The organism is Streptomyces sp. BBFR2, from assembly GCF_044497305.1.
Taxonomy (GTDB): domain Bacteria; phylum Actinomycetota; class Actinomycetes; order Streptomycetales; family Streptomycetaceae; genus Streptomyces.
The window spans coordinates 3,201,017-3,256,310 of sequence record NZ_CP172415.1; the positions used below are offsets into that span (position 1 = coordinate 3,201,017).

The window sequence follows — 55,294 nt, forward strand, 5'->3', positions numbered from 1 at the left end:
ACGCGTCACAGCAAGCGTGGGTCGTGTGGGAGGCCACCGTCACGCCGGGCGAGCAGGGCGGCGAGACCAACGACAAGACGTCGTGGAGCGCCACCATCACCCGGTGCGGAAAGCCCACCACGGCACCGGTCGCCGGGGGCGGTGGCTCGTGAGCGACGACGCGCTCGACCACGAGCACGGCCAGGAGCACGGCGCCGCCGCGGATTTCGACGCGTTCTTCGCCGAGCAGGCCACCGCCAAGCCGCGCGCCACTCTGACGCTGTACGGACGTACGTACACGCTCCCGGACTCCATGCCGCTGCTGTTCACCATCCAGATGGAGCGGGTGCAGGCCAGCGAGGACCCCGACGACGTCCGCCGGATGCTGGGCACCCTGTACGGGCCCGACGCCCTCGACCAGTGGGCAGAGAAGGGCATGACCGACCGGCAGCTCGGCATTGTGCTGATCTGGTCGGCCGCCAACATCCGCACCCCCGGGTCGGTGTCCATGCAGCGGGCCGCCGAGCTGCACGACGAGGGCGAGGCCGCCAAGGCGGGAAAAGCCGCAGCGGCCAACCGGGCGCAGCGCCGCGCGGCGACCAGGAAGAAGGCGACACCGGCGCGTTCTGGCGCGCGGTAGTCGAGCACTGGGGCGTCGTCGAGGCGGACCTCGCTCGCGAATACCACCTGAGCGCGGCTGAGTTGGCCGCGTTGTCTACCCGTCGGTTCCTCGTCCTTGTCGGCGGCCTGTCCGCCGAGTCCCGGTTCGCCGCCGCGTGGAAGCGCACGCCGCGCGCCGTCGAGGACCCGGCCGAAATCGCAGCGATCACCGGCGTACCGGCCGGCACCGACGGGAGGTGACCGGACATGGCGCTGAACGTCGGAGAACTCCTCGCGACGATCGACGTTGACGACGGTCCGGCCGCCCGTGGCCTGAACCGTGCCGAGCAGCGCGTCGCGCAGGCCGGGCAGACCATCACCAGCGAGGCCGATCGGTCCGGCCGGCAGGCCGGGCAGCAGCTCGGCGACGGTCTCGCCGACGGTGCAGACGAAGGCGCGCAGCGGTCAGGAGGTCGTCTCCGCTCCCGCCTCGGCGCGCTGGGCTGGGCCGCGGTCGGCGCCACGATCGGCGGCGCGGTCATGGCCGGGCTCGGCGAGGCCATGCAGCAGCAGAAGGACAACGGGTTGCTGGCCGCGCAGCTCGGCGCGAATCCCACCCAGGCGAAACGTTTGGGCAAGGTCGCCGGGCAGCTCTACAGCCAGGGCTACACGGATTCCGTCGGCGACGCCAACGAGGCGCTGAAGGCGCTGTGGCAGCAGGGACTTGTCCCCACCAGCGCCACGCAGAAGGAACTTGCCCGCGTGGGTGGCCGGTTGACGCAGGTCGCCCAGATCATGGGCGAGGACGTCGGCCCGACTGCGAATGCCGTCGGGCAGATGCTGAAAACGGGAATGGCGAAAAACGCCAGCGAAGCATTCGACATTCTCGTAAAGGGAACGCAGAACGGCGCTAACAAATCTCAGGATTTGCTCGACGTTCTCAATGAATATTCGACTCAGTTCCGTGATATGGGTGTCAGCGGAAAGCAGGCCATGGGCATGATCCAGCAGGGTCTAGCTGGTGGCGCGCGTGACGCCGATATTGTCGCCGATGCTTTCAAGGAACTGAATATTCGTGTCAAGGATGGCACCGGCGCCGACGCGCTGAAGCAGCTCGGCTTGAATGCGGATCAGATGGCCGCTGCGTTCAGCAAGGGCGGCCCGGCGGCGAACTCGGCCCTTGACCAGATCATGGACCGCCTTCGGGCGGTGAAGGACCCGACCGAGCAATTCCGCATCTCGCAGGGCCTACTCGGCACGCAGAGTGAGGACTTGTCCAAGGCCCTCATGGCGATCGACCCGAGTAGTGCGGTTGCCTCGCTCGGCAAGGTCGACGGGGCCGCCCGCAAGGCGGGCGACACGATGCGCGACAACGCCTCGACCAAGGTCACCGCGTTCACGCGCAGCCTTCAGCAGGGCTTCGTCGAGGTCGTCGGTACCTACGTCATCCCCGCCGCGACCAGCCTCGGCAGCGCGCTCGGCAGCGTCGGCTCGGCTTTCACGTCGACGGCCGGGTTCGTCGGCCGGAACAAAGCAACGTTCATCGCGGTGGCCTCGGTCATCACGGTACTGATGCTGCCCACCCTGGTGCAGCTCTCCGTCCAGGCCGGCATGACCACCGCCGCGGTGGTCACCGGGTGGGCGACGCAGGGCGCGGCAGGCGCCGCAGCCGCGGCGCGGTTCGTCGCCATGAACGCGATGATCCTCGCCGGATGGATCAGCCAGGGCGGAGCAGCGACCGCCACGGCGGCGCGCACCGTCGCCGCGTGGGTGCTCATGGGTGCGCAGTCCATGGCCCAGGGCGCCCGGATGGCCGTCGCGTGGGCCCTGGCCATGGGACCGATCCCGCTCATCATCGCGGGAATCGTGGCCCTGGTGGCGTTGATCGTCACCAACTGGGACACGATCAAGAATGCCACGGCAGCCGCCTGGAATTGGGTTTGGGGAAATATCAAGGCTGTTGGCGCGTTCATTCTCAACCTGTTCGTAAAATGGTCGCTTCCCGGAATCATCGCGTCGCACTGGTCGAGCATTAAGAATGCCGCTGCTGCCGCTTGGGATTGGCTTTGGTCCAAGATTAAGAGCATCGGCACAGCCGTCGTTAATTTCTTCGTCAAGTGGTCGCTGATCGGCCTTTTGATCCGGCACTGGGATTCAATCAAGTCTGGCGCTGAACGCGGCTGGAATGCCGTGCTCGGGTATCTGCGCGGCATTCCCGGGAAGATCGCCGGGTTCTTCTCCGGCCTCGGCAACCTGCTGCTGGGGAAGGGCAGAGACCTGGTGCTCGGCCTGTGGCGCGGAATCTCCTCCATGGGCCCCTGGCTGAGAGCTACGCTCATGGGCTGGGCGAAACGTTTGATCCCGGGCCCGATTGCGAAAGCCCTCGGCATCCACTCGCCGTCGCGCGTGATGGCGCGCGACGTCGGCCGGTGGATTCCCGCCGGTCTGGTCAAGGGCATCGAGGGCGGGCAGTCCGCCGTCGACCGCACCATGCGTCGTCTGATCCCCTCACCGGCCGCCGCGGGCATGCCTGCCATGGCCACGGCAGGGGTCGGGGGCGGATTCGGTGCCGCCGGGGGCGGGCCGCTGTTGCACATCGAGAACTGGCACGCCGGTGCCTCGACGGCTGATCAGACGGCGTCCGCGCTGGCCTGGCAGATGAAGGGCAGGGGGTGACCCGATGGCCGCGGGCGACCGCGTCACCCTCCCCGGGCACGTGCAGTTCGGCGACGAGCTGCTGCTCGGCCCCGGCACCGCCTACCGGTGGCGGACCCTGACCGGCTGGGAGGAAACCCCCGGCCTCGACTCCGGCACGACCGCGCGGGCAGACGCGCACGGGGCGTTCCCCGGCGCGCTGCTCGCACAGCCACGCACGATCACGCTCGACGACATCGTCATACGGGCCCCGCGCGACCAGCTCGGCGCCACCCTGGCCGCGCTCAACCGCGCGACCGCGATCCGCGACGACGAGCAGCCCCTCGTCATCCACCTCGACGACCGCGGCCCCCTGCTCGTGTTCGCCCGGGTGCTTCGCCGGGCCGTGCCCGTCGGCGTCGGCTACCGCGTCGGCACCGTCACGGGCGCCGCGGTGCAGTTCGAGGCATCCGACCCGCGCCGCTACTCCGTCGCGGAACAGCGCCTCACCACGAGCCTGCCCATGCGCGAACCCGGCCTCGACTGGCACCTCGACCCCGGCCCCGAGAGTCTGCGGTGGCCGCTCGACTTCGGCGCCCCCGGCTCCACCGGCGGCCTGTCCGCAGTGAACGAGGGCGACGCCGACACGCACCCGACCGTCGTGTTCCGCGGCCCCGTGGAGCTGCCGAGCTTGACCAACCTCGCCACCGGCGCGGCCGTCGAGTACGACCTCGCCCTCACCGAAGGGGACGAGCTGACCGTCGACACCGCCGCCGGCACGGTCACGCTCAACGGCACCGCGAGCCGCCTGTATACCGCGACGGCCCGCTCGGTGCCGGAGCAGACATTCACCCTGTGTCCCGGCACGACGGCGTTCGCGTTCCGCGCCGCTCCGGGAGCCGTCGACCCGCGCGCCGCCGCCGTACTGCGCTGGCGCTCGGCCTATTGGTAAGGAGGCCGCGCCCGTGACCGTGCGCGCCGCGTGGTTGCTGCCCGAGGGGCAGACCCGCGAAGACACCCGCCTCGCGCCGCTCGGCGCCATGGCCCCGACATCCGAACTCACCACCCGCGGCGGCGTCCTCGCCGGAGGGAATCCGTTCGCCGCGTCCGGCGTCGGCCCGATGCAAGTGCAGATCGGTACCGGCCGCGCCGTCGTGCAGGGCACCGGCGCCCAGGGCGCCTACCCGGTGGTGATCACCTCGCCGGAGACGCTGACGTTCGCCGACGGTGACGCCCAGTACGACCGCATCGACGCCGTCGTGCTGCGCGTGTACGACGTCCTGTACGACACCAGCGAGCAGACCACCGCCACAGTCGAGATCGTGCAGGGCACCCCGTCGGCCGCCCCCGAGGCGCCGCCGCCCCCGGCCGCCGCGCTCCGGCTGTGGGAGATCACCGTCCCGGCGGGCGCCTCGGCCGGCACCGGCGGTATCTCCTGGGGCTCCGCGCTGGCCGACCGACGCCACTACACCACCGCGCACGGCGGCATCATCCCGCGCGGCTGGGGCCCGTCCTTCACCGGCGCCTACGACGGGCAGTACCGTGACACCGGCACCGGCCTGGAGCGCTGGTCGGCCTCGGCCGCCGCGTGGCTGCCGTACCCGGCCGACTCCGGGTGGCAGACACTCGCGCTCGCCTCCGGGTACGGCAACCCCGGGCACGGCTCCGTACCGGCGTGGCGCCGCCTCGGCTCCCTGATCCTGCTCCGCGGACGCCTCGGCCCCACCAAGGCGAACGCCACGATCCCCAACGCCGCGACCCTCGCCACCTTGCCCGCCGGCATCCGGCCCGGCACCGAATTCGCATGGGCCGCCCCACGCGACCAGACCAGCAAGGGCCCCTCCGTCACCCGGGCCGAGATCACCCGCGGCGGCGTCCTGCGCATCTACGAGTCGGCCGACCTGCCCTCGTGGATCTCCCTGGACGGCGTCACCTACTGCACCGACTGACCTGGCAAGGGGGTGAGCCATGGCCGCCCCCGCCTACCGGGTGCTGCTGTGCGACCTGCGCACCGATCAACTCCTCGATGCCGTGCCCGTCTCCGGGCTCAGCATTGACGACTACATCGGCAAGGCCGGAAGCCTCTCGGCGACCATCCCGTTGCCGAACGCCGCGGTCGCCGCGCGGGTGCGCGCCGCCCTGGTGCCCGGCCGCACCGCGGTATGGGTCGAGCGCGGGCGCGAAATCTGGTGGGGCGGCGTCCTGTGGACGGCGTCGATCCAGTCCACCGAGCGCGGGTTTCTCTCCGCGCAGATCCAGGCCGGCACCTGGGATACCTACCTCGATCACCGGATGGTGGTCGACACGCTCACCGCCACCGGCACCGACCAATTCGACCTCGCGCGCGGCCTGCTCGACTACGTGCAGAACACTCCCGGCGGAGACATCGGCATCACGGTCGGCACGGAGCTGTCGGGCACACTGCGCGACCGCACATACAGCCGCTACGACCTGCCCAAGGTCCGCGACCTGCTCGACCAACTTGCTTCAGTGCAGGGTGGTTTCGAGTGGCGAATCGCCTCATACCGCGACGCGGCATCAGGGCGCAGAGTCAAGCGTTTGCAGCTCGGCGCCCCGACGATCCGCACCGGAACGAGCGAGATCGTGCTCGACCACCCCGGCCCCGTCCTGGCGTACACGTGGCCCGTCGACGCCACCGTGCAGGCCAACGCTTGGCAGTCCCGGGGCGCGACGAACAATGACAACCAGGCCGAGACGTCGTACCCGCTCATGTCCCGCCTGCTGGTCGACTCCGAGGAGATCGCGGCCGGGTGGCCGCGGCTCGATGGTTCGTCGGATTACTCCACCGTCGAGCAGCAGCCCACCCTCGACGCGCACGCCTCGGCGGACCTGGCCGCCGCCCTCCACCCGCGGACCATCCCCGAGCTGACGGTCGACATGGCCCGCTCCGGGCTCTCCCCGGCGTTGCTCGGCGCCACCATCCGACTCCGCATCCGCGATCTGTGGTGGCCCGACGGTCTCGACGAGCGGTACCGCGTCGTCGGCCTCGCGATCACCCCGCCCGAACGCGGCCACTCCGAAACCGCCAAGCTCTACCTGGAGGCCGCCTGATGGCCGCTGTTCCCCTCGACCTGCTCGACCGTATCCGCGCACTCGAACGCCAGGTACGCGAACTGGCCGGGCGCGCGCAGACCCGCCCGGCGCTGACCCGGATCAACCACGGCGCGGTGACCATCGGTGAGGGCGGCAGTCTCGACGTCCGGGCCCCCGGCGGCGCGCAGATTCTCGGCGTCGGCGCGTTCTCCACCGGCCGCTACGGCGTGAGCATGGCGCGCGAGGACGGCACCGGCGTCGCGCTGGAGGTCGGTGGCAACGACAGCACCGCCTCTCAGATGTTCCGTGCCTTCGCCCGGGGGAGCTGGCCCGACCCGATCGTCATGGATGACGGCTACGCCGATGGGTATCTCGGCCGCCCCTGGGTGCCGATCCCTCTCGCGCCCGGCGCCGCCGTCACCGTCTCCGACTGGACCACCACCCACGCCGGGAGCATCTGGACGCAACACGCCGTGCTCGCCGCTCAGTGGTCGCTCTACGCCCCCGCCGGCACCACGGCCGAGGCCCGCCTCATGCTCAACCGCGGCGGCACTCTGGTGCAGCTCGGCGACGCCATCACCGCGAAGGGGAAAGAGGTCTTCGCCTCTCAGCGCTTCACCCCCGGCGTCCACGGCCTTTCGCGCGGTGACACTGCCGGTCTGATCATCCAGGCCCGCCGAACCGTTGGCACCGGCGCCGCGGTCGCGTGGTGCCAAGGGATGTGGGGCGCCAACACGACAAGCCGCGAAGAGGCGGACTAGGTCCGCTCCGGCTCCGGCCCATCACCTCAGACCATCGTGAGGATCATGCTCCCCGACTCCATTCCCACCGTCACCGTCACCGGGCGGTTCCTCGCCCCCAACGGGCGACCCTTGTCCGGCGCCGTGACGTTCCGCGCCCCGGCGCAGCTCACATTCCCCGAAGCCGACGTCATCCTTGGCGGCCCCGTCGTCGCCCAGCTCGACGCACAGGGGCAGATCGAGGCGACCCTGCCCGCCACCGACGCCCCCGACATGGACCCCGTCGGCTGGTCCTACACCGTCGCCGAGGCCCTGTCGGGCATCCCCAACGGCCGTACGTACAACGTCCTGTTGCCCGCCGCCGCGCCACTCGTCGACCTCGCCGATATCGCACCGACGGACCCGAGCAAACCGAACTACATCCCCGTACCCGGCCCCGAAGGGCCCCGCGGCGAACAGGGCGAGAGCGCCTACGAAGTCGCCCGCGCCGCCGGATTCGAGGGCACCCCGGCCGACTGGCTCGCCTCCCTCATCGGCCCCCGCGGCGAACAGGGCCCGCAGGGTGAGCGCGGCGAGGAGGGCCCGCCCGGCACCGACGGTGCGCCCGGGGCCGACGGGCTCGTGCAGTCGGTCAACGGCAAGTCAGCCCCCGCGATCACCCTCACCGCCGCTGACGTCGACGCCCTGCCGTCCACCGCGGCCGGCATCCCCGGCGGCGTCGCCCAGCTCGACGCCGCCGGGCACGTGCCCACAGCCCAGCTCCCGGAGTCCACCGGCGGCGGCGCGGTCGACTCCGTCAACGGGCAGACCGGCGCCGTGCAGCTCACAGCGGCCGACGTCGGCGCGCTCGACCAGGCCACGGCCGACGCCCGGTACGTACGCCCCGCCGACGTACCCGTGCAGTCCGTCAACGCGCGCACCGGCGCCGTGGTCCTGGCCGCGGCCGACGTCGGCGCCCTGCCCGCCTCGGCGCGGGGCACTGCCGGGGGCGTTGCCGCCCTCGGCAGTGACGGCCGGGTGCCCGCCGCGCAGCTCCCCGCCCCCAGTGGCGCCCGCAACGTCTGGACGCCGCAGAGCCTCGGGTTTCAGGCGTGGTCGGTCGACCCTGCCGCGGTAGCCAACCCCGCCATCAAGGCGGCCGTGGTCAAGCGCGTGTACCTGTCCGGGATCAACATCACCGAGCCAACCTCGGCGAACGCGGTCACGGTCTTCGCCCGCGGCTGGGCAGGCTCCGCCGCAGTGCCGGCCGCCCGGTTCTACGCGGGCATCTACGACGAGACCGGGAAGCGCATCGCCACCTCCGCACAGGTCTCCAACCTCCCCGCCGCCGGACAGGCAGCCAGCACCGCCCCCGGCGCCAAGAACAACCACATCGGCGCCGTCCCCATCCCGCTCACAGCCACGGCGACCCTGGCGCCGGGCCGGTACTGGGCCGCATTCCTGCTGTCCGCCGGGAGCGCCACGGACTTTTACTACATGCACGTGCAGAACGAATCTCCGTCGGCCCCGGCGAACTTCTTCCTCGGTACGACGTTCCAGCGCGCCTGGTGCCTCGACGGCGCGACCTCGCTCCCGGCGACCGTCGACCAGGCCACCGGCGAGGTCGGCCTCGACCCCGCCGTACTCGCGCTCGCCACCATCTGACCCGCCCCGCGCCCCGGCCACCGGCCGGGCTTTCACATCTCTGGAGACACCACCCATGACCGTCAAGGGCATCGACGTCTCGTCGTACCAGTCGGCCACCTACAGCACTAAGGGCCTTGACTTCGTGTTCGTCAAGGCCACTGAAGGCACGACGTACATCAACCCCCGCATGACCGCCCAGGCCGCCCACGCCCGCCGGAACGGCCTGGTCGTCGGCTTTTACCACTTCCTTCGCCCCGGCGACATGAAGGCCCAGGCCCGATACTTCGTCGAGAAGTGCCCGAGCGTCGAGGGCGACCCGCTGTTCGCCGACTGGGAAGACTCCGGCGTGAGCTGCGCGCAGAAGGACGCGTTCCTGGCCGAGGTCAAGCGCCTCCGGGGCGCCGCGCACCGTGTCGGCCTGTACTGCAACCAGAGCTACTGGACCACCCGGGACACCACCAGCAACGCGGGCGACGCCCTGTGGATTGCCGACTACGTCGCTGCCGGCGCCCCGCGGATCAAGGCCAGGTGGACGTTCCACCAGTACACCGACCGGCCCCTCGACACCAGCCTCGGCGCGTTCGCCGACCGGGCCGCGCTGCGCAGGTGGGCGACCGGTAGCACGGCGGTACCGAGCAAGCCGACCCCGAAGCCGAGCGGTACGTGCGTCGTGCGAGCGGGCGACACCCTCTCGGGCATCGCAGCCCGGTACGGCACCACCGTGGCCAAGCTCGCCAAGGCGAACGGCATCTCGAACCCGAACCTGATCCGGGTTGGGCAGACCATCAAGATCGTGAAGTGAGGAACCCGTCCATGACCCCCGCCGCCAAGCACACCGCCCGCACCATCGTGCAGACCGCCCTCGGCATCGCCGTGATGCTCCCCGCCATCGTCGACGCCTCCGGCGTCCCCGCCTCCCTGCCGTGGGTCGCCGGAGCGCTCGCCGTCGCCGGTGGCCTCGCCCGTGTGATGGCCCTGCCCGGCGTTCAGGCACTCATGCCCGCGTGGCTGCGCACCGCCCCGCCCGCCACCGGGAGCACCACAGAGTGACGACCAGCCCCTCGCCCAGCGACCCGGCCGCCGTCGCCCTCGAACTCGAACGCATCCGGCGCACGATCGAGGTAGGGCACGCCCGCATCGACGGCGCCCTCGCACTTCTGGTGCAGCGGCACGACCAGACCGAGCAGCACCTCGCCGAGCAGGGCCGCCGCCTCGACGACCACGACACCCGCCTCGACACCGTCGAGAGAGGCGAGACCGAGCGGCAGAAGCGGGCCGAGGACCGGGTCGACGCCCTCGAACGTGGCCGCTGGCCGCTCCCCTCCCTTGCCGCCCTCACCGCTGTGTGCGGCCTCGGCCTCTCTGTCTGGCAGCTTGCCGCCCGATGAGCACCGCCCCCCGATCCGGCACCATGCCGGATCGGGGGGCGCTTTCTGCGTTCTCCGTACGCTACTTCGAGCAGATCAGGAGTCCTCCCCGCGCGTTGATCTCGAACGCCCCGTGCTGGTCGATGTGGCGTTCAACGAGCGTCTGCGCGCGGCTGAGCGTGGCGTCGAACGGAACGTCGTGCTGAGCGGCCCACGCCCGGTAGGAAGCCATGTGCGCAATCACCGGGCCGGGCGTGGGCACCGCGATCACTCCGGGCAGCTCGACCACGTCGACCGTCCGGAACGCGGCTCCGAGGTATCCGGGCGCCTCCTCCAAGGAGAACCGGGCGCTGAGCGAGAGACGCGAGGGACCACGATCGATGCCGAGCACGTCGGCCGCGGCCTGCTCCCACAGGCGGTCAAGCTCTGCCTTGTCGTGCTCGCTGTTGGTCGAGGCGATCACGAGTCCCGTCTCGGTCACGACGCGGGCAAGCTCCTCCACCGCACGCGGAATGTCGCTCACGTGGTAGAGCATGTGGAGAGCCAGAGCTGCCTCAACACTGCCGGCGCCCAGCGGTAGCTGTTCCGCGTCCGATACCGCGACCGGGCGGGGCACCCCGTCAAGGATGCCGGGCGACACGTCGAGGCCGAGGACGTAGAGATCTGGACGGTCCAGATTCAGGCGCTTGATGAACTTGCCGTTCCCGCACCCGACATCAACGACAGTGCCCCGGACGTCTCGGAGGTGGTCAACCACCAGGCCCGGCAGATCGTAGCTCGGTTGCTGCCACCGGTAGAGGGACTGGCGCGCGACGAGGTCCCTCTCATCGCGGTACGCGCTACCTGTGAGAAGGGCACGGTCTGTCACGGCATCGGGCCCGACAGGTGCACCGGTCATGTCTGCTGCTCCTGTCCCCTCGCGGGCAGTGCCGTGGACATGGTGGCCTCCTTGAGTCGTTCGCGCAGACGCGTGACCGGAGCCGAGTCACGAAACTCCGGCGCACCCAGTTCACTACTGAGTTCACCGAGTCGTCGTGCGATGCTCGCCGATCGCGTTTCCGGCCGGGCGTCGAGAACGAACCTGATCATGGCCTCTGTGCCGTCGATATCGCCAGCCTTCATATGGCCTCGGGCTATGTCGAGGTGTGCCGCGAACAGGTCGCCGACGGACCGGTCCGCATCCTCCGAGTTTCGATACAGGCGCACGGCGGTCTCCGCGCTGGTGATCGCCGCCTGTACATGCCGCTGCCCACCGATGGCCAGATGCGTGGTCCCTGCATAGGTGAACTGCTTCGCCATCGGAAAGCTGAAGATTCCGGGGAACTCATCTTCGCCCGTGGTGTTCTCCCGCTGGAGCTGCGCCGTCGCCAAGGCCGCAGCGGCACCGCTACGGTCACCCGCCACCGCAAGCGACCGGGCCTCCAGACTGGCCAGCCGCGCACCGATGCTTCCCGGGGCCGTGTACTCCTGGCCCGCACGAGCGAGTTCGGCGGCCTGCCGTGGTGACCCGTTCCAAAAAGCAATAAGGGACTGGGCAGCTCGGGTCCACGCCCGTAGGCCGTTGTGCCCGACGAGGTCCGCGCATGCCCAGGCCGTTCTCGATTGGGTTGCCGCGGAGTCGTAGTCACCGGCATCGAGGCAGATGTGTGCCGACAGTCCGCACAGGCGCCCAGCAAGGAGATACAACTCAGCGGTATCAGCCGGACGCTGGCGCCCCTCTAACAGTTTGAAGGTGGCGCGACGAAGCGTGCCGATCTCTTCGTACAGCTCTGCCAGAGGTCGGCTGACATAGTGCCGCGCCAACCGTGTCACATCCGCGTGGAGCCCTTCGAGCGCCGTTGCACTGGTGTTGGTCCCCGCGATGAACCGCGCGAAGTCGGCGGCCTCCGCGGCGTCAGCCGCGAGCAGACTCCGCGCCGGTTCTTGCTCGACGCTCCGCACATCGGGAGCAGATTCCCTTCGCCGCTGTCTGCTGACGGCCGCGGCACGGTCGAGCACAGCAAGGTCAATGCCGAACACGTCCGCCAGGTAGCCGCGCACCCTCGACGTCGGAATGCGCTTTTCCCGCAGGTAGCGGCTTACCTCCTTGCCGGTGACAGTTGCACGGCCATCACGGTCGTTGATTTCGTCGGCGATCCGCTGATGAGTCTTCCCACTCATGTCGCGTAGCCGCGTCAGAAGCTCGCCAATGCCCTCTGGCCCCATTCGGTCTCTCCCTTGAGGCTCTGTCCGGCCCTCATTCTGGCCCCCCTGGTGGCCCCCTTGCTGGCTCCCGACACCGCCCGGAAACAGCGGTTGCCTAGTGGCATGAACCGAACGGACACCGAGGAGAGCAGCCAATGACACCTCCGGAGGGAGGAAGGCAACCTCACCATCTGAGGACCGAGGGAGCCCCGATGGGTATCAGCAACCCGCCGAAGGGCACTCTGGGGCGGTCACGACTCCAAGCTACCTCCCGGACGACCAGCAGTCGCGAAGAGCTGGAAGCCGCCTGTAAGCGGGCGCTCCTATCGCATCGGGAGATGCCCACCCCCACGGTGGCGGCAGAACTCGTCACCCACCTCACCGAACATGGCGCAGCCCTCACCGCGGCCCTCCGCGCGAAGGGACCCGACTCCCTCACCGAAGGCTCCGTGGTCGCGCTGCGCGACTGGGACGCGCTGACCAAAGGACCGGGCGCGGGGGCCTTCGGTACGTGGATTCATCTGCGGGCACTGGCACGCGTGTGCCTCGCGCTGCTCCACCACACGGAGCCCGCCCCGGACCTGCTCAGCGAGTGGATGACCCGATGACGCACGCGATCAGCGCGAGTGCGGTCACCCGCGAGATGACCAACTACCTGCGCAAACACCCCTCTGAAGAGGGAAAGTTGAGGCCGCTGTACGACGCCCTGAGCGACCACTCCCGGCGGGGGCTCTGCCCGCACGGCGGGCGGTGCCCGGAGATCGTCTCCGGCGCACTGCTGCTCAACGAGCACGGCCACGTTCTGCTGCTCCGCAACAGCATCGCCGGAGGGTGGGCGTTCGCCGAAGGGGCCCCCGAACCCGGTGACCTCAGCCTCCGCGACACCGCGTACGCCCTGCTGATGGAGTACGGCGGAGTGCAGGAGGCATGGGCGCTTCCGGGAGCAGAGGGACCCGTGATCGTCGACGTGTCCACCGGCCCCCGAAGGGTCCGCTTCGGCTTCCGGTACCTGTTCGTCACGCAGAACAGCTCCGTGTCCTCCGCCGTTCTGGACAGCGGCCTGGCGCGGTGGGTCACCCTCGATCGGATCGCTGATCACATCGCCACCCGAATCCGTGACCATGCCGCCGTCCCGCTCTGACCCGAGACATCCATGCCCGACCACCCCATAGGCGCCTTCGTCGCCGACCGCATCACCGGCCGGACCGGGTCCCTCATCTACCAGTACGGCGACTGGCTCTTCCTCAGCCGCGGAATCGGCATCCCCTGGGCCGCTCCCGCGTTCGCCTGCCGCACCCCCTCCGCCGGTGAAGCGATCGAGCTGGCCACCGCACTGACCCTCTACGCCGAGATGGGCTGGATGCCGGCCGATTTCCCCCTGCCACCCCCTGAATGACAGAGAGGTCCCATGCCCGCCTTCGTCGTAGGCGACATCGTCGTGGACGAGTGGAGAACCCGCGTCGGGCGCGTCACCGCCGTGAACGGCGCCTGCCTCGTCCTCACCCGCCCCTCCGGCAGATGGGACGCCCTGGCCACCTCCTGCCGCCCGGCCACCGACACCGAAGCAAGCGGCCTCACCGCCTGGAGCCCCGCACCGCCGCCCCCCGCGCACACGGCCTGAACGGGACGCCCCGCGCCCGCCCACGCACTTCACCGCCCGACACCGACCCGAGATACGAACATGATCCCGCCTCCGCACTACTCCCCGTCCTGCCCGTTCTGTCTCAGGCACCTCGATGCCGCCAACCGGGCCCTGGGGGACCTGCCCGCCCTCACCATCGCCCTCGACGCCTTCCGCAAGCACACCGAAGCCGCCGCCCGCATCCTCCTCGACCGCCGCGCCGAAGCCATCGCGGCCTACCGCCGGAAGATCCCGTACCGCATCCTCGCCCACGAGTTCCACGCCTCGGAGTCCCGCCTGCGATCCCAGTTCAAGGAGTGGGGCATCCTCCGTCCCCCCGCCGAACGCCTCAAGCTCCCCGAAGAAGCCGCGACGCTCTACAACAACGGCTCCAGCCTCTTCGCCCTCTCCCAGCGATACAACGCCCCCAGCCGCGCCGTACGCCGCTCCCTCGTGGAAGACCACGGCGTCACCATCCGACCCAGCGGCCCCTTCCGGCGGACCATCGCCTCCACCTGACCCACGCTCCCGCCGCGCCACCCCCGAGACGCGGCGGGCCCGCGGGCCGCTTCCCTCCTCGGCGGCCCGCCGCCGTCCCGGCCGGCACCGTACCCCCGGACACCGGCCGGGACGGCTCTCACCTCACACCGACCACGGAGACACCATGTCCGTCTTCTACAACACCAACAGCAGTGACGACCTCAACGGGTGGTGGCTGCACACCAACGGCACCCCCCGGCTTTCCCACCCCGCCCCCGACGAGCCCGAAACCGCCGAAGAACCCGAAGAGCCCTCCGACCACTGACACAACTCCAAGGGGAGGGCCGGTGCTGGCCCAGTTCCTCGAAAGGGTCACCCGCACCCTGGTCGACCCCGGCCTCCCCGACGAGTCACGGTGCGGGCACGCCCCAGCCGTTCCACCGGAGACGGCAGAGACCATCCGGGCCGCCTTCGCAGGCGTACGCCGCATCGATTTCAACGCCACGTGCCTGGGCCAGCCCTCTCACTCCTGCCCGCACTTCTCCCTCCTGGCCTCCTGGGGGACAGGAGGGGGCGGCCTGTGGCTCATCTGGCGCGGAGGAGACCTTCTGCCGGCCGAACTCCCCTGGTGCACCGCCCCCACCGAAAAGCCGTGCGTCCTCTTCGACAGACACCCCGGACGGTGCCTCTGACGGACACCGCGATACCGCCGCGACGCACCCGGCGCCCCGAGCAACCACCCTCCGCCCACGGCCCTTTGGAAGGATGACGCCCGGCACCAGCACGGCGCCCGAGACGACAGGAGCGACACATGACGACGCCCACCGTCACCCAGGCACTCATCCTCGCGGGCGGCCAAGCCACCCGCATGCGGCCCTACACCGACGACGCCCCCAAAGCCATGGTCCCCGTCGCCGGGGCCCCGATCATCGGCTACCAACTCACCCTTCTCGCCCAGCACGGCGTGAAGAACGTCATCATCTCCGGCGGCTACAAAGCCGAGATGATCAAGGAGTACGTAGGCGACGGCGACCGCTTCGGCCTCACCGCCGAATACGCCATCGAACCCGAACCCCTGGGGCGCGGCGGCGGACTGAAGTACGCCGCCAAGGCGTTGGACGACGGCCCGTTCTACGTCCTCAACGGCGACGTGATCACCACCGTGGACCTCAACGACCTCGCCCACTACCACGCCCAGCACGACGGCGCCGTCACCGTCGCCCTCTCCCCGTACCGCTCCAACTGGGGCGTCGCAGACCTCGACGGCGACTGCATCCGCGGCTTCATCCAGTCCCCGGAACTTCCCTACTGGATCAACGCCGGCATCTACGTCTTCAACCCCCACGTCGTCGCCCTGCTCCCCGACAAGGGCGACCACGAGAACAGCACCTTCCCCCAGCTCGCGGAGGAAGGCCAGCTCATCGGCTACCGCCTGACCGGCTACTGGCGCGGCGTCGACACCGTCAAGGACGTCCTGGAAGCGTCCAAGGAGGTCCGCGCCACCGGCGCCCTCCTGCCCGAAGAGTTCCGCACCACCGACATCGACACCTAACCGGCGGGCCGGTGGCGGGCCGCCGACCGGAGGTACGCATGATCAACGCGAACGACTTACTCCCGGGCCACAACGTCCTACTGATCACGTTCGACTCGCTCCGGTACGACGTGGCGCGAGCAACGCTCTACAGCGGACGCACCCCGCACCTCGAACGCATCCTCCCCGACGGCCTGTGGGAGGAACGCCGCACCACCGCGTCGTTCACCTACCCCGCGCACCAGGCGTTCTTCGCCGGGTTCCTGCCCGTCCCCTCCGGCCCCGCCCGCCCCGGACGTCTCCTGGCCTGCCACGCGATCCGCGGCACGACGATCACAGGCCGCACCTTCGTGTTCGACGCCCCCGACATCGTCACCGGCTTCTCCCAGCTCGGCTACCGCACCGTGTGCATCGGCGGCGTCGGCTTCTTCTCCCACCGGACCAAGCTGGGCCGGGTCCTGCCCGGCCTCTTCCAGGAAAGCCACTGGAGCCCCCAGACCAGCGCCGACCACCCCGACTCCACCAAGCACCAAGTCGACGTCGCCCTGACGGCCCTCGACGCCAGGCCCGCCGACCAGCCGGTGTTCCTCTTCATGAACCTGCCGGCCACCCACACCCCGCACCACTTCTACCTGCCCGGCGAAACCACGGACACCTGGGAAAGCCAGTGCGCCGCCCTGGCCTACACCGACACCGAACTAGGCCGCCTGTTCACCACCCTCCCCACCCACGGGCCGTGGCTCACCATCCTCACCGCCGACCACGGCGAAGCCCTCGGAGAAGACGGACACACCGGCCACGGCATCGCCCACCCCTCCGTCTGGACCGTCCCCTACGCCGAAACCGTCATCCCGGAACAGCCTCTCAGACAGAACCCCCCGACGGAACGAGCTGTTTCCACAACCGACTGAAAACACCCCCGCCCTCGGGTAGCGTCGCAGGTCAACGAGGGGTCCCACCCGCGGGCGCGGGAATGCCTCCACCTCCAGGGCGTCCCGCGCCGGGTCGGCCGGGTCCCACCCGCGGGCGCGGGAATGCCTCTCGTACTCGCGCTGACGCCATACTCGTCTGCCAGTCCCACCCGCGGGTGCGGGTGGTCCCGAACTTTACGGAACAGACCGGTTCCCTGGTCGGTGGCTCCACAGGAGCGGGGATGCCCCGCAGTACGGGACGGTCACGGGACGATTTTCAGCACCCCGCGAGTGCGGGGACTCGAATGCTCCCCGCGCTGAGAAATGCCTTGTACGCAGTAGCGCCCCCACCGGGTCCCGGTGGGGGCGCTAGCCGCAGAAACCGCAGCTCACGCGGCGAGTGTTTTACACACCCTGTTCCACATCAGGCTTGCCACACGGTCGCCGCGTCCGATGCCGAGGCCGCGCAGCGCGTGGGCGAGGCGGGCGGAGCGGGCACCGGCCTCCGCGAAGGTCCGCCGGTGCGGTTCGCCACCGGTCCAGGTGATGACCTGCGACGAACCGTGGACGGTCGAGCCGTGTTCCAGGATCCGCGAGACCGTGAGCGGTACGTCCTGCATCGTGCTGAACACCGGGTGCCTCCGCTGGGTACGGGCGCTTGCTGCGGGCGCTTGTTACGGACGAGTAGTGGTGACGCTGGCTGCGATTCTCGGTCCGTACCGGGTGGTATGTCACGCGCTTCGGGGTGTTCTTCGGGGCACATGGCCGGATGGGAGAGGTGGGCGGCCTGTGGGGGCGGGTGCGGTGGGCGTGGGAGGGCGGCGGGTTGCGGGGCTGTGGCCGGAGGCGCCGCCGACGGTTCCCCCCGGAGGCGCCGCCCGCGGTTTCCCCGGCGGCGGCTCCGGCGGCCTTCTCCGTGCAGATGCCGGTGCCGCCCGGCGCGCCGCACCCGTCGCAGCGCGGGGCGTCGGGCCGGACGGCCCGCGGGTCCGGCTGCTTGAGCGCCGGGGGCCGGCCCGGGTGAGGAGAGGGGCGGCGCTGGGCGCCTGGCGGGTTCAGCTACTCGCCGCCGCCGCGCCCGCTGCCGCCGAGTTGCGCTGCCGCTGCCAGCGCAGCAGCATCACCGCCGTGGCGAACACCTGCAGCTCGTCGGCGAGTCCGGGCAGGTCGGCGGTGGCGCCGAGCTTGAACCCGGCGGTACGGGCGATCGAGCCGACCGGCTCGCCGTCCGCGCCCAGCAGCTCCTGGCTGCGGCCGCTGAGCGAGGCGCGCCGGAACGCGGACTCCTGCCCCGAGGCGCGCACGCTCCAGTTGCGGCGCCCCACGTGCTCCGCCGTCGCCACACACGTCCCCGCCTCGGTCAGCAGCTCATAGGTGCGGCTGAACGCGTGCGCGCGGACGGTGTACTCCGTCCCGCCCAGGCGGAAACTCCCCTTCGTTTCCCCCTTTCCCGACGTGAACGTCGTCAGCTTCTGTCCGTCCCGGCTCATCTCGTACCGGCGGGGCCACGAGCCCGCCCTCTCCGCAAGCAGCATTCCCCCATCAGACCACTCGCGGGGCGGTCGTGGCCCCTGCCATTTGTCATGGATCCACCCTGAGATTTGTCAGGGGCGGGGCCCGGGTTCGGGCCCCGCGGGGATCAGGCAGCCGCCTCGATCGCCTCGAAGATGTCCGCGTCCGTCTCCCGCTGCCACTCGGGCAGTTCGGGCCAGTCGGCGACGTACCCCGGCTTCGGGTCCGCGAAGTGCCGGTACATCTGCGCCGTCCAGCACACCGCGACGAACCGCCCCTTCTGCTCCCGCGTGAGCCGGGCGGCGGACCCGCCGCTCACCTCCAGGAACTGCCTGACCTGCGCGTACACCGCCCCTGCCGCTGCCCGCTCCCACTCGGGCGTCCCCTCCCACGGCGTGACGTACCCGGCCTTCGGCTCCCCGGGGAAATGCCGCCGCACCCCGGCGATCCACGCCTCCCGGAACACGCGCGCGCCTTCGGTGGCCATCTTTCGGTCCCCTTTCGTCGGGTTCATGGTGTACGCAGAGCGCCGATTGCGGCACCCAACTCAGCTATACGGGGATCACGGCCCAGAGAACCGATCTCCACCCGTAGCGCCTGGAGCCTACGGGCCACATAACCGGACCCGGTCCGCCGAGCAAGTCGCAATGCCTCATCGCCGTACGCTGTTACCTGCTCCGCATCCCGGCGTTTGGCGCCGATCGACGCAAGGTCGACGAGCACGACGCCGCGACGCCTGAGGGAAACGCCTTTGGAGAGCGCATCAGTGTCCAGCGCAGCCTTCAATGTGGTTTCAGCAAGGTCCAGACGCCCCACCTGCGCGTACCGTGCACCACGCTCCTCCAACAATCGTGAACCGTCAAAGCGCAACCAACCACCGTTGTGAACCGTCCCCTTGAGGTCTGTGACGCTCTGAGCCTCATCGAGAGCTCTCTCGCAGGCGGCCTCTTCCCGTAGCCCCGCGTACGCTTCGGCCTGCACCGATGCCACCCAATGGCGGGTGGAAAGAGCACTGTCGCCATGCAAAGCAACTCTCCTGGCAACTTCCAGCGTTTCTGCCGCTTGGGAAAAACGCTCTGCATAGAGATCTACGTAGGAATGCCGCACGAGTGCGCACGCCCAAAGGTCGTAGGCACGAGCGTTGCTGCTGGCAGAGGCTGCCAAGGTGTACGCGGATGCGGCGTCCGTGTACCGGTTCCGATCGAACGCCAGCTCACCCGCGAGCTGAAAGAGATCCCCCGCAGCCCCACAAAGAGCCTCGGTTTGGCGCGGAGATCCGGACCTGAATGTGTCGGTCAATACGCCTAGCTGATCCTGCACGACCGGGCTGACAGAATTCTTGGAACGTGCAAGCTGGTAGACCTTCCACAGGTAGCCGTTCATCCGCTGGAAGTCACCCGTCGATTCAGCCGATTCGATCAGCGCGTCGGCTTCATCCGGCGGCAGCGCGGAGAGCGTGCCGGTCACTGCTATGAGGCGAAGAAATTCGCGTCGAATCATGTCGTCGATATCCCTGGAATCGTTCCGGAGATCAGATGGCAACGTTGCAGAATTCTCGAATTCTGCTGGGTTCAGCAGCAAATCGAGCTCGATCAGATCCAGGTGCAACAACTTGGCGATTTCAGGTCGTAAACCGGCCTCGGGCACCGTCTCACCCCGCTCCCAGCGGCCGACCGTGGTGCGGTCGACGCCGATTTCATGGGCGAATTTCTCCTGACTGTAGCCCATGGCCTTGCGGCGTTTCGCCAGGTCCATTTCAGATCCTCCCCACACTCGGGCTACTGCCCAGCATGCGCAGCGCACCCGTGCATCACAGGTACATCAAGAGTGCCGCAGCCATGCCGTGGCCCAACGCAACTCCACGCGGTTTTCTGAGCGTTGTCCATCCGGCTCGGCCGACCCGGCCCTGGCCTGACGGGCCCGTGAACGCGTCACGGCCTCTCCCGAGGCCGGTGCCACATCACTTGAAGGAGGATTTCTATGGCGAAGACACGACCCGCCTTGCCGCCGAGCATGGCGGTAACTGCCACCCTCGACTGCGCCCGAGCCCTGACCCCCCACCAGCAGATGCCGTCTCCCGAGGAGATCGCCGAGCTGTCGGCGCGGCTCGCTCAGCACTGTGCGGGGCTCGCGAAGATGTGGGAGGGGTGCTCGCCGGGCGTTCTCACGTCTCGTACCGCCATTGCCCTGCGTGACTGGCAGTGCCTGCGTACGGGGCCCGGCGAAGGCCCCTTCGCCGCCTGGCTGCACTTGCGGGCCATGGCACGTACATGCCGAACGCTGCTCGCCCTGGAGAGTTCGCAGGGGCTCCTGCTCTCCCTCCCGGAGGAGGCCGGACATGGCCGTTGACGCCGCCTCCCTCACCCGTGACCTCACCGATTACCTCCGTCACCACCCCGAAGAACTCGGCCCGTTGATGCCGCTCTACGACGCGTTGCGGGATCACGCGCGGCGGGGGCGGTGTCCGCATCGGGGGCGGTGTCCTGAGGTGCGGGCGGGGGCGTTGCTCTGTGATGAGCGGGGGCGGTTGTTGTTGCTGCGGTACGGCGGGGGGTGGGCGTTTCCGGAGGGGGTGCCCGTGGCGGGGGACGGGTCGTTGCGGGAGAGCGCGTACGGGCTGTTGCGGGAGTTCGGCGGCGTGCGGGAGGCGTGGGCGCTTCCCGGGGCCGAGGGGCCGGTGCTGGTCGATGTGGGGACGGCGGACGGGGGCGGGGTGGCCCGGATGCGGGTCGGGTTCCGGTATCTCTTCGCCGCCCGCGCGGAGGCGGTGCCGCGGGTGGTGCTCCGTACGGGGCTGGCGCGGTGGGCCGGGCCGGAGGAGGTGGACGGGCGGATCGCGGGGCGGGTGCGGGCCTACACGGCGGCGGTCGGGGCGGAGAGGCCGTGACGGGAGGCGGGGACAGGGGCAGGGGCGGGGGCGACGGCCGGTGCGACGGGGAACCAGGGCCGACGCGACGGGGGGCGCCCGACGCGGCTGGGAACCACGGCCGGCGCGGCTGGGAACCACGGTCGGCGCGGCGGGGAATCACGGTCGGCGCGGCGGCGGGTTTCCTTAGCGGATACTTACAGTCTGGCTTGTAGCCTGGCTGTAAGATCTGCGAGGCGAGGAGAGGCAAGGAACATGGCCGATGAACTGCGCAAGCTCGAAGTCGGGATCCTGGTGTGTCCCGGGTATCTGCCGGTCGACGTCATCGGGGCCCACACGCTGCTGGGGTCCCAGCCGGAGGTGAACGTGCATCTCGTCTGGAAGAACCTGGACGAGATCGCGGGCGCGCCGAACTTCCCGACGCGGGCGACCACCACGTTCGAGGAGTGCCCGGACGATCTCGATGTCCTGCTGGCGGGCGCGGTGCCCGCGGAGATCTTCGAGGACGCCGAGACGCTGGAGTTCCTCGCCGACCGCGGCGGGCGCGCGAAGTGGGTCGCGGGGGTCTGCATGGGCAGCCTGCTGATGGGCGCCGCCGGACTGCTCCGCGGGTACCGGGCCACCACCAACTTCCACGCGTACGACCTGCTGCCGTACTACGGGGCCACCCTGGTGCCGACCAACCGCGTCGTGACGGACCGCAACCGCATCACCGCGGGCCCGGCGAGCGGCAGCATGGAGATCGGGCTGCGGCTGATCCGGGACCTCCGCTCCACCGAGGCCGCGCGCCGGTCCGAGCTGAACTGGGAGTACGCCCCGGAGCCGCTGTTCGGCGTCGGTACGCCGGAGCTGGCCGGGCCCGAGCTGGCCGCGGTCTCGATCAGGGACTTCGCCGGGGAGCACACGGTCCTCCAGGGCGTGTCCGAGCGGGCGGCCGAGCGGCTCGGCGTCGTGGTGCCGACGGCCTGAGAGGCGCCTGGGACACTGAACACCGGGGGCTCCGGAACGTGAGCCCCCGGTAGGGAGTCTCAGGTGAGCAAGGTGCCGGAGGGTGCACTGTCGACCGTCATCCTGGTGATCGCCGCCGGTCGGCGGCTCCAGGAACGGATGGAGGAGCGGCTCGGCGACATCGGTCTGTCGGTGCGGCTGTTCAGCGCGCTCGGGCATCTCTCGCACGACGCCGACCTGTCGTACAGCGATCTCGCCCGCCGGGCGGGCGTCACCAGTCAGAGCATGCGCGCCACCGTTCTCCTGCTGGAGGAGCGGGGCGCGGTGGAGCGCACCCTTCAGGGGCAGGGGCACCGCGCCCGGCTGGAGCTGACCGACGAGGGCCGGGCGCTGCTCGCCAGGGCGCGGGCCCTCGTGGCGGAACTGGACGCGGAATTCCTGGCGGACGCGGACGAGGAGGCCAAGGGGGCGCTGGAGGAGGCGTGCCGGGGCGTCCTGGGAAGCGCGTTCCCGGGCCGGGCGCGGTAGGAGGCAACGCCCGGAGCGGAGACGTGCCCGTACGCCGGTGGTACCCGTACGCCGGTGGTGCCGTACGCCGGTGGTGCCGTACGCCGGTGGTGCCGTACGCCGGTGGTGCCCGTACGCCGGTGGCGGCCGGGCGGGGCGTCCCGCCCCCGTGTGCGGCCGGGCCGACGGCCGGCTTCGCGCGTCCCGGTTCAGCCGGTCCACGCGCGGTGGAACTCCTCTGCCGTGATGGGCTCCACCGGGTCGTCGGGGGTGATCGGCTGGTCGGTGAGGAAGCCGTGGGCGTCTTCCAGGTGGTGCCAGGCGTAGCGGTGGCGGGTGCCGGCGGGGGTGAACTCGATCTGTTTGACGACGGCGAGTTCGCCGCCGTCGGGGACCGCCTCGAAGTACCAGACGCCGCCGTCCTCGTCCGCGTGGCGGAAGTGGTGCCGCACGGCGGCCCCCTCGTCGAGCGCGCGGTAGTACGCGGAGATCTCTGCCATGCGGTGTGCGGGGGCGGTCATCCGCACAGGGTGTCAGGGGGGCGAACGGGCGCGGTGCGGTGGGCCGGGCACCGGCCCGTTCCGGGCGTCGCGGAAGCCCCGGGCGCCGGGCCCCACGCCCGGATCCGGTCGGGCGGTGGCGGCTCGCTCACGGGACGCCCGGCTCCCGAGCCCCGGCTCCCGACTTCCGGCTCCCGGCCCTCGACCCCCGGGGCGAAGCGCCCCCGGAAAGCGGACCGATTCTGTCCGCTATCTCTCCTAGCCTCCGGCGTGCGGACCTTCCGCAGAGCACCTCCAGCACCTCCAGCACCTCCAGCACCTTCAGCACCTTCAGCACCACCGAGGAGATCCCATGGACTTCGTGTCGATCCGCATCATCACCGGGGACGTGGCGCGCCTGGTCGCGTTCTACGAGCGCGTCACGGGGGCGCGCGCCGCGTGGGCCACCGAGGACTTCGCCGAGCTGCGGATCGGGGGCGTGACCCTCGCGATCGGCGGGACCCGTACCGTCCCGCTGTTCGCCCCGGGGTCGGCCCGGCCGGCGGAGAACCGCAGCGTGATCACCGAACTCCTCGTCGACGACGTGGACGGGGTGTACGAGGAGCTGTCCGGCTTCCTGACCGATGTCGTCGCGGAGCCGGCGACGCTGCCGTGGGGCAACCGGTCGCTGCTCTTCCGCGACCCGGACGGGAACCTCGTCAATCTCTTCACCCCGGTGACGGCGGCGGCCAGGGCGAAGTTCGGGCGGTGACGGCGCGGGCGGCGGCGTACCGGGACAGCGGCACGAAGCTTCGGTGAGCTCGCCGATGTGCCGGTGCGGTTCGACGGGCCGGTGGCGGTGGTGGAGGGTGCGGGCGTCACCCATTTGCGCTACCGGGTCGGGAAGTAGGGCCCGCGGCCGTACCGCCGGAGGGCCGGGCGCCGGTCCTGTCAGCCGCTGCCCCGGGCGCGGGCCGCCGGGGGGACCGCCTGGAGGACGAGGACGGAGAGGTCGTCCTCGACGGGGCCGGGGCCGAAGTCGTGGGCGGCGCGGCGGACGTGTTCGGCGAGGGCGTTGGCGCCCAGGCCCCAGCCGTCGCGGAGGATGGCGGCGAGGCCGTCGTTGTCGTCCAACTGCCAGCTACCGCAGCGGCGTTCGGTGACGCCGTCGGTGACGCAGACCAGCGCCTCGCCGGGGGCGAGGGTGAACGGGCTGGCGCTGAACTCGGCGCCCTCGTCGATGCCGAGGAGCATCTGCGGTTCGGAGACGGGGACGACGCTGCCGTCGGTGCGCAGGTGGAGCGGGAGCGGATGGCCGGCGCTGGCGACGAAGCCGCGCGCGCCGGGGACGCCCGGTTCGCTGGTCAGCTCGCCGCACAGGAGGCTGAGGAAGCGCGGCCTGGCCTGTTCGCCGCCGGCCTCGACGGCCTCCGCGCTCTCCTCGGCCATGGCGGCGTTGAGGCGTTCCAGGACGGATTCGACGCCGTGGCCCTCGCGGGCGAGGAGCCGGACGAGGTGGCGGGCGAGGCCGGTCACCGACATGGCCTCGGGGTCCTTGCCCTGGACGTCGCCGAGGAGGAAGCACCAGCGGCGCTCGGCCAGCGGGAAGATGTCGTAGAAGTCGCCGCCGACGGTGAGGCCCTCGCCGTGCGGTTCGTAGACGACGGCGGTGTCCACGCCGGTGATGCTGGCGAGGGTGGTGGGGAGCTGGCGCCGTTGGAGGGCGCGGCTGATGGCGCGCTGGCGGGTGTACTGGCGGGCGGTGTCGACGGCCTGGGCGACGCGGTGGGCGACGGCGTCGACGGTGCGGGTGACGCCGTCGGCCATCCGCAGCCGTCCGGCGCGGCCGAGCAGGAGAATGCCCTGGTCCCGGCCCTGGAAGACGAGGGGGAAGGCGAGCGCGGAGCCGCCCGCCGGGCCGCCGCCGGCGCTCTTCGGCCAGGGCCAGGCGGTGCCGGGGGCCAGGATCGCGGCGGTCGGGGGCGCGTGATCCAGTTCGGTACGGAGCGGTCCCAGGCGGCGTTCGTCGGCGTGCCAGACGCGGGAGAGGCGCAGGCCGGAGGGGTCGGCGCGGAGCCAGATGCCGCACCAGTCGGCGAGCCGGGGGACGAGGAGCTGGGCGACGAGTGCGGTGACGAGGTCCTGGTCGAGCTGGCCGGCGAGGAGTTCGCTGGTCTCGGCGAGGAGGGAGGGGCCGCCGAGGTCGGCCCAGTCGGCGCGGTCGGCGCGGTCGGCCGCGTCGGCGCCGTCCGGCGGGTTTTCCCGGGGCGGTCGCACGGGTGCCGCCGTTCCGTCCGGGCCCGGCGCCGCCCCGCCCGTGTCCTCGTCCACCGCGTCCACCCCCGCGGCCGTGACCAGGCCGGCGAGGTCGGAGCGGAGGACGGCGGGTGACGGAGGGCCGTACGGGTCCGGGCCGGAGGTTTCCAGGCGGAACCAGACGGACTTCTCGGAGCGCCGGTAGGTCACGCCCCAGGCCTCCGACAGGGCGCGGATCAACTGGAGGCCGTAGCCGGGTTCGGCGTGCGGGGCCGGGCCGGAGGTGGCGGAGGTCTCGCGCAGGCTCCGGGACGGGTGGCGGTCCACGACCTCGATCACCACGCCGACACCCTCCGGGCGGTCCTCGGGGTCGGCGCCGGGCGAGCGGTGCCGGCCGCGTTCCAGGCGGCAGCCGACGTCGATGTCGGTGCCCGCGTACATCACCGCGTTGGTGACGAGTTCGCTGGTCAGAAGGGTGGCGTCGGCGACAAGCTCCTCGGTGACGGCGTCCGGCCCGGAGGCGTGGCCGGTGAGCGCGGCGCGGACGAAGCGGCGGGCGGCGGCGGGCGCGAGCTGGTTCGCCGGGATGCCCTTCCGGGACACGGACGCGGACGTCTGCGCGGACAGCGGTCCCACGGCGGCCCCCTGCGTACGCCTGAGCAGAACGATTTACCTGCACTTAAACTATGGCATATATGACTAATTGGACAGCCCGCCGGTGGCGAGGAGACGGTCGGCGGGCCGTACACAGCGGATCGCTTGGGGAGAGTGCGCCATGGCACACGACCCGGTGCGGCGTGGGCCCGCCACGCCCCCCTCAGGCTCCGGTCAGGCCGCCCCGACCGGAGCGCCGAGCCCCGGAACACCGCCCCCGCCGCCCGGCCCCGCCGGACGGCCGGCCACCCCGGACCCCGACGGGATCTCCGTACGGGAGCTGCGACCGCTGCTCGACGCGATGCGGGCGCTGTGTGACGGCGACTTCTCGGCGCGGGTGACGGGCGAGCCGGACGGGGTGCTCGCCGAGATCACCGGGGTCTTCCACCGGATCGTCGCCCGCAACGCGCATCTGGCGGGCGAGCTGCAACGCGTACGCCACGAGATCGTCCGGGAGGGCCGGCTGGACGAGCGGATCGCGCCGGGGCCCGGGCAGGGCGGCTGGGCCGCGAACGTGGAGGCCGCCAACACCGTCCTGGACGCGCTGGTCGTCCCCGTCGCGAAGGCGTCGCGGGTGCTGGAGGCGGTGGCGGACGGCGATCTGACGCAACACGTCGACCTGCACGACGGCAGCCGCCGGCTCCGCGGCGAGCTGCGCCGCCTGGGCAGCGGCGTCAACCGCATGGTCGATGAACTGTCGCTGTTCACCCGCGAGTTGACGCGGGTCGCGCGGGAGGTCGGTACGGAGGGGCGGCTCGGCGGGCGGGCGGATCCGCAGGGCCTGTCCGGCGACTGGCGCCAGGTGACGGAGGCGGTCAACACGATGGCGGCACGGCTGACGGCGCAGGTCCGCGACATCGCGGTGGTGACGACGGCGGTGGCGCGCGGCGATCTGACACAGCAGGTGACCGTCGAGGCGACCGGGGAGCTGCTGGAGCTGAAGCTGACCGTCAACACCATGGTCGACCAGCTCTCCGCCTTCGCCGACGAGGTCACCCGGGTGGCCCGCGAGGTCGGCACCGAGGGGAAGCTCGGCGGGCGGGCGCAGGTGCGGGGCGTCTCGGGCGTGTGGAAGGGGCTCACCGACAACGTCAACTTCATGGCGTCCAACCTGACGTCGCAGGTCCGCAGCATCGCTCAGGTCACCACGGCGGTCGCCAACGGCGATCTGAGCCAGAAGATCGTGGTGGACGCGCAGGGCGAGATCCTGGAGCTGAAGTCGACGATCAACACGATGGTCGGCCAGCTCTCCGCCTTCGCCGACGAGGTCACGCGAGTGGCCCGCGAGGTCGGCACCGAGGGACAGCTCGGCGGGCGCGCGCAGGTGCGGGGCGTCTCCGGGGTGTGGAAGGACCTCACGGAGAGCGTCAATTTCATGGCGGACAACCTGACGACGCAGGTCCGCAACATCGCGCAGGTCGCCACCGCCGTCGCCGAGGGCGATCTCGGCAAGAAGATCACCGTGGAGGCGAAGGGCGAGATCCTGGAGCTGAAGTCCACGATCAACACGATGGTCGACCAGCTCTCCGCCTTCGCCGACGAGGTCACCCGCGTCGCCCGCGAGGTCGGCACCGAAGGCAATCTGGGCGGTCAGGCGCAGGTCCGGGGCGTCTCGGGCGTCTGGAAGGACCTCACCGACAACGTCAACTCCATGGCGCTGAACCTGACCTCGCAGGTCCGCAACATCGCGCAGGTCACCACCGCCGTCGCCAACGGTGACCTGTCGAAGAAGATCGACGTGGACGCGCGCGGCGAGATCCTGGAGCTGAAGGACACCGTCAACACGATGGTGCAGCAACTGCGGGCGTTCGCCGACGAGGTCACCCGCGTCGCCCGTGAGGTCGGCACGGAGGGGCAGCTCGGCGGTCAGGCCGAGGTGCACGGCGTCTCGGGCGTGTGGAAGGGGCTCACCGACAACGTCAACTTCATGGCGTCCAACCTGACCTCGCAGGTCCGCAACATCGCCCAGGTCGCCACCGCCGTCGCCGAGGGCGACCTGTCGAAGAAGATCGACGTGGACGCGCGCGGCGAGATCCTGGAGCTGAAGACCACCATCAACACGATGGTCGACACCCTGTCGTCGTTCTCGTCCGAGGTGACCCGGGTGGCCCGCGAGGTCGGCAGCGAGGGACGGCTCGGCGGCCAGGCGCGCGTCGAGGGCGTCTACGGCACCTGGAAACAGCTCACGACCAGCGTCAACGAGCTGGCGCTGAACCTCACCACGCAGGTGCGGGCCATCGCGGAGGTCGCCTCCGCCGTGACCCAGGGCGACATGTCCGGGTCGATCTCGGTGGAGGCGCAGGGCGAGGTCGCGGCGCTGAAGAACAACATCAACCTGATGGTCGCCAACCTCCGCGAGACGACCCGCGCCAAGGACTGGCTGGAGTCCAACCTGGCCCGTATCGCCGGGCTGATGCAGGGCCACCGTGATCTCGTCGAGGTCGCCGATCTGATCCTGCGGGAGCTGACCCCGCTGGTGAACGCGCAGTTCGGGGCGTTCTTCCTGGCGGAGGCGGGCGCCGAGCCGGGCGAGGGCCTGGAGTTCATCGCCGGGTACGGCACCGGGCGGGACGAGGTCCGCCACGAACCGGCCGAACGGGGCTCGCCCGCCGGCGGGCTGGTCGCCCAGGCGGCGACGGAGAAGAAACGCATCCTGGTGGAGTCGGTCCCGGCGGACTACCTCACGATCAGCTCCGGGCTGGGCACGGCGCCGCCGGTCAGCCTCGTCATCCTGCCGGTGCTCTTCGAGGACCAGGTGCTCGGCGTCATCGAGTTGGCGTCGTTCAGCCGTTTCAGCGAGGTGCACCTGGCCTTCATCGATCAGTTCGTCACCACCATCGGCGTCTCCGTCAACACCATCATCGCCAACGCCCGTACGGAGTCGCTGCTGTCGCAGTCGCAGCGGCTGACGGCGGAGCTGCGCCGCCGCTCCGACGAACTGCAGTTGACCAACGCCGAGTTGGAGGAGAAGGCGGCCCTGCTGGCGACGTCCTCGCAGTACAAGTCGGAGTTCTTGGCGAACATGTCGCACGAACTGCGCACCCCGCTGAACTCGCTGCTGGTGATGGCGCGGCTGCTGGCCGACAACCCCGAGGGCCGTCTGTCGCCGCAGGAGGTGGAGTTCGCCGTCACCATCCACCGCTCCGGCTCCGACCTGCTCCAGATGATCAACGACATCCTGGACCTGGCGAAGATCGAGGCCGGGCGGATGGACGTCCACCCCAAGGAACTGCCGCTGATCAAGCTGCTCGACTACGTACGGGCGACGTTCCGGCCGCTCGCCCGCGACCGGCGTCTGAGCTTCGACATCACCGTCGCGGACGACGTCCCGCGCACGCTGTACTCGGACGAACAGCGCCTCCAGCAGATCCTGCGCAATCTGCTCTCCAACGCGGTGAAGTTCACCTCGACCGGCGGCGTCGAACTGTCCGTCACGGTCGCCGCGCCGGACGCCGCCGGCGCCGGGCCGCCGGACGCGCCGGGCCCGGTCCTCGCCTTCGCCGTCAAGGACACCGGTATCGGCATCCCCGCCCACAAACTCGGCGCGGTCTTCGAGGCGTTCCAGCAGTCGGACGGCACCACCAACCGCAAGTACGGCGGCACCGGGCTCGGCCTCTCCATCAGCCGGGACATGGCGACGCTGCTCGGCGGCCGGATCACCGCCGAGAGCGAACCGGGCGTCGGCTCCGTCTTCACCCTGTACGTACCTGCGCACCACACCGGCCCGTCGGCCGCACTCGAACTCCCGGCGGTGACCGGTGGGATGACGGCTGCTCCGGCGGCGCCGGGGACCGTACCGGAGGCGGGGCCGGAGCCCGCCGGGCCGGAGGCAGGGGCCGTACCGGAGGCGGGGAACGTACCGGAGGCAGGGGCGCCGGGTGCGCGGGGGGCGCCGGGCGGGCCGGAGGCGTCGGGTCCGCCTTCCCCGGACGCGCCCGCCGGGCCGGAGGCGGGGGCCGCGGGCGACGCGGGGGCGGGTGCCACGGCGGAGACGGCGATGCCGCCGCCACCGCTGCCGGGGGCGGAACCGTGGACCGTCGGCGGGCCGGAGGTCAGTTGGCCGGAGACCGCCCGGCTGGGCGACTGGCTCAAGGGCCGTTCGGGGCGGGTGCTGTCCGGCCGGCGGATCCTCATCGTCGACGACGACATCCGCAACGTCTTCGCCCTGACCCATGTCCTGGGCCGGGCCGGCATCCGCGTGAAGTACGCCGAGAACGGGCGCGAGGGGCTGGAGGTCCTGGACCGGACGCCCGACGTATGCCTGGTGCTGATGGACATCATGATGCCGGAAATGGATGGTTACGAGATGATCCAGGCCCTGCGGAAGGCCCCGCGCTACGCGAAACTGCCGGTCATCGCCCTCACCGCGAAGGCCATGCCCGGCGACCGGGAACGCGCGCTGGAGACGGGCGCCGACGACTACATCCCCAAACCGGTCGACGTGGACCGGCTGCTGGCCGCCATCTGCCGCCTCCTCGACCCCGAGGACGGGAACGGCGCCGCCGCCGACGCCGCCGACGGCGGGAGGGAGGGCGGCGGCGACGCGGCTCCCGGGCCGGAGGGCCGGAGCGGGGAGCCGGCTGGCCGGGGCACGGGGCCGGACGACCGGGGTGCCGGGCCGGACGGCGCCGGGTCCGGGCGGGCGGGGCGGTCCTCGTGAGCGCGCCCGCGGACGGTGCCGCGCTCCTCATCGTCGACGACATGGAGGAGAACCTCGCCGCGCTGGAGGCCGTACTCGGATCGCTCGCCCGTATCGTCCGCGCGCGCTCCGGTGAGGAGGCGCTGAAGCAGATGCTGCGGCAGGAGTTCGCGGTGGTGCTGATCGATGTGGTGATGCCGGGCATGGACGGCTTCGAGACCACCGCCAACATCAAGGGGCTCGACCAGACCAAGGACGTCCCCGTCATCCTGCTGACCGGCGCGGAGGTCGACCCCAACTACGCCTACCGCGGCTACACCGTGGGCGCCGCCGACTTCCTGATCAAACCCTTCGACCCCTGGCTGCTGCGCACCAAGGTCAACATCTTCCTGGAGCTGTACCGCAAGAACCGTCAACTCGCCGACCAGTCCGCACAGTTGCGCCGCCTGCTCACCGCCGACAGCGCCCCGCCCCGCACCACCACCCCACCCCTTACGGGACCGGCCCCCGCGTCCCGTACGGAACCCGCCCCACCCCCTACGGGAGCGGCCCCCGGCCCCCGTACGGGCTCCGGCACGGGCCCCGCGCCCGGTGTCACGGCGGGCACCCGGGCCCCGGACCGGCCGGCGGAAGCGGCATGGCTGGCCATGATCGCCGGGCAACTCGCCGAGGTGGAAGGGGAACTCCGCGCGGACAACGGCACCACGCCGTCCGTCGCCGCCGACCGGCTCGCCGGGATCGAACGCGCCATCGGCCGGCTGCTGGCCGAGTACGGCGGCGGGACGGCGGACAGGGGCCCGGCCACAGAGGGAGAGCCGGGTGCGGGCGAGAGGCCACATGCGGGCGAAGCCCCGGCCCCGGGCAGCGGCCCGGCGGCGGGCGAAGCCCCGGCCCCGGGCAGCGGCCCGGCGGCGGGCGAAGCCCCGGCCCCGGGCAGCGGCCCGGCGGCGGGCGAAGCCCCGGCCCCGGGCAGCGGCCCGGCGGCGGGCGAAGCCCCGGCCCCGGGCAGCGGCCCGGCGGCGGGCGAAGCCCCGGCCCCGGGCGAAGGGCCGGACGCGGGCGAGGCCCCGGACGCGGGCGGAACCCCGCCCCCGGGCGAAGCCCCGCCCCCGGGCGGCAGTCCTCCCCGGGGCCGCCCCTGACCCGGGCCGGGGCCGGGGCCGCTCGGTACGATTCCGGCCGCGGTCCGGCGGCGGGCCGCGGACGCGTCGTCATACGGGGGTTCACCACATGTTCGGGATCGTCAGGCCCTGCGCCCATCGGCTGCCCGGCGGGCTGAAGGCGGAGTGGATGGCGCACCTGTGCGGGCTGTGTCTGGCGCTCCGCGCCGACCACGGGCAGTTCGCGCGGGTCGTCACCAACTACGACGGGCTGATCGTGTCCGTCCTGACCGACGCGCAGCGCGGGGCCGCGCCGGGCGGGCGGCGGACCGCGGGCCCGTGTCCGCTGCGCGGCATGCGGACCGCGTCGGTGGCCAAGGGCGAGGGGGCGCGGCTGGCCGCCTCGGTGTCGCTGGTCCTCGCGTCGGCGAAGATCCGTGACCATGTCGCGGACCGGAACGGGCTGCTGCGCCGCCGCCCGGTGGCCGCCGCGGCGCGGAAGGTCGCCGCCGGGTGGGACCGCGCGGGCGCCCGTACGGGCGCGGGGCTCGGCTTCGACACCGCCGTCCTCGTCGACGCGGTCGACCGGCAGGTCGGCATCGAGCGGCTGGCCGGTCCCGGCACGCCGTTGACGGTGATCACCGAGCCGACCGAGACGGCGACGGCGGCGGCCTTCGCGCACACCGCGGTGCTCGCCTCACGCCCGGAGAACGCCGCCCCGCTCGCCGAGGCCGGGCGGCTCTTCGGCCGCCTCGCGCACCTCCTCGACGCCGTGGAGGACCGCGCCGCCGACGCCGCCGAGGGCGCCTGGAACCCGCTCACCGCGACCGGCGCGCCCTTGTCCGAGGCCCGCCGCCTCTGCGACGACGCGCTGCACGGCATCCGCCTCGCCCTGCGCGACGTCACCTTCACCGACGGGAAACTCGCCCACGTCCTGCTCGTCCACGAGCTGCGCCGCTCGGTGGACCGCGCCTTCGGCACCACCTCCTGCGGCCACCGCCCCGGCCCGGGCTCCGCCCCGCGCCTCAGCCACCCGCACGGCGCCCCGAACCCTTACGGGAACCCGAACCCGTACGCGCAGCCGAACCCGTACGGGCAACCGGACCCGTACGGGAACCCGCAGGGGACGCCCGGCGGCGGCAACCCGTACGCCGCCGGTCCGCAGCACCTCAACGGCGCGCAGCAGCCCCGGCAGGGCGCCGGATCGCCCCCGCCGCGCCGCTACGACGGCGGGATGGACGGCGGCGGGAGCGGCGGCCACGACGGCGGCGGCTGGGGCGGCGACGGGCACGGCGGCGGCCACGGCAGCGGCGACGGCCACGGCGACGGGCACGGTGGCGGCCACGGCGACGCGTCCGCGCACCGGCCGCCGGAGCCGCCGAAGCCGCCGCGCGGGTTGATCGCCGGGTGCTTCGTCGCCGTCGGGCTGTGCTGCTCCTGCCAGGTCTGCTGCGCGAGCAGTTACGAGGGCCCGTGGTCGCGGAAGAAGCACGAGGGCTGCTGCCACTCGGCGTGCGACGGCTGCGACTGCTCCTGCTGTGACGGCTGCTGCTGCGACGGCTGCGGTGACGGCTGCTGCTGTGACGGGTGCTGCTGCGACTGCGGGTAGCGGCCCGCCGGTCAGCGGTGGCGAGCGGTGAACGCGCCGCCCGCCGCCGCGCCTCCCGCCACCACGTAAGTCACCGCCACGGCCCCGTTCCGGCCGGTCCGCGCGGTGCGGGGCCGCGGCTCCCGGAGGCCACCGGCCACAGCCCCCGCCGGAGCCGCCCCTCCCCCCCCTCACCCGAAGAGCGCCGGGGCCAGTTCCTCGTCCTCGCGGAGTTTGGCCAGGGCGCGGGAGACGGCGCTCTTGACCGTGCCGACCGAGACCTCCATGACCTCGGCGGTCTGCGCCTCGCTGAGGTCCTCGTAGTAGCGCAGGACGACCATGGCGCGCTGGCGGGGCGGCAGCCGCATGATGGCGCGCCACATCGCGTCCCGCAGGCCCTGGAGTTCGGCCGGGTCGGGCGCGGGCACCGGGTCCGGCTCGGGCAGTTCGTCGCAGACGAACTCGTCGACCTTGCGCTTGCGCCACTGGGAGGTGCGGGTGTTGAGCAGCGCCCGGCGGACGTAGCCGTCCAGCGCGCGGTGGTCCTCGATGCGGTCCCAGGCGACGAACGTCTTGGCCAGCGCGGTCTGGAGCAGGTCCTCGGCGTCGTTGGGGTCGGTGAGCGACCGCGCCGCCCGCATCAGCACCGGACCGCGGTCCCGTACGTACGACGAGAACGACGGGTACGACGGGCGCTTGGCGGTGGACTGCGCGGGGACTGTGCACACTGGCGTGGTCATGGCTCCACGCTAGAAGCGGCCCGCCCCCCGGCGGATCGCCCCAAGGTGCCGAAGCGCCGTCCGTCTGAAGTTGTACGGAACGGCGCCCGCCTCCCTCCTCCGGACGGAGGGGCGGGCCCGGAGCCGTAGGGGATCCCCGGTCGGGGACGTCCGGGCAAGGACCTGGTGGGGGTGCCCGGACCGGTGGCGGTGCCGTGCGTCGTCCGAGGCCACCGGGCCCGTGACGGCGGCCCGCCCCCGGGGAGCGTGCCCCTCCGGCCCGCCCCGGAACCCGTAGGGGTCACCCCCGGCCCCGCCACCCGGCCCCCACGCCCCGCACCCCGCGCTCCTCGGCCACTTCGCGGCGTGCTCCCGCGGACCGGGCGGCGGCGTGGTTACGGTGGCACCGCCCGTCCCGCGGGCACGGAGGCGCGGTCCCCGGGCGTCCGCGGGCCCCGCCGTCCGCCGCGCATCGGGGCGTCGGCCGGTCCGCCCGTACATGGCGGCCGGCCCCGCCGCCCGCACCCTGCCGCCCACCCGCGGCGCACGCCACGTTCGTCCACTCTGACCAGGAGAAACGTGTTGCAGACCCAGACCGTCACCCACGCCGGACGCCCGCTCACCTGGGCGGGCTTCTGCACCGGCCCGCAGGTGCTCTCCGCCGAACAGCTCGACGCGCTCGCCACCCGGCTGCTCGGCACCGGGCTCGCCGGGGCCGAGGCCGCGGCGCGCACCGAACTCACCCCGTACCCGGCGGCCCGGGGCACGGTCCCGGCGATCGTCCTCGGCTCCGCCACCACTTTGAAGAAGTGCTACGAGGCCGACCTCGCGCATCTCGTCGAGGGCACCCCGCCCGACGACTTCGCCACGTACAACGAGGCCCGCGCCGTCCATCTCGCCGCCCCCGGGGACCTGGTGGTGGGCCGCACCGAGCCGTGGCGGCAGGCCGTCGCGGGCAGCGCGGCGGAGCCGGTGGAGGTCGCCGAGCTGGACCACTACTACCTGACGCACGCGCTGCTCGTCCTGGCCGCGCGGCATCCGGCCGACGCCCCGGCGCCGCCGCTGGCCCGGCTGCTGCGGCAGTTGCGCGAGGCCCCCGGCACGATCGTGCGGCTCTTCGCCCTCGACCCCGAGGCGCGGGTGCTGTTGCTGTGGCTCAAGCGCACCGCGGGTCTTGACCGGCTGCGGGTGGACGCCAACGGGCAGCAGGTCGCCGAGCGGTGGAACCGCAAGACCACGCTGTACCCGACGGTCGAGGAGGCCGCCGAGCTGCCGCCGCCCGCTGCCGCCGCCGACCCCTGTGACCTGCTGGCCGCGGAGTCCCGGCTGACGCCGTTCACCCGGGAGTTCGGGACGCTGCTGCCCCGGCTGCCCGGCTACTCCGTGACCCGGGCGGGCGCCGACGAGGCCGGGATGCGGCGGCGGGTGCACGGCGCGGCCCGGCTGCTGCGGGAGCGCTACGGCCTGCCGCTGGGCTGCTTCAAACCCGCCGAGGCGCTCACCGGCAGCCGGATCCGTACCGGCGTCCCGCTCGACGACGCCGGGGCGCTGGACGCGCTGGCGCGGCAGGCCATGGAGACCGAGGAGGACTACGTCCTGGAGGCGCACACCGACTATCTGCGGCACTCCGTCGAGGGGTACGAGTTCATCCTGGCGCCGTCCACCCACGTCGTGGCGGGCGAGCTGGCCGAGGGCGGCACCGTGCAGATCACCCGGGGCAGCGTCTGGGAGGGCAGCGTCTACGTCGACGAGGAGACCTGCGGGCGGTTCGGTATCGACCCGGAGGTCTTCCGGGGCGTGCGGGCGGGCATGGCGGGGCTGCTGGACGCCTTCGAGGGCGGCGGGCGCGGGCTCGGGTTCGTCAAGGGCGGGGTGGACTTCGCGATCGCGAGGATCGGCGGGCGGTTCGGGGACACCCCGGTGGTCGGGATGCAGGATCTGAATCTCTCCTCCAACGGCGCGGAGTACGTCCGGGCGTTCCTCGGGCAGGCGCGGGAGGCGCACGGCGGGGACCGTCGGATCTACGCCGCCACCAAGGTGGTCCGGCCCCTGCCCGGCACCGATCTGCGGCGGCTGAAAGCCGCCGCGGAGCAGGACGCTCCGGGGCGTTGGACGCGGGTGCTGACCTCCGTGCCCGGGTGCTGGGGGATGGTCGGGGTCGCCGGGCCGTGCCCCCGGCAGGCGGCGGAGGATGTTCTCGCACTCGAACAGCGGCTGCACACCGAGGGGTTGCTGCGCACCAGCCTGCGGCAGGCGCCCGAGCCCTGCGGCGCCTGACCGCCGCCCGCTCCACCGCACCGTCCTCCCGCCCGGGGGGACGGTGTTTTTTTTGGGGCGCACGGGATGCCGGGGGTATTCGGGAAATCGCTTTCCGGCCTTACTCCTTCTTGGCCTGCATGGCCCCTTTCGCGGGGTTGACGCTCGAAAACGCGGATGTCACTGTGCTGGATGTCGATTGCCGGGCGAAGGGTTACGCGTGAGCATATTCAGCGACCTGAACGACCCCAAGGACATTTCACACTCCGTCCTTGACCAGCAAAGGGACACCTCCCCCCAGGAAGAAGCGCAGCCGGATCTGCCACCACAATCCGGCCTGACCAGCCTGTTCGCGACGGTCGCCGCGGAATTTCCGCAGCGTACGGCGGTGACCGCACCCGACGGCAGCCTCACCTACCGCGAATTGAACGAGAAATCCGACCTACTGGCCGGAAAACTTCTCGACGCCGGCGCAGAAAGCGGAAAAACGATAGGTCTCCGCGTCCACCGCACCACCGACCTGATCACCGGAATACTCTCCATTCTGAAGACCGGCGCCGCTTATCTGCCACTCGATGCCGGATATCCGGACTCCCGTATCCGCTGGGCGCTTTCCGATGCGCAATGCCCGGTGGTGGTCACCCCGCCGGACCTCGCCGCCGCCCTCGACGGCACGGGCGTCACCGCCGTGGACCCCGCCGTGGACCCCGCCGCGCCGGACGGCGGACCGCGCCCCGCGCCGCCCGCCGTCCCGGGCGACGCCGTCGCGTACGTCATCCACACCTCCGGCTCCACCGGCGAGCCCAAGGGCGTCGAGGTCGAACACCGCAATGTCGGCGGGCTGTTCGCCGCCGTCCGGCCGTGGTTCTCCTTCGGCCCGGACGATGTGTGGACGCTGTTCCACTCCGCCGCGTTCGACTTCTCCGTCTGGGAGATCTGGGGCGCCCTGCTGCACGGTGGCCGGCTGGTCGTCGTCCCCCGGGACACCGCCCGCTCCCCCGCCGCCCTCCACCGGCTGCTGCGGGACGAGGGCGTCACCGTCCTCAGCCAGACCCCCGGCGCGTTCGTCCGGCTCGCCGCGGCGGACGCCGGGCGGGAGCCGCTGACCGCGCTGCGCACCGTCGTCCTCGGCGGCGAACGCCTCGACGTGGCGGCGCTGCGCCCCTGGCTGGAGCGGTACGGCGACGACCGCCCCCGCATCGTCAACATGTACGGCATCACCGAGGCGACGGTGCACGCCTCGTACCGCCCGATCCGCCGCGCCGACCTGGACGCCACGGGCCCCAGCCCCGTCGGGGTGCCGCTGCCGGGGCTCACCTTCCACCTGCGAGGCGCCGACGGCCGGCCGGTGCCCGACGGGACGCCCGGCGAGCTGTACCTCGAAGGTCCGGCGCTGGCCCGCGGCTATCTGGGCCGCCCCGGGCCGACCGCCGAGCGGTTCGCCGCCGGTCCGCCGCGCACCTTCCGCACCGGCGACCGGCTGGTCCGGCTGCCCGACGGCGGCTACGGCTATCTGGGCCGCACCGACGACCAGTTGAAGATCCGCGGCTACCGCGTCGAGCCGGGCGAGATCGAGGCGCTGCTCGTCCGCCATCCGGAGGTCGGCGCGGCGGCGGTGCGGACCCACGACTACGGCGAGGGCGATATCCGGCTCGTCGCGTACGTCACCGCCGCCGCCCGCCACCGGGACGATCCGGCGCCGCTGACCGCCGAGCTGACCGCGCTGGCCGCCGCCGAACTGCCCCCGCACATGCGGCCGTCCGCCCATGTCGTCCTCGACGCGCTGCCGCTGACCGCCAACGGCAAGACCGACCGGGCGGCGCTCCCGGCACCCGGGGCGACCCCACCGGACGGCGCGCGCGAGGCGGCGTCCGACGCGTCCTCCGGGGAGCGGATCACCGCGATCTGGCGGACCGTCCTGGAGGTCGGCGACGTCCCGCCCGACGCCGACTTCTTCGACCTCGGCGGCACCTCCCTCACCCTGCTGCGCATGTTCGAGCGGGTCAACGCGGCGTTCGGCACCGATCTGGACGTCACCGTCCTCATCGACGGCGCCACCGTCGCCTCCCTGACCGCGCACATCGACGCCGCCCGGACCACCGAAGGAGACGTATGACCACCGAAGCCACCCGGTTCCGGCTCAGCGACGAGGAGCTGAAGAACTTCCACGCGCGCGGCTACGCGGGCCCGTTCACCCTCTACGAGCCCGACGAGATCAAGCGGCGGTGGGCCCAGGAGCGGCTGCGGCTGCTCGACCGCAGCGCCGCCGTCTACCAGGACGAGGCGGCCGTCTCCGGCGGCACCAACATCGCCAACTACGACCGCCACCTCGACCAGGAGTTCCTCGCCGACCACATCACCCGCCCGGAGATCGTCGACCGGGTCTCGTCGATCCTCGGCCCGGACGTGCTGTGCTGGCGCTCGGAGTTCTTCCCGAAGTACCCGGGCGCCGAGGGCACCGACTGGCACCAGGCCGACACCTTCGCCAACGCCTCCGGCTCCCCGCAGATCCTCTGGCCCGGCGGCTCCGACTTCGGCGGCACCCTCACCGTCTGGTGCGCCTTCACCGACGCCACCGTCGACATGGGCTGCCTGCAGTTCATCCCCGGCACCCACCGCACGATGTACTACGACGAGACCAAGCGGATGCACTACGACCCGGACCTCGCCGACGTCGAGAAGGGCGGCGTCCGCCGCGGCTTCTTCGGCTACGACTACCGGGAGCTGCAGATCGACCCGGACTGGACGCCCGACGAGTCGCGGGCGGTCTCCATGGAGATGCGCGCGGGCCAGTTCATCGTCTTCTGGTCGACGCTGATGCACGCCTCCCACCCGCACCTGGGCACCACCCGCGACATGCGGATGGGCTTCGTCGGCCGGTACGTCCCCACGTCGGTCCAGATCTATCCGGGCACCGACGCGATCGAGGAGTACGGCGGCCGGGTCGGGCTGGAGCGGTATGGCGCGGTGCTGGTGTCCGGCGAGGACCGCGAGGGCCACAACCGCATCGCCACCCACACCACCCGTAACCACCCGTTCCGGCGGCGCGATGTCTGAGCCGGGTGCCGCCGCCACCGGCCGTGGCGGCGGCCCCGGCACGCCGCCGGACACCGCCCTGCACACGCTCGCCGCCGCGCTGCGGGACACCGCGTCGCTGCTCTGCTCGGTGCCCGGACCGCTGCGCGTCGCCCCGGCGCCCGGCACCGCGCCGTGGACGACGGCCGCCGGGGACGTCCTGGACCGGCTCACCGGACGGCTCGGCCTGCCCGGCATCGAGGTCGTCGCCGACACCACCGGACTGTGGGCCGCCGAGATCGCCGTCGGCCGGCGGCTGGCGCTCGACGCGGCGGCGCTGACAGCGGCGGCCGGTGAACCGCTGGCCGGTCCGGTGCGGGCGGCGAGCGCCGCGCCGCCCGGCGAGCCGGTGGTGCTGCCCGCGTACGACGGCACCCCGCTGCGCGCCTACGCCGCGGGGGAGCCGGGCCGCCCGGCCGTCCTCGTCGTCGGCGCCTGCGGGATGCCGGTGGGCCTGGCCGCGCCGTGGCTGCGGGCGCTGTCCGGTACGTACCGGGTGCTGACGTGGGAGAGCCGCGCGCTGTTCGCGCCGCGCGCCAAGGCGGGGCTGCCGCCGCTGCTCGGCCACGATCTGGCGGCGCAGAGCAGCGATCTGCTCGCCGTCCTCGACGGGTTCGGGGTGGCGACGGCCCACGTCATGGGCGTGTGCGGCGGCGCTCCGCTGGCGCTGGCCGCCGCCGCGGCCTCCCCTCGGCTGACCTCGCTGAGCCTGTGGCACGGCGATTTCGAACTCGGCGGCGACGCGCCCAAGACCGACCACCAGCGGGACGTCGCCTCGCTCCTCGCCAAGGCCGGGCAGGGGTCCGCGCAGGCGGAGGGGTTGTACCGGCTGCTGCGCCGCCCCCGGTCGCTGGCGAAGCTGCGGCCGGACGTCGCCCACCACCTGGTCCACCCGTACGCCTCGCCGGAGCTGCTGCGCCGCTACGGGCTGCTGAACGGCACGATCATGACCACCGACTGCCGCCCGCTGCTGACCGCGGTGGACCGGCCGGTACTGGTCGTCACCAGCCCGGAGGACACCACCGCGCACCCGGACGGCTCGGTGCACGCCGCACGGCTGCTGCCCCGCGCCACACTGCGGTGGCTGCCGCACGGCGACCACCTCACCGCCTTCGACGCCGGGCCGGAACCGGTGCGCCTCGCCACGGAGTTCCTGCGCGCGCACCCGCCCGGGCCCGCCCCCGACCGTCCCACCGCCCGTGACCGTTTCGGCGACCGGAAGGGCCGCTCATGACCGCACCGACCCCCACCGAGCAGCACGGCCCGCCCGCCCCCGCAGGCGACGCGGTGGCGCGGGCCCTCGCCGCCCACCCCGCGGTCGCCGCCACCGCCGTCCGCGGCCCGTCCGGCCACCGCACCGCGTACGTGGTGCCCGACCCGCGCCACGCCCCGCAGTTGCACCGCGCGGCGGTCGCCGGCGAGGCGGCGCTCCCCACCGGCCTGGAGTGGCACGAACCGGCGGACGAGCTGCGGCTGGCGGGCGTCAACCGCACCGAGTCCGCCTTCCTGTACCGCGAGATCGTCACCGACCGCGCCTATCTGCGGCACGGCGTCACGCTCCCCGACGACCCGGTGATCGTCGACGTCGGCGCCAACATCGGCATGTTCACCCTGCACGCCGCCCGCACCCGCCCCCGGGCCCGGGTCCTCGCCGTCGAGCCGATCGCCGAACTCGCCGCCGCCACCGCCGCCAACGCCGCGCTCTACGGCCTCGACGTCACCGTCCTGGCCTGCGCACTCGGCGCCGTACCGGGCCGGGCGGAGCTGACGTACTACCCCGGCAACAGCGTGATGTCCGGCCGCTACGCCGACGCCGGTGAGGATCTGGAGGTGCTGCGCGGCTATCTGCTGACCGGCGAGGGCGCCGGGGAGAGCGGGCAGCTCGACCGGCTGGCCGCCGGGCGGATGGCGGGCGAGCGCCGCGACTGCGCGGTCCGCACCCTGACCGAGGTGGTCACCGAGGCCGGTCTCGACCGTATCGACCTGCTGAAGATCGACGTGGAGAAGGCCGAGGCCGATGTCCTGGCGGGCATCGACGAGACGCTGTGGGCGCGGGTGCGCCAGATCGTGCTGGAGGTCCACGACCTCGACGGACGGCTGGCCCGCGTCGTCGGCCAACTCCGCGAGCGGGGCTTCACCGTCACCCACGACCAGGACCCCCGCCTGCGCCTGACGCCCTGTCACAACGTGTACGGGTACCGCCCGGACGCCCGCCCCGCGCCCGTGGAACAGGCCCCGCCCGCCCCGCCGCTCGCCACCCTCCGCGCCCTCGAACGGCAGCTCCGGGAGCATCTGGCCCGCCACGCCCCGGACCTCCCGGCACCCGACCGGTTCACGCTGGTCACCGAGGTGCCGGAGGAGGAAGCGGCGGACGGGCCGCCCCCGGCTCCCGCACCGTCGGCGTCCGGTGCGCCGTCCTCCCGTACCGCCGTCTTCACCGCGATCTGGACGGAACTCTTCGGGCCGGGCTCCGACCGTCCGGACGCCGACTTCTTCGACCTCGGCGGGGACTCGCTGACGGCGGTGCGGATGCTGACGTTGCTGGAGGAGCGGCTCGGCGAGGAGGCGCTGGCGCCGGACGCGGTCTTCGCGGACGGCACCTTCGCCGGGCTCGCCGCCGCCGTCGAGGCGTCGGCGCGCTGATGGCCGCCGCCCCCGCCGCCCGCTGGTTCCACCGCCCGCTGCCCCGCCCCGGCGCCCGGCTGCGGCTGGTGTGCCTGCCGTGCGCCGGGGGCGGCGCGGCGGCGTTCCGTGGCTGGCCGGCGGCGCTCCCCGACGACGTCGAGGTGGTCGCCGTCCGGCTGCCGGGCCGGGAGAACCGCACCGCCCAGGCGCCGTACGACCGGTGGCCGCCGCTCGTCGCGGCGCTGGGCGCGGCGCTCGCCGAGGAGGTGGCGCCGCCGTACGCGCTGTTCGGGCACAGTCTCGGCGCGATGCTCGCCTACGAGCTGACCGTCACGCCGGGCCCGGCGCCGCTCCCGGAGCGGCTGATTCTGGCGGGGTGCCGGGCGCCGGACGTCCCGCTGCTGGTGCCCGCCGTCCACGATCTGCCGGACGCGGCGTTCGCCGAGGGGCTGCGGCGGATGGCGGGGACGCCGGAGGAGGTGCTGCGCAACCCGGCGCTGCTGGCCCTGCTGACGCCGATGCTCCGGGCCGATCTGCGGCTGGCGGAGACCTGGCCGCCCGCCGGGGCACGGCCGCTGCCGCTGGCGCCGACGCTGTTCGGCGCCGCCGACGATCCGATGGCGCCGCCCTCCGCCGTCGCCGGGTGGCGCCGCCACGCCCCGCCCGGCGTCCGCGCCCATCAGCTGCCCGGCGGGCACTTCTTCCCCCAGGAGCACGCCGCGCGGTTCCTGCGGCTGCTCGCCGGGGAGCTGCGCCCCCGCCACGGGAGAGGAACCGCACCATGCGCTCCGTGTACTTCACCGACGCCCACGAGGAGTTCCGCGCCCGGGTCCGCACCTTCCTGACCACGCATGTCGCCCCGTACGCCGCCGTCTGGGAGGAGGACCGGGCGCTGCCCCGTTCGCTGTGGCGGGCGCTGGGCGCGGAGGGGCTGCTGGGTCTGGCGCATCCGCGGTCGGCGGGCGGCGGGGGCCACGATCTCTTCACCTCCGTGGTGTTCCTGGAAGAGTTGGGCCGCCTCGGCTTCGGCGGGCTGCGGGCGGCGGTCTCCGTCCACGCCTACATGGCCACCCACTACCTCGCGGCGTCCGGCGGCCCCGAGCTGTGCGCGGCGTATCTGGCCCCGGCGGTACGCGGCGACAAGATCGCCGCGCTGGCGCTGACCGAGCCGGGCGCCGGCGCGGACCTCTCCCGCCTCGCCACCACCGCCGAACGCGACGGCGACCACTACGTCGTGACCGGCACGAAGACGATGGTCTCCAACGGCACCGCCGCCGACTTCCAGGTGGCGGCGGTCCGCACCGCACCCCCGTCCGGCTCCGGGCGGCGCGGCGCCACCGGCCTGTCCCTGCTGGTCATCGACGCGTCGCTGCCCGGCGTCACGGCCCGCCCGCTGCCCACGCTGGGCTGGCGCGCGGCGGGCACCGCGACGGTCCGGTACGACGCGGTACGGGTCCCGGCCGACCGTCTCATCGGCCGCCGCGACAGCGGCTTCTACTACCTGATGCGCGGCTTGGAGCGGGAACGGCTGGTCGCCGCGGTGCTGGCGCTCGGCGGGATGGAACGGACCCTGGACGACGCCCGCGCGGCGGTGGCCGGACGGCAGCTCTTCGGCGGCACCCTCGGCGACCTCCAGGCCCCCCTGCACCGCCTCGCCGACCTGGCGACCGAGCTGACCGCCGCCCGCCACCTCGTCCACCACGCCGCCTGGTGCCTGGAACAGGGTGCCCCGCCCGGCACCGCCTGCTCGATGGCGAAGCTCCACACCACCGAGCTGGCCTGCCGTATCGCCGAGGCCAACCTCCACCTCCAGGGCGCCCGCGGCTACCTCGACACCTCGGACGCGGCCCGCGCCCACCGCGACGCCCAGGCCGCCACCCTCGCCGCGGGCCCGAGCGAGGTGATGCGTGACCTCATCGGCCGCTCCCTGCTCCGGGACCCGTGAGGCCCGCCCGGGTCCCGTACGGCGCCCGGCGCACCCTCCACTCTCAGAAATCACCCAAAAATTCCCACAGGGGGCTTTTCACCCATAGGGGTCGCGAGTAATATAAATAACAGCCTGCGGGGCGAGCGAGGGAGCTCGACCGGAGCGTGTCCGCAAGAGAGGGCGGTGACCTTCTCGAACACGCAAGGGCCGGGCTGAGAGGCCGGAAGGTCGGGGAGACCGGAAGGCGACCTCCACCACCTGATGCGGACAATGCCGCCGAAGGAAGCCCACCTCGCAGGTTCACACGTTCACAGAAACCCGACGCCCGGGGCCGCGAGCCGGCACCGGGCGTCGTTGTGTGTACGGGGGGGGAGCTGGGCTAGATCTCAGAGCCCTTGGCGAACTCCACGAACGAGGACCACGAGGTCACGGGGAAAGCCAGTGCCGGACCGTTGGGGTCCTTGCTGTCACGGACGGGGAGGACGCCCAGCTCCGGGACGAGGTTGCGGGCCACCTCGACGCACAAGCCGCCGTCCTTTTCGCTGTAGCTCGACTTCTGCCAGTCCGCCCCGGCCAAGTTGTGCTGCGGGTTGGTGCTCATGATGCGTAGCCCTCCATTGCGCGACGGATAGTTGACGCTGACTCTTCGAGGCTGAGCGCCATCGCCTGGGCGCGATCGTAGATCAGGCCACACTGAGCCGCCTTCGCCGTTTCTTCCACCAGGTACCCCGTCCATGAGCCCTCCAGGTAGACCACGTTTGGCCCATCCGGCAAGGACAGGATCCCCATCTGGCCGCCGAGAGCCGGGTGTGGCCCCCGGGAGACGGGCATGACCTGAACGAACACGTTGGGGCGGGCGGCCATGTCGAGTATGTGGCCGAGTTGGGCAACCATTACGCCGGGCTCCCCCACCGGCCGTGCCAGGACAACTTCATCGAAGATGAACCATGCCGGAGGCGGGTCCTCCGTCCGCGTCAGGGCCTCCTGCCGCGCCAGCCGTTTCACCAGTGCAGCCTCGGCTTCATCCGGCCCGAGCGTACCCGCACGGAACAAGGCCCGAATGTACTCCTCGGTCTGAAGCAGCCCAGGAACATAGGATGTTGAGTACTCGCTGATCGAAACGGCGATCTTCTCGTACTCCACGTACTGATCGAACCCACTTCTGAAAAACGGCGCTCCCTCTGCGAACCGCCAGAACCTCTCGAAGAACCCCGGTGCGGGATCACCGAACGCAAGGTCGATTTTCTGGAAGTTCTCCAACGTGCCGGGGACGTGGGCCCGTTCGATCTGTGCGATCCGGCTGGGGGACATGCCCGCCTGCCGTGCCAGGTTCTTCTGCGCCCAGCCGCGCTCCTCCCTCCGGCGGATCAACTCCCCACCGATGTAGTGCGCGGGCGTCATCGGAGTATCGGCCAAGACCTCATCACCTCATTAACAGGCCCGGATAAAGCTTTAACAGCGCCTCGTAAAGAGTTTCATCCTCCGTATGGTCCGGGCGTCCCGTTCAGCCCGTGTAGACACTAACCACCCACGAGGGGAACGGAGTTACGGAGGTGCGCATCATGAAGGCGTTCGCCGAGAACGAGCTGGCGACGGACACCAAGCTAGGGCAATCCGGTTGGCCCGTCAGCCAATCCACGAGAAAGGAAAAGAAAGCCGCCGGGAGCACCAAAGACCTCGCGGACAAACTCAAGGAGACGAACAACGCCCGGCGCGCGAACCGCGCGGCGCACGACGGGAGGCCCCTCACATGAGCGAGTACACCGCGTGGGCCGACGCCCCCTTCGGCACCCACGGCCTGCCGGTCCACCCGGACTGCCCCGCCTGCGTCGCCGCAGGCGAACTGCTGGTCGAAGCGACCAGGGCCCGCGACGCGTCCGCCGCCGTGGACGCCCGCATCCACCTCCGCGAACACCCCGATCACCGAGCCGGACACGGACGGAAGGCGGCGAAGTGACCGAAGTGACCACCGAGGCGGCGACCACCCGCGCCGGAACCGTCGGCGAGGACGTCCTCCGCGTCCACGAACTCACCGACGACGCCGATCCCCGCCCCAAATGCGGCGCCGGGAAAGGCGAAACCGTCGACGAATGGCTGCGCGCGGTCAACTGCCCGGACTGCGCGCGCCGCTCTCCTCACCCGACCAATTGAATACGCAAGGACCGAGCGGAAAGGCGGAAGGCCGGCGAGCGGGGAATTCGTACCCCCGCCGCGCTCACCCCTCGTCCCGCCCCAGAATCAACCCCGACGTCGGCACTCCCGTACCCGCCGTGACCAGCACCCGGGCGGCGTCCGGGATCTGGTTCACGGCACTGCCGCGCACCTGACGGACGGCTTCGGCTATGCCGTTCATACCGTGGAGATACGCCTCGCCGAGCTGGCCGCCGTGGGTGTTCAGGGGCAGGGCGCCGGACGCGACGAAGGCGGGGGCCTCGCCGGGGGCGCAGAAGCCGAATTCCTCCAGTTGCATCAGGACGAAGGGCGTGAAGTGGTCGTAGAGGATCGCCACGTCGATATCGGCGGGGCGGAATCCGGAGGTGCGCCACAACTGGCGGGCCACGACGCCCATTTCGGGGAGACCGGCGAGGTCGGACGGGTAGAACTCGTCGCGGTAGTAGCTGGTCATCTGCTCCTGGGCGCGGCCGGCGCCCTGCGCCGCGGCGGTGATCAGCGCGGGGGGTCGGCGCAGGTCACGGGCGCGTTCGGCGGTGGTGACGACGAGCGCCTGACCGCCGTCGGTCTCCTGGCAGCAGTCGAGCAGCCGCAGCGGTTCGACGATGGGGCGGGACGCGGCGTGGTCGGCGAGGGTGATCGGGCGGCCGTGGAAGTACGCCGCCGGGTTGGTCGCCGCGTACCGGCGCCCCGTGACCGCGACGTGGCCGAACGCCTCCGGGGTCAGCCCGTAGGTGTGCAGATAGCGCTGGGCGGCCATGGCGACCCAGGAGGCGGGGGTGAGGAGGCCGGGCGGGAGGTTCCAGCCGAGGGCGGCGCCTTCGGCGGACGGTTCGCGGTGCTGGACGCCGGAGCCGAAGCGGCGGCCGGAGCGTTCGTTGAAGGCGCGGTAGCAGACCACGACCTCGGCGACACCGGTGGCGACGGCGAGCGCCGCCTGCTGCACGGTGGCGCAGGCGGCGCCGCCCCCGTAGTGGACGCGGGAGAAGAAGGAGAGTTCCCCGATGCCGGTGGCCTGGGCGACCGCGATCTCGGGACTGGTGTCCATGGTGAACGTGGTGAGCCCGTCGACGTCGGACGGGGCGAGTCCGGCGTCGTCGAGGGCGGCGCGTACCGCCTCGGCGGCGAGGGTCAGCTCACTGCGCCCGGAGTCCTTGGAGAACTCGGTGGCCCCGATCCCGACGACGGCGGCCCGGCCGCCCAGGGTGTCCGCGCGGCGCACGCTCATGGGGCGGCGCTCCCTCCGGTGACGGGCACCGTGAGGGTCACGGTGCCGGTGACGTGGTGCCCGAGCCCGTTCGCCCCGACCACCCTGACCTGCACGGACGCGCCGTCCACGTCGGTGACCGTGCCGGTCAGCTCCATCGTGTCGCCCGGGTGGTTGGGCGCGCCGAGCCGGATGGCGACCTTGCGGAGGACGGCGCCGGGGCCGAAGTGATCGGTGAGGTAGCGGCCGACGAGACCGTTGGTGGTGAGGATGTTCATGAAGATGTCCGGGGAGCCCTTCGCGCGGGCGGCCTCGGCGTCGTGGTGCACGTCCTGGTAGTCGCGGGAGGCGATCGCCCCGGAGACGATCAGGGTGCGGGTGATCGGGATGCGGAGGGGCGGGAGGGTGTCGCCGGGGGCGGGAGCGGGGGCGTTCACGGCACCGCTCGCGGCGGGGCCGGGCCGCCCGGCCGGTTCCCCGTACGTGTCGCTCATGCGGCGCCCTCCTCGTCGTCATAAACGATCAACTCGCCCAGTTCTTCAAGGAGTTGGGCGCCCGCCCCGAGGTCCGCGGCGAGGTGGCGGCCCCAGAGGAAGTGCCGGTGGACGGGGTGGCCGAGGTCGGCGCCGAGGCCGCCGTGCAGATGCTGGACGGCGTGGACGACGCGGGTGCCGGCCTCGGCGGCCCACCAGGCGGCGGTCAGCGCGTGCGGTGCGGCGGCGCGGCCGGTGTCCCGCCGCCAGGCCGCCTCGTACGCGGTGACCCGGATCGCCTCGGTGTCCAGGTACGCGTCGGCGGCGCGCAGCAGCACCGCCTGATGCGCGTCGAGCGGCTTGCCGAACTGCTGCCGCTCGGCGGTGTGCGCCACGGCCCGCGCGAGGGCGCCCGCGCAGACCCCCGCCTGGAGCCCGGCGTACGCGGTCCGGGCGCAGGCCAGCACGTCCGCGTACGGGCCGGGGCCGACCGGGCCCGGGGCGCCGCCGAGCCGTTCCGCGGGCGCGCCGGTCAGGTCGAGGCGCCCCGCCGACCAGGGCGCCGTGGTCGCGACCGGCGTGACGACCACCCCCGGCGCATCGGTCCGCAGCAACCACAACTCCCGCGCGGCATCGGGCACCAGCACGACATCTGCGCAGGTCAGCCAGGGAACGACGGGCACGGTGCCGGTAAGCCGGGCGGTCGGGCCGGACGGCCCGCCGGAGGGCACGGCGGGCGGCCCGGCGGGCGGCACGGCGGGCGGCCCGGCGGGCGGCCCGGCGGGCACCTCACCGGGCGGTACAGCTCCGGCCCGTACGGCAGGCCCCACGACTCCGACCCGTACGGCAGGCCCCTCGCCGGGCGGTACGACTCCGACCCGTACGCCAGGCCCCTCACCGGGCGGTACGGCGGACGGCTCACCGACCCCGAAGGCTCCGGGCCCGGACTCCCCGGAGCCGCGTCCGGCCGACGGCTCACCGTCTCCGAAGCCACCGCTCCCGGCCTCCCCGGTGGCCCGCACCCCCGGCGGCTCCCCGTTCCCGAAGGCGCCGGTCGCGACGAGTCCCCCGTCGGTCAGCTCCGGCAGCAACCGTGCGCGCTGCTCCGGTGAGCCGTGCGCGGCCACCGCGAGGACCCCGTACGCGCAGGTCGCGGCGAGCGGCACCTGCGCGGTGGTGCGTCCGGCCTCCTCCAGCAGCAGGACCAGTCCGAGCAGTCCGGTCTCGGTGACGGAGCCCGGCAATCCGGCCCGGCACAGCGTCCTCCACAGGTCGGTGTCGGCGTCCGTGCCGAGGGCCGTCAGCCGCTCGGGCGTGGACCGGTCGCCGAAGATCTCCGCGGCCAGTCCGGCCGCCTCCCGCTGCTCCCGCGTCGGCGTGAAGTCCATCTCAGCCCTCCTCCCCAGGCGGGCCCGCCGCCCCCGGCCCGGCGCGGAAAACCGGCAGCTCCCACGCCCCCTCCCCGTCCGTGACCTGCTGGAACTCCAGCCGTACCGGCATCCCGATCCGCACCTCGTCATGCCGGACGCCGGTGATGCCCGCGACCAGCCGCACCCCCTCGTCCAGCGCGATCAGCGCCACCGCGTACGGCGGACCGAAGGCGGGGAACGGCGGATGGTGCAGGACGACGTACGAGTGGACGGTGCCGCCCCCGGACGCCTCGACGGTGTCCCACTCCGGCGCCCCGCACCGCGCGCACCCCGGCGACCAGGGCATCCGCAGCCGCCCGCAGCCCCCGCACCGCTGGATCAGCAGCCGGTGCGCCGCGACGCCCGCCCAGAACCCGGCGTTGTCCCGGTTGATCACCGGACGAGGACGGGCGGGAGCGCCCTTGGCCTTTCCTGCGCCCCCTGAACTCTTCGCCTTCGGCGCGTACTTGAGGATTCGGAAGCGGTGCGTCCCCGCCGGTTCGCCGTTGGCGTGCACATCCATCCGCGTCGTGACGAAGTGCCCGCTGCCCAGCTTCGTCGTCTTGCGCGGGGAGACCGACTCGATGACCGCGTCGAAGGTGATCTCGTCGCCGGGGCGGAGCGGACGCAGGTACTCCTGCTCGCAGTCGGTCGCCACCACGGCGGTGTACCCGGCGGCGTCCAGCAGCGCGGTCAGCTCCTCGTACGCGGGGGAGCGGCCCTCGTGGCCGGAGAGCCCGCCCATCGTCCACGCCTGGAGCATCGTCGGCGGGGCGACGGCGTCCGGCCCCCGGTACGCGGGGTGGGCGTCGCTCATCGCCTCGCACCAGTGCCGGATCATCGCCGCGTTCACCGGGTCCTTGCCGCGCCCGCCTCTCGCCGCCGGACGACCCTCGAACGCCTTGAGCCGGACATACAACTCCCCGTCATCACAAGCTATTTGGGCCTGCCCCCCACCCTGGCCGCCCTGCCCTTCCCGACCGCTCACCGCCGCCCCCTCCGCATCCCCAGCCGCATCGTCGCGACGATCTCCCGCTGGATCTCGCTCACCCCGCCGCCGAACGTGTTGATCTGCGCGGCGCGATTCATCCGCTCCAGCACCCCGTCCCCGAACGCCCCGGGCGAACCGGCGCGGATCAGCGCCGCGTCCCCCACCGCCTCCTGGCAGAGCCGGTAGACCTCGACCGCGCTCTCCGTCCCGGCGAACTTCACCCCGGCGGCGTCGCCCGGCGCGAGCGTCCCGGCGCCGACGTCACCGACCAGCCGCCAGTTCAGCAGCCGGGTCGCGGCGAGCCGGGCGTACGCCTCGGCCAGCCGGGAGCGCACCCACGGATGATCGGCAGGCCGCCGACCGGTCACCGGATCGGGCGTACGGGCGTGGGCGAGCGCCGCCGCGTGGATGTCCTCCGCCTGCATGCCGAGGGCGGCGAGCGCGACCCGCTCATGGTTGAGCTGATGGGTGATCAGCCGCCAGCCGGTGTTCTCCTCACCGACGAGGTTGTCCGCCGGGACGCGCACCCCGTCGTAGTACGTCGCGGTCGTCGTCAGCCCGCCGACCGTCTCGATCGGCGTCCAGGAGAAGCCGGGCGCGTCCGTGGGGACGAGCAGCAGGGAGATGCCCCGGTGCTTCGGCGCGTCCGGGTCGGTGCGGCAGGCCAGCCAGATCCACTCCGCCTGGTGGGCGTTGCTGGTGAAGATCTTCGAACCGTCGATCCGCCAGTCACCGCCGTCGCGCACCGCGCGGGTCCGCAGCGACGCCAGGTCGGTGCCCGCCTCCGGTTCGGTGTAGCCGATGGCGAAGACGATCTCGCCGCTGAGGATGCGCGGCAGGAAGTACGCCTTCTGCCGCTCGGTGCCGTACGCCATCAGCGTCGGGCCGACGGTGTTGAGCGTGACCATCGAGACGGGGGCGCCCGCCCGGTACGCCTCATCGAAGAGGACGAACTGCTCGTCGGGCCCGCGCCCCTGCCCGCCGTACTCCCGGGGCCAGCCGAGACCGAGCATGCCATCCGCACCGATCCGCCGCCGCACGGCCCGCTGCGCGGCGACCCCGTCGGGCGGCCCGTCCGGCATCAACTCACGGAAGTACGCGCGCAGTTCGGCGCGCAGCTCTTGCTGGCGTGCGGTGGGCGCGAGGTGCACGTCGACGGCCTCCCCTTCGGGGCGGGACGGTGGCGGGGCGCGGCGGAAAGCGGAGAGCGGGCCGGATACGGGCCCGCGCTTCCAAGGTTTCTGACTGTCCGTCAGAAATGCTGGAGGTGTCAAGAGCGGGACGGCGGGCCGCCCGGCCGGGCGGGCTCGGGCAGGCGGGCTCGGGCAGGCGGCCTCGGGCAGGCAGGCTCGGGCAGGCAGGCTCGGGCAGGCGGGCTCGGGCAGGCGGGCTCGGGCGGCGGGCTCGGGCAGGCGGGCTCGGGCGGCCTCCCGGCAGCCCCGGCCCGCGCCCTCGCCGGACGGCCTCCGGCGGCCCTCAGTCCGCCGGTCCCTCCGGCTCCCCCACCTCGATCTCCAGCTCCGGGCGGTCCCACGGCACGGCCGGCGGGCGGGCCCGGACCACGCCGACCGGGCGGGCGCCTACGCTGCGGTAGAACCCCTCGGCGGGCGGGTGGGAGACGACCCGTACCCGGGCGAGACCGGCGCGGCGGGCCTCCTGCCGGAGGTGGGCGATCAACTGCCGCCCGATGCCCCGGCCCTGCGCCTCGTCGGCGACGAACAGCAGGTCCAGCTCGGGCGGTTCGAGCAGCAGCGCGTAGAACCCGAGCACCCGCCCACCGGCCCCGTCCGGCGCCTGACCCGCCTCCTCGGCGACGAAGACCCGGTGCGTCTCGATGTAGTCAGGGCCGACGCGGTACCCGGCGACCATCGACGCGTACGGCCCCTCGTACGCGCGCGAGCCCCGCACCAGACGGGTGAGCCGTCGGGCGTCCCGGGGCGTCGCCCGGCGTACGGTCACCGCCCCGGACCGCCGCTCTCGATCTTTTTCCCCACGCATCGGACCCACTTCCCCGCCATCCATTTCCGGCCGCACGCCACTTCCGGGCCCGTGACAGCCCTCCGCCGGCCCTTTCCGCAGAACCGATTCCGCCGTGCCACCGTACCGCCCGGATCAGCGACGCAAGCATGCTTTCCGGACCAAACCCCCACCCGTACCGACCTTCCCCTCAGCCACCGTCCGGCGCATTTCCCCCGAACGCGTACGAAGAATTCCGGCGCCACCGGACACCCGGACGAATATCTTCACCGGCCGCCCACGGAAGATACCTTCATCCGCCCTTCCGCGCGCGTCCCGGGATATTCCGCAAGACCTCGGGAACCGCCATTGCCGCACTCTCGGCCAAAGACTCCCCGGGCCGTTCCGCACCCCGGACGGAAGGAGTTTCCTGGTGCCCTCGGACCAACTCAGGGGGTTTTCATGACCACAGGCATCAGGGGCTGCGACAACCAGTCGAACTCCCACGTCTCCTTCGTCAACCAGGAGCACCCCGGGGACAGCACCTCGGTGAGCCCCCGGTCGTACAGCGAGGCGTACGCCTGGATCTCCCAGCACAAGGACAAGCCGCTCACCGTCCAGACCGGGCGGGGGCACTGCGTCCTGTGGGACGACGACTGGAAGGTCAAGGGCCAGTGGGACGACGGAAAAGGGGAGTTCGTCCTCGCCAACGTCGAGCACAGCCCGCAGGATTACCGCATGACGGTCAGCATGACCGGCGACATCTCCCTTTCCCCGGTCTGATCCGCACCCCGCGGGCGAAACGACCGCCCGGCCGCCGGCCGCTTCGCCCGCGATCCGACCGCCGCGCGCAACACCGTCCCTGAAAGGGAGTACCGCCGTGTCCATGTCGGACTGGAAAATCAGCAACTCCAGCGAGAACAACACGGGAAACTGGGTGTACTACGTGTGCACCGTCCTCGCGCAATTCGCCAACATCCATTTCAGCCGGCACGTCGACAATCCCGCCGACGACCATATGGCGACCAACGACAATCAGTATTACTACTACGGCGTCACCGGCACCTTCAACGCCGCCGCCCAGCACGCCCCGCAGGCCGTCCGCGACGCTCTCGTCCAGGCGTGGCAGAACTACTTCTCCCGCTGACCCGACGGTCTCCGGCGCCGCCGCCCGCCCGAGTTCCGGCGGGCGGCGGCACTCCCCGTCGCGGCGGCGCGCGGCCTCAGACCGCCGCGCCGCCCGCCGTACCGTCGTCCCCGCCCCGCCGCCGCCGGCGAGCGAGAGCCCGCAGAGCACCAGCAGCGCCGCCACCGACACCCCGGCCACCAGCCACATCGCCGCCCGCGTCCCGTACGCGAACATCTCCCGGAAGACGCCGGTGGCCTCGGCGGGCGTGAGCGAGGTGTGATCCGTCAGCAGCGCCGTGGCCCGCTGCGGATCCGCGGCCGCCTCCCGCGTCCAGGCACCACCGGACGCGCCCCGGACCGCCGGCGCCGACGTCAGACAGGCGTCCGCCCGCGCCCGGTGGAGGGCGATGCCCACCGCAAGCCCGATCGCGCCGCCGAGATTGTGGAACGTCCAGGACGAGCCCATCGCCAGCCCCGCCTGCCGCTCCGGCACCGACGACAGCGCCGAGACGGTCGCCGGACCCAGCACACAGGCCCAGGCCAGGCCCATCGCCACCAGACCCGCCACGATCACCGCGAGCGGGACGCCGGGGGTGAGCCGGGTGAACAGCAGCGCCGCGACGGTGAACAGCGCGAAGCCGCCGATCAGCAGCGGGCGCGGCCCGAACCGGTCGGTGAGCCGCCCCACGAACGGCGACAGCGCTGCCATCACCGCGGTGCACGGCAGCAGCATCGCGCCCGTCGCGTACCCGCCGAACCCGCGGACCTCGGCGAGGTAGAGCGGCAGCAGGAACAGCACCGTCGCGTAGAAGCAGGCCAGCGCGGCGTCCGAGACGATCGCGGGGAGGAACGCGCGGCGGCGGAAGAGCCCGAAGCCGACGATCGGGTCCGCCGCCCGCCGCTCCACGAGCGCGAACGCGACGAGCACGGCGACGGCGACGGCCAGCAGCCCCAGCGTCCGCCCGCTCGCCCAGCCCCACGTCCCGCCGAGCGTGAACGCCAGCACCACCGCGGGAACGCCCAGGCTCAGCAGCACCAGTCCGGGCAGGTCCACACCGGTCGCCGACTCCTCGTCACGGGACTCGCGGACACTGAACGAGCAGAGCGCCAGCGCCACGACGACCAGCGGGACGTTGAGCCAGAACACCCACTGCCAGCCCGCGGCGGCGACCACCACCCCGCCGAGCAGCGGGCCGATCGCCAGCCCGACGCCGTTGACGCCGTAGAGCGCGCCGATCGCCCGGCCGCGCCGCTCCGGCGGGAAGGCGTGCTGCACGATCGCGCCGGTGGCGGTGTAGAGGATCGCCCCGGCGGCACCCTGAAGGAAGCGGAAGGCGATCAGCCACCCGGTGGTCGCCGCGAACCCCGCCCCCAGCGAGGCGAGCCCGAGGACGACGGTGCCGAGGTACAGCACGCGGCGGCGCCCGTAGGTGTCGGCGAGGCGGCCCATCGTCACCATGAACATCGACAGCGCGACGAGGAACACGTTGACGATGAGCTGAAGTTCGGTGACGGACGCCCCGAGATCCCGCTGGATCCGCGGCGCGGCCGTGTTGACGATGGTCAGGTCGATACAGCCGAGGAAGCTGATCAGGCTCACCCCCGCGAACGCCCACCACCGGCGATCCGGCGCGGACCGCGCGGCGCTCCGGGCTGCGCTGGTCGATGACGTCACGGTGCGGCTCTCCTCCGGCCTGACGGCGGTACGGGCGGAACGGTCGGAACGGTCCCGCCGGGCCCGTCGGGACGGCCACGCCCCGCTTCCGGCCGGAGCGCGCTCCTGCGCCATGCCACACGGCCGCCGGAACCGGGTCAATCGGTACCGGTGCCACGCCATGCAGCGTTAAAACTCCTATGACAAAAGGGAGTTGGAGAGTGAGGGAGCGCACGGCGGCAGCGGGAATACGGCGGCGACGGCGAGAAGACCGCGGAGGAGGCCGGGAGGACGGCGGAGGAGGCCGGGAGGGCGGCGGAGGAGGCCGGGAGGGCGCGTCGGCATCTCTGCGGAAAGGGCCGCCGGGCCGCTGGGGCTCCCGTTGGAGGAGGCGGGCGAGGCCCGGGAAGGCCCCCGCTTCACCCA

At 72.4% G+C, this 55,294-nt stretch carries 56 protein-coding genes and 1 pseudogene (1 of these 57 only partly in view); 39 read left to right on the top strand and 18 right to left on the bottom strand.

The window, feature by feature from the left end; translation table 11 throughout:
• The 12 genes from ACGH2B_RS12505 to ACGH2B_RS12560 all read left to right on the top strand — a co-directional run.
• Positions 1 to 152: the 3' portion of a phage tail tube protein gene (locus ACGH2B_RS12505; protein ID WP_399088026.1), read on the top strand. It extends 325 nt beyond the left edge of the window; only the last 152 of its 477 coding nucleotides appear in the window; the start codon falls outside the window, past its left edge; the stop codon is at positions 150 to 152.
• Entirely contained in the window at positions 149 to 619 is a 471-nt protein-coding gene (locus ACGH2B_RS12510; RefSeq protein WP_399088028.1) for a hypothetical protein, read from the top strand. The genes ACGH2B_RS12505 and ACGH2B_RS12510 overlap by 4 nt, the downstream gene beginning before the upstream one ends.
• 71 nt (positions 620 to 690) lie before the next feature.
• Entirely contained in the window at positions 691 to 840 is a 150-nt protein-coding gene (locus tag ACGH2B_RS12515; protein WP_399088030.1) for a hypothetical protein, read from the top strand.
• A 6-nt stretch (positions 841 to 846) separates the two neighbouring features.
• Positions 847 to 3,255, top strand: coding sequence for a phage tail tape measure protein (locus tag ACGH2B_RS12520; protein ID WP_399088032.1), 2,409 nt, complete (start codon positions 847 to 849; stop codon positions 3,253 to 3,255).
• Between the two features lie 4 nt (positions 3,256 to 3,259).
• Positions 3,260 to 4,165, top strand: a complete 906-nt coding sequence (locus ACGH2B_RS12525; protein ID WP_399088034.1) for a phage distal tail protein — start codon at positions 3,260 to 3,262, stop codon at positions 4,163 to 4,165.
• Between the two features lie 13 nt (positions 4,166 to 4,178).
• On the top strand, positions 4,179 to 5,162 hold the full coding sequence (locus ACGH2B_RS12530; protein ID WP_399088036.1) for a hypothetical protein: 984 nt from the start codon (positions 4,179 to 4,181) through the stop codon (positions 5,160 to 5,162).
• A 19-nt stretch (positions 5,163 to 5,181) separates the two neighbouring features.
• Positions 5,182 to 6,285, top strand: coding sequence for a hypothetical protein (locus tag ACGH2B_RS12535; protein ID WP_399088038.1), 1,104 nt, complete (start codon positions 5,182 to 5,184; stop codon positions 6,283 to 6,285).
• Positions 6,285 to 7,028, top strand: a complete 744-nt coding sequence (locus tag ACGH2B_RS12540; protein WP_399088040.1) for a hypothetical protein — start codon at positions 6,285 to 6,287, stop codon at positions 7,026 to 7,028. Before ACGH2B_RS12535 ends, ACGH2B_RS12540 begins: the two co-directional genes overlap by 1 nt.
• A 45-nt stretch (positions 7,029 to 7,073) precedes the next feature.
• Positions 7,074 to 8,651, top strand: coding sequence for a phage tail protein (locus tag ACGH2B_RS12545; RefSeq protein WP_399088042.1), 1,578 nt, complete (start codon positions 7,074 to 7,076; stop codon positions 8,649 to 8,651).
• A 55-nt stretch (positions 8,652 to 8,706) separates the two neighbouring features.
• Entirely contained in the window at positions 8,707 to 9,435 is a 729-nt protein-coding gene (locus ACGH2B_RS12550) for a GH25 family lysozyme (protein WP_399088043.1), read from the top strand.
• An 11-nt stretch (positions 9,436 to 9,446) separates the two neighbouring features.
• The gene (locus ACGH2B_RS12555; RefSeq protein WP_399088045.1) at positions 9,447 to 9,683 is read left to right on the top strand and encodes a hypothetical protein; all 237 of its coding nucleotides are present in this window, start codon (positions 9,447 to 9,449) and stop codon (positions 9,681 to 9,683) included.
• On the top strand, positions 9,680 to 10,021 hold the full coding sequence (locus tag ACGH2B_RS12560; protein ID WP_399088047.1) for a hypothetical protein: 342 nt from the start codon (positions 9,680 to 9,682) through the stop codon (positions 10,019 to 10,021). The genes ACGH2B_RS12555 and ACGH2B_RS12560 overlap by 4 nt, the downstream gene beginning before the upstream one ends.
• A 61-nt stretch (positions 10,022 to 10,082) precedes the next feature.
• Here ACGH2B_RS12560 and ACGH2B_RS12565 read toward each other — a convergent pair whose 3' ends face one another.
• Entirely contained in the window at positions 10,083 to 10,898 is an 816-nt protein-coding gene (locus tag ACGH2B_RS12565; RefSeq protein ID WP_399088049.1) for a class I SAM-dependent methyltransferase, read from the bottom strand.
• Positions 10,895 to 12,160: an XRE family transcriptional regulator gene (locus ACGH2B_RS12570; RefSeq protein ID WP_399088051.1), complete on the bottom strand. Its 1,266-nt coding sequence runs from the start codon at positions 12,158 to 12,160 to the stop codon at positions 10,895 to 10,897. Before ACGH2B_RS12570 ends, ACGH2B_RS12565 begins: the two co-directional genes overlap by 4 nt.
• A gap of 236 nt (positions 12,161 to 12,396) precedes the next feature.
• Here ACGH2B_RS12570 and ACGH2B_RS12575 point away from each other — a divergent pair, with 236 nt between their 5' ends.
• From ACGH2B_RS12575 to ACGH2B_RS12610, 8 genes are all read left to right on the top strand, one after another.
• Positions 12,397 to 12,792, top strand: a complete 396-nt coding sequence (locus ACGH2B_RS12575; protein WP_399088053.1) for a DUF6415 family natural product biosynthesis protein — start codon at positions 12,397 to 12,399, stop codon at positions 12,790 to 12,792.
• Positions 12,789 to 13,325: an NUDIX domain-containing protein gene (locus ACGH2B_RS12580; RefSeq protein WP_399088055.1), complete on the top strand. Its 537-nt coding sequence runs from the start codon at positions 12,789 to 12,791 to the stop codon at positions 13,323 to 13,325. Before ACGH2B_RS12575 ends, ACGH2B_RS12580 begins: the two co-directional genes overlap by 4 nt.
• Positions 13,326 to 13,337: 12 nt before the next feature.
• A complete protein-coding gene (locus ACGH2B_RS12585; RefSeq protein WP_399088058.1) occupies positions 13,338 to 13,580 on the top strand; it encodes a hypothetical protein in 243 nt (80 codons plus the stop codon).
• Between the two features lie 12 nt (positions 13,581 to 13,592).
• The gene (locus ACGH2B_RS12590) at positions 13,593 to 13,805 is read left to right on the top strand and encodes a hypothetical protein (RefSeq protein ID WP_399088060.1); all 213 of its coding nucleotides are present in this window, start codon (positions 13,593 to 13,595) and stop codon (positions 13,803 to 13,805) included.
• 60 nt (positions 13,806 to 13,865) lie between these two features.
• Positions 13,866 to 14,324 carry a Clr5 domain-containing protein gene (locus ACGH2B_RS12595; protein ID WP_399088062.1) on the top strand — a complete coding sequence of 153 codons (459 nt, stop codon included), beginning with the start codon at positions 13,866 to 13,868 and terminating at the stop codon, positions 14,322 to 14,324.
• Between the two features lie 145 nt (positions 14,325 to 14,469).
• Complete coding sequence (locus tag ACGH2B_RS12600) at positions 14,470 to 14,610, top strand: hypothetical protein (protein WP_399088064.1); 141 nt, start codon at positions 14,470 to 14,472, stop codon at positions 14,608 to 14,610.
• Positions 14,611 to 15,096: 486 nt separating this feature from the next.
• Positions 15,097 to 15,837: an NDP-sugar synthase gene (locus ACGH2B_RS12605; protein ID WP_399088065.1), complete on the top strand. Its 741-nt coding sequence runs from the start codon at positions 15,097 to 15,099 to the stop codon at positions 15,835 to 15,837.
• 38 nt (positions 15,838 to 15,875) lie between these two features.
• Positions 15,876 to 16,727, top strand: a complete 852-nt coding sequence (locus ACGH2B_RS12610) for an STM4013/SEN3800 family hydrolase (protein WP_399088067.1) — start codon at positions 15,876 to 15,878, stop codon at positions 16,725 to 16,727.
• A gap of 416 nt (positions 16,728 to 17,143) precedes the next feature.
• On the opposite strand, the pseudogene ACGH2B_RS12615 reads toward ACGH2B_RS12610, so the two are convergent.
• From ACGH2B_RS12615 to ACGH2B_RS12630, 4 genes and pseudogenes are all read right to left on the bottom strand, one after another.
• Positions 17,144 to 17,359, bottom strand: a pseudogene (locus ACGH2B_RS12615) (AMP-binding protein); the annotation flags it as partial.
• Positions 17,360 to 17,782: 423 nt separating this feature from the next.
• Entirely contained in the window at positions 17,783 to 18,262 is a 480-nt protein-coding gene (locus tag ACGH2B_RS12620; protein ID WP_399088069.1) for a hypothetical protein, read from the bottom strand.
• A 104-nt stretch (positions 18,263 to 18,366) separates the two neighbouring features.
• Complete coding sequence (locus tag ACGH2B_RS12625; protein ID WP_399088071.1) at positions 18,367 to 18,726, bottom strand: hypothetical protein; 360 nt, start codon at positions 18,724 to 18,726, stop codon at positions 18,367 to 18,369.
• A 23-nt stretch (positions 18,727 to 18,749) separates the two neighbouring features.
• Positions 18,750 to 19,994, bottom strand: a complete 1,245-nt coding sequence (locus tag ACGH2B_RS12630; protein WP_399088073.1) for a helix-turn-helix transcriptional regulator — start codon at positions 19,992 to 19,994, stop codon at positions 18,750 to 18,752.
• Between the two features lie 225 nt (positions 19,995 to 20,219).
• Between ACGH2B_RS12630 and ACGH2B_RS12635 the strand changes: the two genes are divergently transcribed.
• The 4 genes from ACGH2B_RS12635 to ACGH2B_RS12650 all read left to right on the top strand — a co-directional run bounded on the left by ACGH2B_RS12635 (position 20,220) and on the right by ACGH2B_RS12650 (position 22,581).
• Positions 20,220 to 20,588 (top strand): DUF6415 family natural product biosynthesis protein, encoded by a 369-nt coding sequence (locus tag ACGH2B_RS12635; protein WP_399088075.1) that lies wholly within the window; start codon positions 20,220 to 20,222, stop codon positions 20,586 to 20,588.
• Positions 20,578 to 21,126 (top strand): NUDIX hydrolase, encoded by a 549-nt coding sequence (locus tag ACGH2B_RS12640; protein WP_399088077.1) that lies wholly within the window; start codon positions 20,578 to 20,580, stop codon positions 21,124 to 21,126. The genes ACGH2B_RS12635 and ACGH2B_RS12640 overlap by 11 nt, the downstream gene beginning before the upstream one ends.
• Before the next feature lie 234 nt (positions 21,127 to 21,360).
• Positions 21,361 to 22,074, top strand: coding sequence for a DJ-1/PfpI family protein (locus ACGH2B_RS12645; RefSeq protein ID WP_399088079.1), 714 nt, complete (start codon positions 21,361 to 21,363; stop codon positions 22,072 to 22,074).
• Between the two features lie 63 nt (positions 22,075 to 22,137).
• Positions 22,138 to 22,581 (top strand): MarR family winged helix-turn-helix transcriptional regulator, encoded by a 444-nt coding sequence (locus ACGH2B_RS12650; protein ID WP_399088080.1) that lies wholly within the window; start codon positions 22,138 to 22,140, stop codon positions 22,579 to 22,581.
• Between the two features lie 188 nt (positions 22,582 to 22,769).
• On the opposite strand, the gene ACGH2B_RS12655 is transcribed toward ACGH2B_RS12650, so the two are convergent.
• The gene (locus ACGH2B_RS12655) at positions 22,770 to 23,081 is read right to left on the bottom strand and encodes a hypothetical protein (protein ID WP_399088082.1); all 312 of its coding nucleotides are present in this window, start codon (positions 23,079 to 23,081) and stop codon (positions 22,770 to 22,772) included.
• 331 nt (positions 23,082 to 23,412) lie between these two features.
• On the opposite strand from ACGH2B_RS12655, the gene ACGH2B_RS12660 reads away from it, so the two are divergent.
• A complete protein-coding gene (locus tag ACGH2B_RS12660) occupies positions 23,413 to 23,811 on the top strand; it encodes a VOC family protein (protein WP_399088084.1) in 399 nt (132 codons plus the stop codon).
• A 179-nt stretch (positions 23,812 to 23,990) separates the two neighbouring features.
• Here the strand turns inward: ACGH2B_RS12660 and ACGH2B_RS12665 are convergent, their stop codons facing one another.
• Positions 23,991 to 25,931 (bottom strand): SpoIIE family protein phosphatase, encoded by a 1,941-nt coding sequence (locus ACGH2B_RS12665; RefSeq protein WP_399088086.1) that lies wholly within the window; start codon positions 25,929 to 25,931, stop codon positions 23,991 to 23,993.
• Between the two features lie 319 nt (positions 25,932 to 26,250).
• Here ACGH2B_RS12665 and ACGH2B_RS12670 point away from each other — a divergent pair, with 319 nt between their 5' ends.
• The 3 genes from ACGH2B_RS12670 (at position 26,251) to ACGH2B_RS12680 (ending at position 33,297) form a co-directional block, all read left to right on the top strand.
• Positions 26,251 to 30,609 (top strand): HAMP domain-containing protein, encoded by a 4,359-nt coding sequence (locus ACGH2B_RS12670; protein WP_399096965.1) that lies wholly within the window; start codon positions 26,251 to 26,253, stop codon positions 30,607 to 30,609.
• Positions 30,606 to 31,730, top strand: coding sequence for a response regulator (locus tag ACGH2B_RS12675; RefSeq protein WP_399088088.1), 1,125 nt, complete (start codon positions 30,606 to 30,608; stop codon positions 31,728 to 31,730). The genes ACGH2B_RS12670 and ACGH2B_RS12675 overlap by 4 nt, the downstream gene beginning before the upstream one ends.
• A gap of 88 nt (positions 31,731 to 31,818) precedes the next feature.
• Positions 31,819 to 33,297, top strand: a complete 1,479-nt coding sequence (locus ACGH2B_RS12680; protein WP_399088090.1) for a DUF5685 family protein — start codon at positions 31,819 to 31,821, stop codon at positions 33,295 to 33,297.
• A 170-nt stretch (positions 33,298 to 33,467) separates the two neighbouring features.
• Here ACGH2B_RS12680 and ACGH2B_RS12685 read toward each other — a convergent pair whose 3' ends face one another.
• Positions 33,468 to 34,016, bottom strand: a complete 549-nt coding sequence (locus ACGH2B_RS12685; protein ID WP_399088092.1) for a SigE family RNA polymerase sigma factor — start codon at positions 34,014 to 34,016, stop codon at positions 33,468 to 33,470.
• A gap of 558 nt (positions 34,017 to 34,574) precedes the next feature.
• Between ACGH2B_RS12685 and ACGH2B_RS12690 the strand changes: the two genes are divergently transcribed.
• From ACGH2B_RS12690 to ACGH2B_RS12720, 7 genes are all read left to right on the top strand, one after another.
• Positions 34,575 to 36,272 (top strand): hypothetical protein, encoded by a 1,698-nt coding sequence (locus ACGH2B_RS12690; RefSeq protein WP_399088094.1) that lies wholly within the window; start codon positions 34,575 to 34,577, stop codon positions 36,270 to 36,272.
• A 199-nt stretch (positions 36,273 to 36,471) separates the two neighbouring features.
• A complete protein-coding gene (locus ACGH2B_RS12695; protein WP_399088096.1) occupies positions 36,472 to 38,367 on the top strand; it encodes an amino acid adenylation domain-containing protein in 1,896 nt (631 codons plus the stop codon).
• The gene (locus ACGH2B_RS12700; protein ID WP_399088098.1) at positions 38,364 to 39,308 is read left to right on the top strand and encodes a chlorinating enzyme; all 945 of its coding nucleotides are present in this window, start codon (positions 38,364 to 38,366) and stop codon (positions 39,306 to 39,308) included. The genes ACGH2B_RS12695 and ACGH2B_RS12700 overlap by 4 nt, the downstream gene beginning before the upstream one ends.
• Positions 39,301 to 40,560 carry an alpha/beta fold hydrolase gene (locus ACGH2B_RS12705; RefSeq protein WP_399088100.1) on the top strand — a complete coding sequence of 420 codons (1,260 nt, stop codon included), beginning with the start codon at positions 39,301 to 39,303 and terminating at the stop codon, positions 40,558 to 40,560. The genes ACGH2B_RS12700 and ACGH2B_RS12705 overlap by 8 nt, the downstream gene beginning before the upstream one ends.
• Positions 40,557 to 41,969, top strand: a complete 1,413-nt coding sequence (locus ACGH2B_RS12710) for an FkbM family methyltransferase (protein ID WP_399088101.1) — start codon at positions 40,557 to 40,559, stop codon at positions 41,967 to 41,969. Before ACGH2B_RS12705 ends, ACGH2B_RS12710 begins: the two co-directional genes overlap by 4 nt.
• Positions 41,969 to 42,796 carry a thioesterase II family protein gene (locus tag ACGH2B_RS12715; RefSeq protein ID WP_399088103.1) on the top strand — a complete coding sequence of 276 codons (828 nt, stop codon included), beginning with the start codon at positions 41,969 to 41,971 and terminating at the stop codon, positions 42,794 to 42,796. Before ACGH2B_RS12710 ends, ACGH2B_RS12715 begins: the two co-directional genes overlap by 1 nt.
• Positions 42,733 to 43,896, top strand: coding sequence for an acyl-CoA dehydrogenase family protein (locus tag ACGH2B_RS12720; protein WP_399088105.1), 1,164 nt, complete (start codon positions 42,733 to 42,735; stop codon positions 43,894 to 43,896). The genes ACGH2B_RS12715 and ACGH2B_RS12720 overlap by 64 nt, the downstream gene beginning before the upstream one ends.
• A 361-nt stretch (positions 43,897 to 44,257) precedes the next feature.
• Here the strand turns inward: ACGH2B_RS12720 and ACGH2B_RS12725 are convergent, their stop codons facing one another.
• Both ACGH2B_RS12725 and ACGH2B_RS12730 read right to left on the bottom strand, forming a co-directional pair.
• Entirely contained in the window at positions 44,258 to 44,479 is a 222-nt protein-coding gene (locus ACGH2B_RS12725; protein WP_399088107.1) for a DUF397 domain-containing protein, read from the bottom strand.
• Positions 44,476 to 45,294: a helix-turn-helix transcriptional regulator gene (locus ACGH2B_RS12730; RefSeq protein ID WP_399088109.1), complete on the bottom strand. Its 819-nt coding sequence runs from the start codon at positions 45,292 to 45,294 to the stop codon at positions 44,476 to 44,478. Before ACGH2B_RS12730 ends, ACGH2B_RS12725 begins: the two co-directional genes overlap by 4 nt.
• Before the next feature lie 137 nt (positions 45,295 to 45,431).
• On the opposite strand from ACGH2B_RS12730, the gene ACGH2B_RS12735 reads away from it, so the two are divergent.
• From ACGH2B_RS12735 to ACGH2B_RS12745, 3 genes are read left to right on the top strand one after another with little or no spacing between them, the layout of a single operon-like run.
• The gene (locus tag ACGH2B_RS12735) at positions 45,432 to 45,632 is read left to right on the top strand and encodes a hypothetical protein (protein WP_399088110.1); all 201 of its coding nucleotides are present in this window, start codon (positions 45,432 to 45,434) and stop codon (positions 45,630 to 45,632) included.
• Complete coding sequence (locus tag ACGH2B_RS12740; RefSeq protein ID WP_399088112.1) at positions 45,629 to 45,835, top strand: hypothetical protein; 207 nt, start codon at positions 45,629 to 45,631, stop codon at positions 45,833 to 45,835. Before ACGH2B_RS12735 ends, ACGH2B_RS12740 begins: the two co-directional genes overlap by 4 nt.
• Positions 45,832 to 46,029 (top strand): hypothetical protein, encoded by a 198-nt coding sequence (locus ACGH2B_RS12745; RefSeq protein WP_399088114.1) that lies wholly within the window; start codon positions 45,832 to 45,834, stop codon positions 46,027 to 46,029. The genes ACGH2B_RS12740 and ACGH2B_RS12745 overlap by 4 nt, the downstream gene beginning before the upstream one ends.
• A 64-nt stretch (positions 46,030 to 46,093) precedes the next feature.
• Here the strand turns inward: ACGH2B_RS12745 and ACGH2B_RS12750 are convergent, their stop codons facing one another.
• From ACGH2B_RS12750 to ACGH2B_RS12775, 6 genes are all read right to left on the bottom strand, one after another.
• Positions 46,094 to 47,278, bottom strand: a complete 1,185-nt coding sequence (locus tag ACGH2B_RS12750; protein WP_399088116.1) for a lipid-transfer protein — start codon at positions 47,276 to 47,278, stop codon at positions 46,094 to 46,096.
• Complete coding sequence (locus tag ACGH2B_RS12755) at positions 47,275 to 47,751, bottom strand: MaoC family dehydratase (protein WP_399088118.1); 477 nt, start codon at positions 47,749 to 47,751, stop codon at positions 47,275 to 47,277. Before ACGH2B_RS12755 ends, ACGH2B_RS12750 begins: the two co-directional genes overlap by 4 nt.
• A complete protein-coding gene (locus ACGH2B_RS12760) occupies positions 47,748 to 49,118 on the bottom strand; it encodes an acyl-CoA dehydrogenase family protein (protein ID WP_399088120.1) in 1,371 nt (456 codons plus the stop codon). Before ACGH2B_RS12760 ends, ACGH2B_RS12755 begins: the two co-directional genes overlap by 4 nt.
• A 1-nt stretch (position 49,119) precedes the next feature.
• The gene (locus ACGH2B_RS12765; protein WP_399088122.1) at positions 49,120 to 50,058 is read right to left on the bottom strand and encodes a bifunctional MaoC family dehydratase N-terminal/OB-fold nucleic acid binding domain-containing protein; all 939 of its coding nucleotides are present in this window, start codon (positions 50,056 to 50,058) and stop codon (positions 49,120 to 49,122) included.
• 65 nt (positions 50,059 to 50,123) lie between these two features.
• Entirely contained in the window at positions 50,124 to 51,281 is a 1,158-nt protein-coding gene (locus ACGH2B_RS12770) for an acyl-CoA dehydrogenase family protein (protein WP_399088124.1), read from the bottom strand.
• A 325-nt stretch (positions 51,282 to 51,606) separates the two neighbouring features.
• Complete coding sequence (locus tag ACGH2B_RS12775; protein ID WP_399088126.1) at positions 51,607 to 52,128, bottom strand: GNAT family N-acetyltransferase; 522 nt, start codon at positions 52,126 to 52,128, stop codon at positions 51,607 to 51,609.
• A 420-nt stretch (positions 52,129 to 52,548) separates the two neighbouring features.
• Here ACGH2B_RS12775 and ACGH2B_RS12780 point away from each other — a divergent pair, with 420 nt between their 5' ends.
• Entirely contained in the window at positions 52,549 to 52,869 is a 321-nt protein-coding gene (locus tag ACGH2B_RS12780; RefSeq protein WP_399088128.1) for a hypothetical protein, read from the top strand.
• Here the strand turns inward: ACGH2B_RS12780 and ACGH2B_RS12785 are convergent.
• Positions 52,832 to 54,889 carry an MFS transporter gene (locus tag ACGH2B_RS12785; protein WP_399088130.1) on the bottom strand — a complete coding sequence of 686 codons (2,058 nt, stop codon included), beginning with the start codon at positions 54,887 to 54,889 and terminating at the stop codon, positions 52,832 to 52,834. The genes ACGH2B_RS12780 and ACGH2B_RS12785 overlap by 38 nt on opposite strands.
• Positions 54,890 to 55,294 lie beyond the last annotated feature (405 nt).

Coding starts and splice junctions, on each gene's coding strand:
- ACGH2B_RS12520 (WP_399088032.1), top strand. CDS start 847: ATGGCGCTGAACGTCGGAGAACTCCTCGCGACGATCGACGTTGACGAC.
- ACGH2B_RS12525 (WP_399088034.1), top strand. CDS start 3,260: ATGGCCGCGGGCGACCGCGTCACCCTCCCCGGGCACGTGCAGTTCGGC.
- ACGH2B_RS12535 (WP_399088038.1), top strand. CDS start 5,182: ATGGCCGCCCCCGCCTACCGGGTGCTGCTGTGCGACCTGCGCACCGAT.
- ACGH2B_RS12540 (WP_399088040.1), top strand. CDS start 6,285: ATGGCCGCTGTTCCCCTCGACCTGCTCGACCGTATCCGCGCACTCGAA.
- ACGH2B_RS12545 (WP_399088042.1), top strand. CDS start 7,074: ATGCTCCCCGACTCCATTCCCACCGTCACCGTCACCGGGCGGTTCCTC.
- ACGH2B_RS12550 (WP_399088043.1), top strand. CDS start 8,707: ATGACCGTCAAGGGCATCGACGTCTCGTCGTACCAGTCGGCCACCTAC.
- ACGH2B_RS12555 (WP_399088045.1), top strand. CDS start 9,447: ATGACCCCCGCCGCCAAGCACACCGCCCGCACCATCGTGCAGACCGCC.
- ACGH2B_RS12565 (WP_399088049.1), bottom strand. CDS start 10,898: ATGACCGGTGCACCTGTCGGGCCCGATGCCGTGACAGACCGTGCCCTT.
- ACGH2B_RS12570 (WP_399088051.1), bottom strand. CDS start 12,160: ATGAGTGGGAAGACTCATCAGCGGATCGCCGACGAAATCAACGACCGT.
- ACGH2B_RS12575 (WP_399088053.1), top strand. CDS start 12,397: ATGGGTATCAGCAACCCGCCGAAGGGCACTCTGGGGCGGTCACGACTC.
- ACGH2B_RS12580 (WP_399088055.1), top strand. CDS start 12,789: ATGACGCACGCGATCAGCGCGAGTGCGGTCACCCGCGAGATGACCAAC.
- ACGH2B_RS12585 (WP_399088058.1), top strand. CDS start 13,338: ATGCCCGACCACCCCATAGGCGCCTTCGTCGCCGACCGCATCACCGGC.
- ACGH2B_RS12590 (WP_399088060.1), top strand. CDS start 13,593: ATGCCCGCCTTCGTCGTAGGCGACATCGTCGTGGACGAGTGGAGAACC.
- ACGH2B_RS12595 (WP_399088062.1), top strand. CDS start 13,866: ATGATCCCGCCTCCGCACTACTCCCCGTCCTGCCCGTTCTGTCTCAGG.
- ACGH2B_RS12600 (WP_399088064.1), top strand. CDS start 14,470: ATGTCCGTCTTCTACAACACCAACAGCAGTGACGACCTCAACGGGTGG.
- ACGH2B_RS12605 (WP_399088065.1), top strand. CDS start 15,097: ATGACGACGCCCACCGTCACCCAGGCACTCATCCTCGCGGGCGGCCAA.
- ACGH2B_RS12610 (WP_399088067.1), top strand. CDS start 15,876: ATGATCAACGCGAACGACTTACTCCCGGGCCACAACGTCCTACTGATC.
- ACGH2B_RS12620 (WP_399088069.1), bottom strand. CDS start 18,262: ATGCTGCTTGCGGAGAGGGCGGGCTCGTGGCCCCGCCGGTACGAGATG.
- ACGH2B_RS12625 (WP_399088071.1), bottom strand. CDS start 18,726: ATGGCCACCGAAGGCGCGCGCGTGTTCCGGGAGGCGTGGATCGCCGGG.
- ACGH2B_RS12630 (WP_399088073.1), bottom strand. CDS start 19,994: ATGGACCTGGCGAAACGCCGCAAGGCCATGGGCTACAGTCAGGAGAAA.
- ACGH2B_RS12635 (WP_399088075.1), top strand. CDS start 20,220: ATGGCGAAGACACGACCCGCCTTGCCGCCGAGCATGGCGGTAACTGCC.
- ACGH2B_RS12640 (WP_399088077.1), top strand. CDS start 20,578: ATGGCCGTTGACGCCGCCTCCCTCACCCGTGACCTCACCGATTACCTC.
- ACGH2B_RS12645 (WP_399088079.1), top strand. CDS start 21,361: ATGGCCGATGAACTGCGCAAGCTCGAAGTCGGGATCCTGGTGTGTCCC.
- ACGH2B_RS12655 (WP_399088082.1), bottom strand. CDS start 23,081: ATGACCGCCCCCGCACACCGCATGGCAGAGATCTCCGCGTACTACCGC.
- ACGH2B_RS12660 (WP_399088084.1), top strand. CDS start 23,413: ATGGACTTCGTGTCGATCCGCATCATCACCGGGGACGTGGCGCGCCTG.
- ACGH2B_RS12670 (WP_399096965.1), top strand. CDS start 26,251: ATGCGGGCGCTGTGTGACGGCGACTTCTCGGCGCGGGTGACGGGCGAG.
- ACGH2B_RS12680 (WP_399088090.1), top strand. CDS start 31,819: ATGTTCGGGATCGTCAGGCCCTGCGCCCATCGGCTGCCCGGCGGGCTG.
- ACGH2B_RS12685 (WP_399088092.1), bottom strand. CDS start 34,016: ATGACCACGCCAGTGTGCACAGTCCCCGCGCAGTCCACCGCCAAGCGC.
- ACGH2B_RS12700 (WP_399088098.1), top strand. CDS start 38,364: ATGACCACCGAAGCCACCCGGTTCCGGCTCAGCGACGAGGAGCTGAAG.
- ACGH2B_RS12705 (WP_399088100.1), top strand. CDS start 39,301: ATGTCTGAGCCGGGTGCCGCCGCCACCGGCCGTGGCGGCGGCCCCGGC.
- ACGH2B_RS12710 (WP_399088101.1), top strand. CDS start 40,557: ATGACCGCACCGACCCCCACCGAGCAGCACGGCCCGCCCGCCCCCGCA.
- ACGH2B_RS12715 (WP_399088103.1), top strand. CDS start 41,969: ATGGCCGCCGCCCCCGCCGCCCGCTGGTTCCACCGCCCGCTGCCCCGC.
- ACGH2B_RS12720 (WP_399088105.1), top strand. CDS start 42,733: ATGCGCTCCGTGTACTTCACCGACGCCCACGAGGAGTTCCGCGCCCGG.
- ACGH2B_RS12725 (WP_399088107.1), bottom strand. CDS start 44,479: ATGAGCACCAACCCGCAGCACAACTTGGCCGGGGCGGACTGGCAGAAG.
- ACGH2B_RS12740 (WP_399088112.1), top strand. CDS start 45,629: ATGAGCGAGTACACCGCGTGGGCCGACGCCCCCTTCGGCACCCACGGC.
- ACGH2B_RS12750 (WP_399088116.1), bottom strand. CDS start 47,278: ATGAGCGTGCGCCGCGCGGACACCCTGGGCGGCCGGGCCGCCGTCGTC.
- ACGH2B_RS12755 (WP_399088118.1), bottom strand. CDS start 47,751: ATGAGCGACACGTACGGGGAACCGGCCGGGCGGCCCGGCCCCGCCGCG.
- ACGH2B_RS12760 (WP_399088120.1), bottom strand. CDS start 49,118: ATGGACTTCACGCCGACGCGGGAGCAGCGGGAGGCGGCCGGACTGGCC.
- ACGH2B_RS12775 (WP_399088126.1), bottom strand. CDS start 52,128: ATGCGTGGGGAAAAAGATCGAGAGCGGCGGTCCGGGGCGGTGACCGTA.
- ACGH2B_RS12780 (WP_399088128.1), top strand. CDS start 52,549: ATGACCACAGGCATCAGGGGCTGCGACAACCAGTCGAACTCCCACGTC.